Consider the following 50,864-nt stretch of genomic DNA (forward strand, 5'->3'; position numbering starts at 1 on the left):
CGCGCTGATCGTCATGCGCCACCAGGGGATCAATGCCAACATCATGTCCCTGGGCGGGATCGCCATCGCCATTGGCGCGATGGTCGACGCGGCAGTGGTGATGATCGAGAACGCACACAAACGCATCGAAGCTTGGCACGAGCACCATCCTGGTACCCCGCTGGTGGGCGAACAGCACTGGCGGGTGATGACCGAGGCCGCCGTCGAGGTCGGGCCGGCGCTGTTCTTCAGCCTGCTGATCATCACGCTGTCATTCATTCCGGTATTCACCCTGCAGGCGCAGGAAGGCCGCTTGTTCGGCCCGCTGGCGTTCACCAAGACCTACGCCATGGCGGGCGCCGCTGGGCTTTCCGTGACCCTGGTACCTGTACTGATGGGTTACTGGATTCGCGGACGCCTGCCCTCGGAACAACGCAATCCGCTCAATCGCTGGCTGATCCGCATTTACCAGCCTGCCCTTGAGGCGGTGCTGCGCCGGCCGCGCACGACGCTGGCAGCAGCGCTGGTGATCTTTCTCACCGGGCTGTGGCCGCTCTCCCACCTGGGCGGGGAGTTCCTGCCGCCGCTGGACGAGGGCGATCTGTTGTACATGCCCTCTGCGCTGCCCGGCCTGTCTGCGCAGAAGGCCTCGGAACTGTTGCAGAGTACCGACAGGCTGATCAAAAGCGTGCCGGAAGTTGCCAGCGTATTTGGCAAGGCAGGCCGCGCCGAATCAGCCACCGACCCGGCGCCGCTGGAGATGTTCGAGACCACCATCCGCTTCAAGCCGAAGGAAGAGTGGCGGCCGGGCATGACCAGCGAAAAACTGGTGGAGGAGCTTGACCGCGCGGTGAAGGTGCCGGGCCTGACCAATATCTGGATTCCGCCGATCCGCAACCGCATCGACATGCTCGCCACCGGCATCAAGAGTCCCGTCGGGGTGAAGGTTGCTGGCACTGACCTGGCCGAGATCGACCGCGCCACCCAGGCGGTGGAACGGGTGGCCAAGGGGATTCCGGGTGTGAGTTCGGCGCTGGCCGAACGTCTCACCGGCGGGCGCTACATTGACGTCGATATCGACCGCCAGGCGGCGGCCCGCTACGGCATGAACATCGCCGATGTGCAGGCCATCGTCAGCGGCGCCATCGGCGGGGAGAACGTTGGCGAGACAGTGGAGGGGCTCGCCCGCTACCCGATCAACGTGCGCTATCCGCGCGAGTGGCGCGGCTCGGTCGATGCGCTGCAGCAGTTGCCGATCTACACCGCCCTGGGTGCCCAAATCACCTTGGGTAGCGTGGCGCGGGTGCGTATCAGCGAAGGTCCGCCGATGCTCAAGAGCGAGAACGCTCGCCTTTCCGGCTGGGTCTACGTCGACGTACGCGGTCGCGACCTGGCGTCGGTGGTGGCAGACCTCCGCCAAGCGGTAGAGCACGAGGTGAAGCTCGCGCCGGGCATGAGCCTGAGCTACTCCGGTCAGTTCGAATACCTGGAGCGCGCCAACGCCCGGCTCAAGCTGGTGGTGCCGGCGACGCTGGCGATCATCTTCGTACTGCTCTACCTGACCTTCAGGCGCTTCGACGAAGCCGTGCTGGTCATGGCGACCTAGCCCTTCGCCCTCACCGGCGGCGTGTGGCTGCTCTACCTGATGGGCTTCAACCTGTCGGTGGCCACGGGGGTTGGCTTCATCGCCCTGGCCGGGGTCGCGGCGGAGTTCGGGGTGATCATGCTGGTCTACCTGAAGAACGCCTGGTCTGAACGCTCGGATAACAGCGGTCCAGACGCGTTGCTCGCCGCTATCCGCGAAGGCGCAGTGCAGCGCGTTCGCCCCAAGGCCATGACCGTAGCCGTGATCGTCGCCGGCCTGCTGCCGATTCTTTGGAGCAGCGGCACTGGCAGCGAAGTGATGAGCCGCATCGCCGTGCCGATGGTCGGCGGCATGATCACCGCGCCGCTCCTTTCACTGTTCGTCATCCCCGCCGCCTACTGGCTGATGCGCCGTCGTCAGCCCCGCGTGGCTATCCAATCCCAACCCGGAGAAATCGCATGAAAAAACCACTGATCGCCGCCGGCACCGTCCTGCTCGCACTGTCCTTTGTCGCCGCCGCTGAGGACATGCCCGGCATGAAGATGGATGGCATGAACATGGACGGGATGAACGCAGAAAGCTCGAAGGCCACCCCCACCGCCAGTGCTGAAGGCACCATCAAGGCCATCGACAATGAACGCCACACTGTCACTCTCGCCCACGGCCCGGTGGCGGCTCTGCAATGGCCGCCCATGACCATGGCTTTCAAGACCGATCCGGGCCAACTGGACAATCTGCAGGTCGGCGACAAGGTGGCCTTCGAATTCCTCTATGAAGGAGGGGCGTCGAAGATAGTGAATATCCGGAAGAAGTAATTCTGAATGGAGGCCCAGTTGGTCGGGTATGTCGACTGGGCTGTCCTGAGGAGCAAAAGTCCGCTTTGGGTCGGTAGCTGCCTCTGAGTCAAGACCTTGTCAGCCTAGAGAGACGGGCTTGTTAGCACAGACCCGCCAATTATCCCCGAGCTTCAATCCTGACCCAGTATTCGCTGCGCCTTACTACTCGCACCGGAAGGCTGCGCTCGAGCATCTCCAGAGTCAGGTCACTGTTATCCAGCGGGTATAGCCCGCTGACGCGAACGCCCGCAATGGCAGCATCTAAGCTGACTATTCCGCGGCGATAGGGCTTGATTGCCTCGACGACCCACGCCAGCGGGCGATCATGCGCCGCCAGCCATCCATCCACCCAGGCACTCTCCGATGGCTGCATCGCATCATTGGCCAACAAGCCGTTCTCATTGAAGAGTACGCTGCGGTGCGCCTGAAGATCATGGGTACCGGCATTCCCCAGAGTTAACTGCGCAGGAGTGTCGAGGGTGACCAGGCGCGTCCCTTGCGCTTCCTTGCGCAGCATCAGGCTGCCTCGATGGACCAGCACCTGCCCGTTGCCGGTGGCCAATCGAAAAGCTCCCCGACGGTCCGGCGCGACCCGCAGCAACAGTTCGCCCTGACGCAACCGCACGCCGCGCTGATGCTCTTCGAAACAGGTGGCAACCACGCTGCGCGCGTTCAGATCGATGCGGCTGCCGTCCTCCAGGTTCCAGGAGCGCCGCTCGCCGGTGCCGGTGTAGAGATCGCCGGGCAGCGCCAGCCCTGCGCGTTCCACACGTAGAATCGCGCCTGCCGCGAGTGCCAGCCCGGCAAGCGCCAGGCTGGCGCGCAGGAACTGGCGACGCCCTGACGGCGCCCGCATGGCGCTGAGCAACTGATCCCCGGAGCGCGAGCGCCATGGCGATTCACGCAGCGGAGAGAGCCCCTGGGAAATTTTCTGAAACGCCGCCTCATGCCGTGGCGAAGTACTCAGCCAGTGCTCCAGCGCTCGACGTTCCTGCTCCGTGGTTTCTCCCGATTGCAGGCGCACCATCCATTGAATCGCTTCTTCCACCAGTGGATCGGCAAGGGGCTTGCGGCTCATCCGGCCAACTCCTGGTAGCAGCAACGCAACGCCTCGGCCATCAGTTGGTGCACGCGCCCGAGCGAGAGTCCCAGGCGTTCACCGATCTGGCTGTAGGTCAGGCCGTCGATCTGGCTGTAGACGAATACCGACTTGGCCTGGCGCGACAGGCCATCGAGCATGCGATCGATGGCGAGGAGGCTTTCCACCAGGATCCACTGTTCCTGCGGCGAGGGATGGGTTTCCTCCGGGGTCGTGGCCAACACCTGCAGGTAGGCTTTTTCCAGCTCGCGCCGGCGCCAGCCTTCGTACATCAGACGCTGGGCGATGGTCGTGAGCAGGGCACGGGGTTCGCGGATGGCGCTGGGGTCGGTGTGCGACCAGACCCGCAGGAAGGTTTCCGAGGCGATGTCCTGAGCGCTGTGGGCGCAGCCGGTGCGATAAGACAGGCGAGCACAGAGCCAGGCGTAGTTCTGCTGAAACAGCTGGCCGAATACTTTCTGCTTGAGGGCTTCATGGTCCATATGAATCGAGGCCTTTGGGGACTGCTCACGCCAACGTGTGGTGCGGTAGTGGGCCTGTCGTTGAAAGAGGCGTGCGCCGTGGCGACGCACCCGGGACCTGCGAGGAACCGGTTGGCTATCAATCTGCATGATCCAATCGCCTCAAAGAAGAAATAAAAAATTTCAAGCTGCAGCAATTTCGTTATATGAAATGCGACACGCGGACACACGCCAGCAGGCTCCTCGGAAGGAGCCCGTTGCGCATGTTGTCGGCTCTGTAGCAGCCGTCAGATCGCGCCGGCCAGCGTCGCCTGACGTTCCTGCGCGCGTAGCGGACGGACCAGCCATACCACCGCAAGGCTCAGGGCCAGCACGATGCCAGCCAGCACCCAGAGCACGTCATGGAAAGCCTGGTCGTAGCCCGCCAGCAACAAGGGTTGCAGACTCTGCAGCAGTCCCTCGGGTGCTCCGGCAGGCCCATCGAGGTTTCCCGCCGCGGTGGCATCCAACCAACCCTTCAGGCTGCCGGGCCCTTCAACCAGCGGGGCGATACGAGGCCCCAGTTGCTGGCCGAGGAAGGTCGCCAGCAGCGAGCCGTAGAGCGCCACCGCCACCGCCTCGCTGCCCAGTCGGAAGGTATTGAGCAGGCCCGCCGCCATGCCGGCCTGCGGCTCCGGGACTGTCTTCAGCGCTAAGCCGTCGACCAGCCCCGCGGACAGCCCCATGCCGATCCCGACCAGCAACAGCGGCACCGCCAGATGGGCGAGCAGCGCACCCGGCTGACTGAGCAGGGCCAGAGAGACCAACCCGGCCAGGAGCGCCAGCAGGCTTGCCTTGAGGATCCCCACCGCTGAGGCGCCTCGGCCGACCCACTTGCCCGCCAGGATCGGACAAACCAGCATCGGCGCGGTGAGCAGCAGCATGGCCAGGCCCGCGTGGGTGGGCGACAGGCGCAACACTCCGGACAGGTAGCTGGGCAGGTACGTCAGCAGGGTGACGAAACCGAAGGATGCAGCAACCGTCACCAGGGCGAGACCGACGAAGGGGGCATTGGCCAGCAGCGAGAGATCAAGCATCGGCTGCACATGTCGCCTCTCCTGCCAGGTGAACAGGCCAAGCAGGACCGCAGCCGCCAGCACCAGCAAGCCGATGCCCTGGCTTTGCCAGCCCCACTGCGAGCCCTGGACGATAGCGCTCATCAATGCCAGCAGCGCCAGGATGAACAGGCCGGCGCCGAGCACGTCAAACCGCTGACCGCCGGGGCGAGCGACATCCTTGGGTATCAACGGACTGCCCAGCAGCACCAGGCCCAGCGTCACGGTATGCGCAGCGAAAATGGCTCTCCAGCCGACGCTGTCCAGCAGCAGACCGGAAATGGTCGGCCCCAGGCTCACGCCTAACCCCGCCACCGTGCCGAACAGGGCAAAGGCACGCAGCCGCGCCGGGCCCTCGAAGTAAGTGGAGAGAATCGCGATACCGCAGGAGAAGATCGCTGCCGCCCCGATTCCCGCCAGCGCCCGAGCGAGGTCCAGTACCCAGGCCTGGAACGCCAGCGCCGAGAACAGCGATGCCAAAACGTACAGGCCGACGCCGATGACGAAGCAACGGCGGCGCCCCAGACGGTCAGCCAGCGCTCCCCAGGTCAGGGTGAAGCAGGCGAAGGCGAGGTTGAAGGCGTTGACCACCCATTGAAGGCCGGTCAGCGGCGCTGACAGATCGCTGCCGATCGCCGGCAGCGCCAGCGCCGTGCCGGATATCGAACTGGGGACGACGAAAATCGCCAGCAGAATTACGCCCAGTAGGGCCTTGTCGATCAGTGCTTTGCTCATGTTCGCTCCCGTCGAGGTCAGTGAGTGGCGGACCAGCGCACCGGCAGGTGCTGCGGACGTCGCAGGATGATGCCGTGGACCCACGGCAGCTCCTGGGCGGGCACCGCCAGGCGCAGACGCGGCAGCCGCTCGACCAGCACCTGAAGGACGGTGGTGATCTCCAGGCGAGCCAGCGCTGCACCCATGCAGTTGTGCATGCCATAACCGAACTGCAGGTGGCGCGGTCCCCGGCGATCCAGGCGGATCACCAGCGGGTCGGCGAAAGCCTCGGGATCGCGGTTGGCAGCGAAGGCATCGGCATAGATGGCGCTGCCGGCGGGGATCACGCCCCACGGCCCGTCGATGTGCTCGCTGGCCAAACGCGGGAAGGTCGAAATGGTGCCCAGCGGAATCAGCCGGAGCAGCTCTTCCACCGCCGAGGGAATCAGCGCCGGGTTGTCGACCAGCGACTGCCACAGGCCGGGCGCGGCGAGCAGCGTATAGAGCACCTTGGTCAGGACGGTGAGGATGTTCTGGTCTCCGCCCACCAGTACGCCAATGAGGATTCCCACGAGCTCCTTGTCATTGAGCGGCGGCTCGCTGTCCCCGCGCCCCGCGACCAGACGCTGGATCAGGCCGCCGGGCAGGGATGGCCGCACGCCGGTGACCAGGTCCGTGAGGTAGCCATAGACCTCCCAGAACTGCCGCAGCAGTTCCGGAACGTCCTCGTCGGAGGCGATCTGCATGGTGTGACTGAGGGGCCGGTAATAGGCGCGGTCAGCCAGATCGATACCCAGAAGGCGGCAGTCCACCGTCGCGGGTATTTCATCCAGCACCAGCCCGAACAGGTCGGCCCCCTCGCCCGCCCGCGCCAGCTCGTCCAAGCGCTGATGGGTGACGCTCACCACGAGCTCGCCCAACTCGGCCACGCCAGCCGGGCTGAAGTCCTTGGCGATCACCTTGCGCAGGCGGCTGTGGAAGGGCGCGTCATTGTTGAGGAGCATTTCCGGGGGCGTGATGGTTGGCAGGAAGCTGGCGCCGTCCTCGGCGTTGCACGGGCTGCGAATCGCTCGTGCGTCGGTGAGGATCTGCTGGACGTGCTCGTAGCGCGTCAGGTGATAGGCCAAGTGCCCGCTGGGCAGGACGATTCGCGGCAGACCCGCAGCGGGTTCGGCAACACGGTACTGTGCAGCCGCGTCGAGATTGGGAATCTGCGACACCAGCACGGGGGGACGTGTGTGAAGGGCTATGGTCATGATGCAAGTGCCTCCTGCGGCGCGCGCAAAGGTATGCCCGTCAAGGCCTCAAGAGCACTGAGCGCACCGGGGTTGCCGCGGAAGTGCAGTGTCTGCCAGCCGAGCGCGGCGGCCGCTTCGATATTCTCGGCGACGTCGTCGATCAGCAGGTTCTGCGCGGGAGCGAGTCCTGCGCGCCGGGCAGCGATGTCGAAGAAACGGGCGTCCGGTTTGCGGCAGCGCTCGTGGGAAGAATCGACGACCAGGTCGACCACCGTGTCGAGCCCCACCAACTCACGCCAGTAAGGTTCCCACTCGACCACATTGTTGGTGAGGATGCCGACCCGGTAACCCGCCGCCTTGAGTTGCAACGCCGCCTCACGCATCGCGGGATTGGGCTCGACACCACTGAACCACTGCTGGCCGAACTGCTCCAGGCGTGCCCGGGAGAGGTCCAGGGAAGGGTCGTTGCGGCGCAGCGCCTCGGCCAATCGCGCGCCCCACTCGACCTCGCTCAGCACGGCGTTCTCGATGGGCGCCAGCATCGGCAGTCCCAGATCGTCGGCGACATCCTGCATGGCTTGCTGCAGGGCCGCCGGTGCGATGCCAGTCTTGCGTTGGTACTGGGTGAAGAGTTCCGGAATCGGCGGCGAGAGCACGCCGCCGAAATCGAACCAGACGAACTTGGGTGCGCTCATCTCAGGCCACCTCTTCGCGCAGCGGCACGGCGCTGACTTCCTGGGGGAGCGCCGAGGCGATCGGCACCAGGTGAACCTCCGCACGAGCGATCACCTGTCCGCCCTGCACCACCTCCACCGGCAGCGACAGGGTCTGCCCGTCCTCCTGTAGCCGGAGGTCGGCCGAGCGCACCCGGTAGCGGGTCTCCAGGCCGAACTCGCCAAAGCGGGTGAAGGCAACCTTGCACTGCGACAGCAGCAACGCATCGGCCTCGATGGAGCGATAACGACGTGCCGCGACCAGCGCTACCTGGCGGAAGCCTTCGAGCAGCAGCATGCCGGGGATGTGATCCAGCGGGTGGTCGAAGATCGCCGGGTTGTCGCGGTCGACGATCAGGCTCGCGGAGAATCCGTCCTCCTGTTCGTCCAGGTCGCGCCCCAGCACCACGTTGGTCAGCCAGTGCCGCCCTACCCGCCGCGGGGCCAGCGGTTCGGGGCGCTGTACCCGTGGGTCCGCATCGGCGGGAACGCTTGCCAGGCCCCGGGCGCGCAACTTGTCCCAGCTGGCCGAAGGCATCCAGCGGATGCTCATGCGCTCGTGGCGCGCGGCGACCTGGCCATCGATCAGCAGTTGCATGTCCAAGGTCACACCTGACAGCACGGTGTCGCGCCAGTAGTGGTCGACCACCTGCACGTCGATCAGCGCCGAGGCGGGCCTGCTGCCGATCCGCAGCAGATCGCGACGAACCAGGCGGGTATCGCTGTCGACATAGAGGAACTTGTCCTGCGGACTTACGCCGAGGAAGGCGTGGGAGATATAGATCGAGGCCTGACGGAATACTTCGAGCAACAACAGCATGTCGTAGTGCTCGCCACCGTGAGAGTGCTCGCTGAAATAGCTATGGGTGCGCGGAAGCTGCGCGGCGCACTGGAAGCTCACATCGTCGAAACGTGTGGCACCGGTCAGGAACACTTCGCTGACTGCGGCGCGATGCACCATGCTGCGCGGTACGGTGTTCTCGTAATGAGAGACATCGGACATGTCGGGATCTCCTTCATAGACGGTTGCAGGCACTTTCAAAAATTGCACTTCACAACAACGCGGCTTCATGCCGTTCTCATCCCAGTGAGCAACTGCCAGCGCAATTTTTCAGTCCTGTCTTAGATCGTTTGCTTTGCCGCTTATGGCGATGCGAAATCCGCCCGGATTTTTCCGCAGGTCCTGTGCCAGAGCCCTCGCCGCTAATAAGGAAGGGGCAGCCGGTCATTTCCCGAAAAGTTTGGAGAGGCAGCAAAAACGGTCTAACGACCGACTGAAAATCCCCCCGCCAAATCACTCAACGCCAGCAGAAACCCAAAACGGCACGACGCGGCGCAAGCACAGACCGCTCGGCCGACTCATCTGCAGGCCATGGAGCGATTTGAATGCTGGACAAGGGGATCATCCGGAGGGGAATTGGCGCATGCACGGTGGCCTTCGCCAGTGCGCTGGTGGCAGGCGGCGCATGGGCGCAGGAGGGAACACCCGCCGCACAGGAACGCGTCACGCAGTTCAACCTCGAGGCGGGACCGCTGGCCGACACACTGCTGGATATTTCACGGCTGACCGGGCAGCCGATCTCCTTCGACCAAGCCCTGGTACAGGGTTACAACAGTCCAGCCATTCGCGGCGCCTTGAGCCGCGACCAGGCACTCAATGCTGCGCTCCAGGGCAGCGGCCTGGGCTTCTCGCGCATCGGCGGTGGTGCGGTCCTGGTGCATCGTCGGGATGTACCGCAAGCGAGCGTTCCGGCCGTGGTTGCGCCGCAGCTCAAGACCGTCACCGTCATCGGCAGCCGTCGCACCGACCTGGCGGCGCTGGACGCACCAGCCCCGGTGGACATTCTCACTGCCCAACAAATCCAGGCGGTCGGTAGCACCAACCTCGCGAAGGTCCTGGAAACCCTGGTGCCTTCGGTCAATTTTCCGCAGATCAACGGCACTGACGGCGTCTCTTCACAACGCCCGGCCACCCTGCGCGGGCTCGCTGCCGACCAGGTCCTGGTACTGGTCAACGGCAAGCGACGCCATGCCTCGGCCTTCGTGAACACCAAGGCGACCCTGGGCCGCGGCTCACAATCGGTGGACCTGTCGACCATCCAGGTGAGCTCCATCGAGCGAATCGAAGTTCTGCGCGATGGAGCCTCGGCGCAGTACGGCTCGGACGCCATCGCCGGGGTGATCAACATCGTGTTGCGCCAGGACGACCACGGCGGCGACCTGCAGGGCAGTGTCGGCCAGTACAGCAAGGGTGATGGCTTCACCCGAAGCGTCAGCGGCCTGAAGGGTTTCAGCCTGCCGGGCGACGGTTTTCTCACGCTCAACGCCGAGGGCTCCCGGCAGGAACGCACCTCCGTCGGCGGTAGCGACAGCCGTCGGTTCTACCCCGCCGGCGATCCGCGCGAGGCCAGCGCCGACCGGGACTGGCGCTACGGATCGCCGGGGCTGGGTGACTTCAAGATCGGCGCCAACTCCGGCTTCTCGCTCAACGATCAGGTCGAGGCTTACGGTTTCGCCACTTACCAGGACCGTACCACCCACTCCCAGGCGTTGTTCCGCCGTCCGGTGGACGCCAACAACCTGCCCGCCGTCTACCCCGATGGATTCCTGCCGCTGCTGGATGTTCGCTCACGCGATGGTGCCGCCACCGCAGGGCTGAAGTTCGATGACGACACGCTGGGCAATTTCGACCTCAGCGCTACCTACGGACAGAACCGTATTCAGTACAACGTCGGGGACAGCCTCAACGCCAGCTTCGGCACCGCAAGCCCGCACGACTTCGACGCCGGCACCCTGGTCAACGAGCAGACCAACGTTTCGCTCGACCACGTGAAGAACTTCAGCGTCGGCTACGCCGAGCAGCCGCTGGTGTTTTCCAGCGGCCTGACGTGGCGCAAGGAAGAGTACGAAGTCATCGCCGGCGAGCCGGCCTCCTGGCAACACGGCGGTGCCAATGCCAAGGCCGCCGGCGCTCAGGGGTTCCCGGGGATTCAGGACAGCGACGAGGGCCGCTACGCCCGCCATGTATTCGGGGGTTATCTGGGCCTGGAGCAACAGCTTACGGACCAGCTGCAACTGGGCGTCGCCGGGCGCACCGAGCACTACGACGATTTCGGCACCACCACCACGGGCAAGTTCTCCGCACGCTTCGACTTCACTCCCCGCGTCGCCGTGCGCGGCACGCTCAGCAGCGGGTTCCGGGCTCCGACTCTGGGGCAGATCGGTACCTCGGCGACCACCACCGACTTCCACCCGGGTGATCCGATTGCCTACCAGGTCGGCACCATCAGCGTGGACCGCCCAGTCACCCGCGCCCTGGGGGCGACCGATCTCAAGCCCGAGAAGTCCACCAACCTGTCGCTGGGCCTGGTCCTGCGGCCGGTGGATAACGCTTCGCTGACGCTCGATGCCTACGCCATTCGCATCAAGGACCGCATCGCACTGTCGGAGACCCTCAGCGGCCCGCAGGTCCGCAGCATCCTGAACGCCGCAGGCTACGGCTCCTACACCGGAGTCAGCTTCTTCACCAATGCGCTGGACACCAAGACCCATGGTCTTGATCTCAACGGCAACTACCGCTTCGACCTGCCCAACGCCGCCACCCTGACCTTCAACGGAGGACTGAACTGGAGCAAGACCCAGGTCACCCACGTCAAGGCAAACCCCGCTGAACTGAGCGGAACCGGCGTGGTGCTGATCAACCGCGAGGCGCTCAGCTACGTCGAGAGCGCCAGCCCGGAGAGCAAGCTCGTACTTGCGCTGGATTACCGCCAGGGTGCATGGCAGCTGGAGACCAGCGCCATCCGCTACGGCAAGTACACCCTGAACTCCAACAACGGCGAGCAATACGACCAGACTTTCGGCGCCCAATGGGTGGCCAATGCCAGCCTGGCCTACAACCTCACCTCGGCGCTCAAGCTCAGCGTCGGCGGCAACAACATCTTCGATTCCTACCCCGACAAGTTACTGACCAGCAACCGTTCCGCCGGCGGGGTCGTGATGTACCCGAACATCGCCCCCGCCGGCGCCGAAGGCGCCTTCTACTACGTGAAAGCCGATTACGCCTTCTGATCGCACCCGCCAGCCAAGGAGCCCCCAATGAGCACTACTCCCATCGACCCGATCGCCCTCTTCCAGCAGTTCGAACAGGACGTCGCGACATCGCTGCGCCTGCTCCTCGACAGCCAGGCACTGCGTCCCGGCGCCGCCGGCAACCTGAGCCTGCGCCTGCCCGGCCAGGAGCGCCTGCTGATCGCCGCCTTCAACGGTGATCAGCCAGGCTCCGCGCTGGCGCTGGACTTTGACCTGAGCAACGGCCAGGGAACCCCCAGCGATAACCTGCGCGAAGTGGCGGCCCTGCATGTGGCCATCTACCGCGAACGACCGCGCGCCACGGCAGTCATCCATACCCACTCGCCATTCCTCTCGGCATTCGCCATCGCCCGCCGCCCGCTGCCGGCCCACACCAACGCCCTGCTGTTCGGCATCGATGAAGACCAGGCGATCCCCGTCGCCGAATGGGGCCCGCGCTATGCCAGCGAACCCGTGGTCGCCGCGCTGCGCGAGCACCCCTGGACACCCGCCGTACTGCTGGCCAACCACGGTCCGTTCGCCTGGACGGAGGGTGGCGTACTGGCCGCCACGCGTCTGCTGGTCAACCTGGAAGAATCCGCGTACCTGAGCTTCCTCGCCGAGCAGCTGGGGGGAGCGCGCACCTTCCCCGCTGGCGCGGCAAAGCAGGTTCGCCAGGGTTGGAACAACCAATGAAAACGCAGTCGCGGGTCGCGTCCTGCCTGCTGCCCACTGCATTGGCCGGCAGTCTTGCCCTGCTGGCCGGCCAGGTATCGGGCGAGCCGCTGCTGGAGCGGGCCATCGAGCGCGGCACGCTCAACGTCTGCACCGCCGACGAATTCCCTCCGTTCAAACGCTACGACAGCCACGGCCAGGCCAGCGGCCTGATCTACGACCTGATCGTCGACCTGCAGCACCGCCTCAGTACCCGGACCGGGCAGCCGTTGAAGCTGGAGCTGGTGCAGGTCACGCCACTCAATCGCCTGCTGTTCCTCAACCAGGGACGCTGCGAGTTGCTGGTGACTTCACTGCTGGACACCCCGGCGCGACGACGCGAAGTGGACTTCGCGGCCCCCGGCTACTACAGCTCCGCAGCCACTGTCTTCGCTGCGAAGCACACATCCATCGACAGCTGGGAAGCCCTGCGAGGAAAGACCCTGTGCGCACCGCTGACCAGTGTCTGGGTACGCCCCTACGAGGCGCGCTACGGCATCGAGTTCATTTCGTTCAGTGGCTTGCCGGAGATGCGCAAGGCACTTCTCGACGGCCGCTGCGTGGGCGCCCTGGGTGATGACGTGCTGTTCCGCGCGCTGGCAGGCGAGCCGCAATGGCAGGACTTCGAAGTGAAGCTACCCGGGCAGGACCCGGCCCCCTGGGGTATCGCCCTTCGCAAGGACCAACCGCAGCTTCGGGACAGTGTCGGCGCCATCGTCCGCGACTGGCACGTCTCCGGTTACCTGATCGACCTCGAGCACCGCTATGGGCTGCCCGCCAACCCTTGGCTGGCCGAGCAGCACCAGCGCTTCGCCACGGCCAGCGTGCGGAGCGAGCCATGATCGAAAGCCTCAGCTTCTGGTTGGAAAACCCCGAGTGGCTGCACGTCCTGGACGATCCGCTGGATCGCCATCGCTACCTGCTGGGCTTCGCACACACCTTGATTCTGGCCGCTGGCAGTGCCCTCCTCGCCTTGTTCCTCGGCCTGGCTGGCGCCCTCCTGCATAGCTCGCGCGGACGACCTGTGCGCCTGCTGGTCGATGCCTATGTCGAAACGATGCGCAACTCGCCGCTGCTGGTGCAGCTGTTCCTGCTCTATTTCGGGGTGGGATCCCTCCTGCCTCAGGACGCCGGCGGACAGCCGCTGCTGGGCCGCACGGGCTGGGCGATCATCGCCATCGGGCTGCATTACGGTGCCTACCAGGTGGAGGCACTGCGCAGCGCACTGATCTCGGTTCCCGCAACCACCCTGGAGGCCGCAAGAGCGCTGGGCCTGAGTGAGCGCGATGTACGTCGTCACGTGCTCCTGCCGCAGGCGCTGCGCCTGGCGTTGCCTGAGCTGGGAAACGTAACGGTTCAGGTCGTCAAGGCTACCGCGGTGGCCTATGCGATTGCCGTACCGGAGCTTCTCTACGCCTCCAATCGCATCTGGGCCGATAACGGCAACATCGCGCAGATGATGCCCGTGCTGCTGATCAGCTACCTGCTGCTGGTGCTGGGCGTGACCGCACTCCAGCGCTGGTTCGAACACCGCCTGCGGATACCAGGCGAGGTGGGCGCATGAAGGCACTGCTTGCCACCTCTCGCCCCGCCTCCCGAGTCCCTTGGGGTCGCCTCACCATTGCGCTGCCGTTGACCCTGGGCACTTGCTTGCTCATCTGGCACTACCGCGATCCGCTACAGCTGCTCGTGCAATGGACTCCGCTGCTGCTTGGCGGCGCCGCGATGAACCTGCTCATGGGCGTGGTCGCCATGCTGCTGGCCAGCCTGGTCGGATGCGTGCTGGGCATACTGCAGCTGGCGCCCGGTATCGGCGGTCGGCTGGCGGCGGTGATCGTGCGCGGGTTACGCAGCCTGCCCTGGCTGGTGGTGATGTTCTACGCCGCCTACCTGCTGCCCTATGAGCTGCACGTCGCAGGTCGCTGGCTGCAACTGCCCGATTGGCTCAAGGCCAGCGCCGGCCTCGCATTGCCGGCCTGCGGTTACGTCGCTGAGTTCGTTCGCGGCGCCCTGCTGGCCATCCCCGCCAACCAGTGGGACGCCGCCGCCGCGCTGTCGCTGAGCCGGTTCCAGCGGCTGCGCTGGGTGATCCTGCCGCAGGCTGTGCGTGGCCTTCTCGCGCCAGCCATGAACCTGTTCTGCACCCTGCTGATGGCTACCTCGCTGGCCAACCTGCTGGGCGTGGAGGAGCTGCTCACCCGCCTGCAGATGCTGCTCAACAGCCAGACCCGACCGGACCTGCTGCTGCCGGCATACCTCTATGCCTTCCTGGCCTTTTTCATCTGCGTGTATCCCCTTTCCCGCTATGCGCGCCGCCTGGAGCGGCGCTGGAGCCAACCACGATGAACGATGTCCGGATCACTGTCCGCGATCTCCACAAACGCTATGCCGACCACTGGGTGCTGCAGGGCATCTCCTTCCAGGTGCGTCGCGCTGAGATCGCCTGCCTCATCGGCCCGTCCGGCTCGGGCAAGTCGACCCTGCTGCGAACCCTCAACGGTCTTGCCTCGTTCGACTCCGGCAGCATCGATGTCTGTGGCCTCGCAGTGGGTCGCGGCGCCGATCCGCGTCAGCTGCGACGCCACGTGGGCATGGTGTTCCAGAGCTACAACCTGTTCCCGCACCTGAGCGTGCTGCAGAACATCACGCTGGCGCCGATTCGCGTCCATGGAGAGGCACCGGCAAGCGCTCAGGCGCGGGCCCGCGACCTGCTCGCCCAGGTCAACCTGCACGGCAAGGAGCACGCCTATCCGGCGCAACTCTCCGGCGGCCAACAGCAGCGCGTGGCCATCGCCCGAAGCCTGGCGATGCGCCCGCAGGTCATGCTGTTCGACGAGGTGACGGCGGCACTGGATCCGGAAACCGTCGGCGAGGTCCAGGCGACCATCCGTTCCGTGGCGGACAGCGGCATGACCTGTCTGATCGTCACCCACGAGATGCGTTTCGCCCGGCAGATAGCCGACACGATCTATTTCACCGACGGCGGCCGGATCGTCGAGCAGGGTCCACCGGAACACCTGCTCCACAGCCCCAGCGATCCGCGAACCCAACGCTTTCTCGAGCGGGTGCTCTGACATGTCCGGACCTCAGCGCCAGGACTGGCGGCCCGCCACCCTGCTCACCCATTTGGGCCGCGATCCGGCCAGCCACGAAGGCACGGTGAATACACCGGTGTACCGTGCCTCGACCTTCCTCTGGGACTCTCCCGAGGTGCTCGAGGATTACCGGCGTCACGGTCAGGAGCCGGACTATCGCGGCCACCTCTACGGTCGCAATGGCAACCCCACCACCGCGGCGTTCGAGGACGCGGTCGCGGAGCTGGAAGGTGGCTTTCGCGGGCTGATCATGCCATCGGGGCTCGCAGCCATCGTCGGCGCGGTACTGGCGGTTGCGCGCAGCGGCGAGCACGTGCTGGTGACCGCCAACTGTTATTGGCATGCACGGCAGGTCTTCGACAGCCTGCTGCCGCGCTACGGCATTTCGGTGACCTACTTCGATCCCATGATCGGCGCGGAAATCGCTGGGCTCATCGGCTCGACCACCCGAGCCCTCTATCTGGAAGCACCCGGCTCCAATACCTTCGAGGTGCAGGACGTGCCGGGGCTGGCGGGCATCGCCCACGCCCATGGGCTGGCCGTGCTGCTGGACAATACCTGGGCCACGCCGCTGTTCTTCCGACCTTTCGAGCATGGCGTGGACATTTCCATCCACGCCGCCACCAAGTACCTGGTGGGGCATTCCGACGCCATGCTCGGGGTGATAGTGACCACTCGCGACTGGTTCGTACCGGTACGCAACCTGGTGCGCGAAATGGGTTACATCGCCAGCGCCGACGACGCCTTCCTGGGCCTGCGCGGCCTGCGCACCCTGGGAGTGCGTCTGCGCCAGCACGAGCGCTCGGCGCTCGCCGTGGCACGCTGGCTGGTCAATCGTCTCGAAGTGCAGCGGGTGCTTCACCCGGCGCTGCCGGGGCATCCCGGCCATGAGTTCTGGAAGCGCGACTTTCGCGGTGCCTCCGGCCTCTTCGGTGTCGTGCTCGCCGCCCAGCCGCAGGACCGCGTGGATGCCTTCCTGGCCCGCCTGCAGCTGTTCGCCCAGGGCGCCAGCTGGGGCGGCTACGAGAGCCTGATCCGCCAGCAATCCCCGCGCAGCAGCGCAGCCACGGAGCACCTGTTGCGCCTCCATGTCGGCCTCGAAGACCTGGATGATCTGCTGGCCGACCTGGAACAGGCGCTGCCCCTTCTTCACCCGCATGAAGCCACCTCGAACCCCAACGCAACAGACGGACAACCGGCCTGACGCTTTCCTTTTGCCTTCACAGGAGTTGTCCATGAGTCAATCGCCCATCATCGAAACCCTCTACAGCCTCTGCCCCCTGCCGATCGCCTCGAATGTGGCGGTCGAGTTCGGCTGGCTCGACGAAGAATTGCAGCGCGTCGGCGCTCGCCCGCGGTATCTGCGTTCGCTCCCGGAAAATCAGGGCTGGCTGGGTCACTTCCGCCATCATCACGACAACCTGATTCGCGACGGCGGCGCGGTGCCTCCGCTGTGGGCCCGAGCGGACCTGGCCGACACCCTGCTGGTGGCGACGACCGCCAGCCAGCGTCCTGGCCAGATCCTGGTGCGCGCCGGGGCCGGCCTGCGCCGAGTGGCGCAGTTGGCCGGCAGACGCATCGGCGTGGCCGCCAGTACGAACCCCGAACGCATCGACGTGGCCAACGCAGTGGCCGAACAGACCTTGCAGTACAGCCTGGAGCTAGCCGGGCTCGAGCGCGGCCAGGTGGAAGTCGTCCGCTTCGAGCAGGATGACCCTACGCATCTTCGCCCCGCCGAACGCCCGGCCGGCCTCTGGGCACAGCTGCGGGAGCACCACAACGGCGAACAGGCCGCACGCGCGCTCGCTGACGGTACCGTCGATGCCCTGGTGGTGCAGCCCTGGCAGGCGGCCGGGTTGACCCGTGAGGGCCGATTCACCGCCATTGAAGATCTCGACCGTTACCCGGACTGGACCTTGAAGAACATCAACGGTCCGCACGTCACTGTCGTCAACCGGCGCTTCGCCGAGGAGCACCCGCGGATCGTCGTGGCCTTTCTCAAGGCCGCCATTCGCGCAGGGCGCTGGATCAATGCCAACCCTCAGGCGGCTGCCGAGCTCTTCCCACGCTTCAGTGTGCTGGGCAGCGCCGCGCTGGCGCGCCAGTGGCTGGCAGGTCAGGACCTGGTGCCTCAGCTGAGCGCGCGCAACCTCGCCGCACTGGAATTGAAGAAGGATTTCCTGCGCCAACGCGGCTACCTGCAGAACGATTTCAGCGTCAGCGAATGGGCCGACGGCAGGTTCCTCGCAGAGGCCGCGCGCGAGCTCGGCGAGCATATCTCCCAACCCTGACCCCAGAGAAAAACCTCGCCGCATCCGGCCAGCCTCGCTGAGCCGGACGGCTTCTTACTGCCCAAGGAAAGCTAAGGCCGATCAATGAAAGCTCAGGCGATTAAACGGAAGTTACCAGCCCCCTGCTCCCTGCTCAGGGGTGTGCTTCTCTGCGGATTACCCTTGGCTGCGGCGCATGCCGAGGATGGCGATGCCCGGTTGGAAAAGGTCGAGGTGGTCGGAGCTCGCGTGACCGAAGCGAGCCTGGCTACTGGCGTCGACCACATCACCAGTACGCAGTCCATTTCCCACCAGGCCTTGCTTTCTGCCCCCGCGGGGACATCCGGCCTGAAGATGCTCGAGTCGCTGGCCGGCTTCAACGTGCAGGTGAACGATCCCCTGGGGCTCTACGAGTTCGGCAATTCGGTGTTCGTCCGCGCGTTCAACTTCCAGCAGATCGGCTTCTCCATCGACGGAGTGCCGCTGGGGCGCAGCGACCAGTTCGGCGGCAGCCCCATCTATCGCTACGTGGACAACGAGAACACCGAGCGAGTGACGGCCTCCACCGGCGCCGGCGACGTGTCCCAGCCAGGCTACGCATCGCTGGGCCCCTACGTCGACTATCAAACCCTGATGCCCGCGACCGAGGCCGGCATCAGCACCTCCTACAGCCTCGGCAGCGATGCCCTGCGGCGTAGCTTCGTGAAGCTCGAAAGCGGAGAACACGAGGGATTGTCGGCGTACGTCTCGCGCTCCAAGATCGATGGCGACCTTTGGCGGGGGCCCGGGACCATCGATCGCGAGCATGTCGAAACCAAGGTCCGATATCGTTTTGGCGAAGGTCACGAGCTCAGCCTGCGCAGCATCTACAACGACTTCTATGACTACGATTCGCCCTATGTCGCCCTGGCCCAGTACCAGGGCTCGGCCGCGGACCCCTTCGGCCGCTCCGGGCGGGACTTTGCCTATATCGACTACCTGCCGCCCTTGCCACAGACAACTCCCGGCGTCCCCTACAGCAACACCGCTTACAACCAGTACTACAAGCAGGCGATCAATCAGCGACGCGACAACCTGACCACCCTACGCGGGAGTTTCGCCCTGACGCCGGACCTGCGCAGCGTTACCAGCCTCTACTACGAGGGAAAGCGCGGATACGGGGTATCGCCAGAAGCCTACGCGACCTCCGCCAAACTGCACAACGCGGAGGCCGGCAGCGTACCGGGGTTGTACGCGCCGCTTGGTGTGCAGTATGGATTGTCGAAAATCAGCGGCCACCGCTACGGACTTTCCCAGGCGCTGCAGTGGCAGCTTGGCGATCACTTCCTGGAGGCTGGCGCCTGGGTCGAGAAGGACGTGTTCAACCGCCTGCAGGCGCGCTACAACCTCACGGACGGCAGCCCCGCCGGGCAGCCGCTGCTGGACCAACCCGTCCACCTGCAGGGCGACTTCACCTCCACCCGTGATTCCCTGCAGCTCGACCTGCAGGACACTTGGTCGCTGATCGATGATCGCCTTCGCCTGCAGTACGGCTTCAAGCGCCTGGACCTGGACTACGAAATGGCGGGCTATCGCAACGCCGGCGATTACATTGCCGGTCGCCAGCCACGTCTGTCGACCTCGTGGAATGACGACTTCCTGCCACAGGCGGGACTGGTCTACGACCTGGATGGACGTTCCCAGCTATTCGCCTCCTACTCGGAGAACATGGCCCTGCCCAGGGGCGCCGACGACGTCTACCGAGCTGCCAGCCCGAATGTCCCGGCACCGGAAGCCGAGCGGTCGAAGAACTACGAAGTCGGGTATCGCTTCAATCGACCGACCCTGAACGCCTCGCTGGCGCTCTACAGGACGGAGTTCGACAATCGCCTGCAGGCCTTCGCGGCTCCAGTTCCCGGCAGCAGCCAGGCGGAGACCTACTACCAGAACGTCGGGCGGGCCGTGGCATACGGCAGCGAGCTCAGCGGCCAATGGAAGCCACCGATTCCCGGCCAGGGGCTGGTCATCAACGGCAACGTCACCTACAACGTCGCCCACTTCAAGGATGACGCCGGCGGCCTGAAGCTCAGCGGCAACTCCCTCCCCGACAGCCCGCGCTGGCTTGCTCAGGCCGGCGCGACCTACGAGTTCTCGCCGTGGGCGGTGGGCAATCTCACCGCGCGCTACATCGACTCGCGGTACAGCAACTTCACCAACACCGAGTCGATCGGCGGCTACACGCTGTACAGCGCCTATCTCGATTTCGGCGGGAAACAGTGGGCGGGCGGGCCGTTGAAGAGCGTCAAGCTGCGTTTCAACGTCGACAACCTTTTCGACAAGAACTACCTCGGATTCATCCTCACCAGTCCTGACGGTCCGGCGCTGTTCCGGCCAGGGCCGCCCCGCAGTTTCCAGACCACCCTCAGCGCGGAGTTCTGACATGCAGAATTTCCTTCGTCTGATCGTTGTCGCTCTGCTGCTCAACGGTTCCGCGCCTGGTGCCCAGGCGCAGGAGGAGGTCTCGGCGCAGACGCTCGCCTTGCACCAGCGACTTCTGGTGCTGGACAGCCACCTGGACACCCCCATCCAGCTCTCCCGACCCGGCTGGAACGTCCTGCAACGCCACAGCACGCTCGGCGACGGCAGCCAGGTCGACCTGCCCCGCATGCAGGAAGGCGGACTCGATGGCGGCTTCTGGGCGATCTACACCCCTCAGGGCGCAAGGACCGATGAGGGGCGCGCCCAAGCGAGTGCCTACGGCCTGGCAACGCTTACCCGGATTCATGATCTGGTCGAGCGGCATCCCGCTGAATTCGGACTGGCCAGGACCTCCGCGCAAGCCCGCGCGATCGCCGCCCAGGGCAGGCGCGTGGTTTTCATCAGCATGGAGAACGCCGACCCGCTCAGCTCGGACCCCGCGCTGCTATGCACCTACTATCGGGGAGGATTGCGAATGCTCGGGCTAGTGCATTTCGCCAATAACGACCTGGCCGACTCGGCAACCGCCCTGCCCGAGTGGCGTGGCCTCAGTCCCAGGGGGCGAGAGCTGGCTCAGCGGGCCGCACAGCTTGGCTTGCTGCTGGATGTCTCGCACGCCTCTGACGCTGTGTTCGACCAGTTGCTGGAGCTGTCCCCCGCCCCGCTGATCGCCTCCCACTCCAGCAGTCGCGCGGTCAATCGCCATCCGCGCAACCTCGATGATGAAAGGCTTCGCCGCCTGGCGGCCAAGGGTGGGGTCGTTCAGGTAAACACCTACAGCGACTACCTCATCCCACTGAAGGCAGAACCGGAGCGTGAACGTGCCCGCCTGCAGTTCTACGCGCGCTATCGCAACATGGCTGCCCTGAGCCCTGAGCAAGTCCAGCAACTTTACGCCGACATCCGCGAGGTGGATCGCAAGTACCAGCATCCGCGCGCGGATTTCGAGGTGTTCATGAAGCACCTGCTGCACATCCTCCAGGTGGTCGGACCGGAGCACGTCGGCATAGGCGCCGACTGGGATGGTGGCGGCGGTGTCACAGGCCTCGAGGACGTCAGTCAATTGCCAAGGATTACCCAGCGGCTTGTGGACGCGGGCTACTCAGAACAGGATCTCGCCAACATATGGGGCGGCAATCTGCTTCGCGTCCTCGACCAGGCGCAAAGGGCCGCAAATCCAGCAGCAGTAGAAAATTGTGCAGGCGGTTAGTGATCGTACGGGGGCACGGAGATGGCTGAAAGCCAGGAGCGGTCAACCAGGTGGAGAGCCACGTGGAATGAGTGTCGCCTCGATTTCAAATCTACTCAGCAACGCGGCGCCATCCGAAACGCCAAGTAGTTCATTGATCGCTGCGATTTTCCGGATCGCGTGGTCGAGCTGATAGTCGGCGTTTCTGTATGCAGCCTCCGCCTCGTTGTGGAGGGCATAGGCCATATGTGCCGCAACACGAACGCACATTGGAGCATCTGCTTCGCCGCCCAAATAATCAGCAAGCAGCGTCCTGATCTCAAGCAATGCGAGGGCGAGTAGCCTGGTCTGGTCAGTCTGCATAGAAGATCCCGCTCATTGAAACGATTGTGCGCAACGAATTTCGAAAGGAGGTACAAACTCGTAGACAGGCAGAAGCTAATGGCCGCTATGGGTCGGTAGTCGCCTCTCACCTGGGGCAGCAATCGGCCCGAAGCAGACCTTGTATACAGCGCAGACACGTGCGCTGTGTGTAGGTGTCTGTGCCATGGAGCACCAGAGTACCCGGTCCGGTCTAGTCGATTCGCTGCACAGACGCCCCCGCCGGCGTAAGGAGGCCGGGGTTACTCCTGGTCTGTGCACTTGGAACTGCTGTTTGTCGAGTTTGAAAAACGTTTAACCATCGAGAGGAAGGCCCCGACCTTATTGCCCCACTCAAAGCACAATGATCCATATCAAAAAATCGGCAATTAATTACCACAACAGTCTGTTGCAGACATCGCAATAAAAATGCCTTGTCGTTTCCAAGAATCACTTCTAGTTTCTTTTTCGCCGCTGAATGAAGCGACCACCTCCGATTCGACTTGCAAAAAGGAATTAGCAAAACATGAAGCTTGTACTTAATTTCGATGGTTCAGCCCTTACCGCAAACAATCTCCAGCAGGCAATTACAGCTGCGGGATCCAACACAACCATCAATATCGACACAGCTCAGGCCGTCAACATAACCACGCTCCTCCAGGCCATCGGCATCGCGGGAAATACCAAGCACCTGAGCGCCACATTCAATGGTGCTCAGTTGACCTCAAATAATCTACAACAAGCAGTAAATGCGTCCGGCAGCAACACCAACATCGCCGTCAATACTGCACAGGCGGTAAACATCAACACTCTGCTTTCCATAATATCGTCCGCGGGCACCACCAAACATTTCAGCGCGGATTTCAATGGTGCCCAACTCACCGCAAATAATTTGCAGCAGGCGGTAACCGCCGCGCAATCAGGCACAAGTATCGGTGTGAACACGGCTCAAGCGGCGAATATTACCGCCCTTCTCGAGGCGATAAATGCTGCGGGCAGCAGCAAGGCATTTAGTGCAAATTTCAACGGAGCCCAGCTCACTGGCACAAACTTGCAGCAAGCTCTTACCGCCGCCGGCACAAATACTTCGATTGGCGTAAATACCGCCCAAGCGATTAACATCACAACCTTGCTACAGTTACTTAGCATCGCTGGCAATACCAAGAAATTCAGCGCCGACTTCAATGGCGCTCAACTGACTTCGAACAACCTTCAGCAAGCCGTCAGCGCGGCAGGAACCAACTCGAGCATCAGCATCAACACCGCCCAGGCGGCGAACATCACGGCCCTCCTTCAAGCCATACAGAATGCAGGCAACAATAAGAACTTCAGCGCAGACTTCAATGGCGCGCAATTGACAGCAGATAATCTGCAGCAAGCGCTGACTGCAGCGGGGACTAAGACCAAGATTAGTATTAACACTGCTCAAGCAGTGAACATCAACACCATGCTTCAACTTCTCTCTATTGCCGGGGCTAGCAAACTCTTCAGCGCCACATTCAACGGCGCGCAATTAACGGCAAACAACCTTCAACAAACCGTCAGCAATGCTGGGGCGAACACGACGATCATTGTCGCAAGCGCTCAAAGCGCCCCCATCGCTACTCTGCTGGATGTCATCGGCACTGCGGGCTAATGCCCCTTCGCAGGTACTCACTGAGTACCTGCGCCCTCCATCAATTCATTCGAGTGCGGATTTCAACCAATCTGCCATCGACAAAGCGCAGGTATTGATATGCCCCATTGCTGGGGCCATAAACCCAATTCTCAATTGTTGCAGCGCCTTTTGCTACGTAACCATTAGCGTCGACAGCAGGACCCACAACCTGACGCTGCGCTGGCTGACCACACTTCCTAATCACATCAACTATCAATTCGCCTTCGCTTATCAAATTACTTCCACAACGCATTGTGGCTGCTTGAGTAGATGTTGCAGCAAAAGCAAGCAAGCCAAACAACAACCCAATGCAAGATTCCCTGAACCTCATAACGCACTCCTTGAGACATAATCCGCCAGAAAATCGGCCCGTCTTAAGACTACCACACCCTTGCACCCGAGCGTCATTACACACGTCAACATTGGCATACGTCTCGATAATGGCTGTTGACGAGTATAAGAAGGGAGCCATTGGTCGTTAAAGGCTCCGTCAAATTACTTGAGGTGAGTTGATCCAGACCGCGGAGCACTTCCCCGGAAACCGGCGTTCTGCTCGCTCCATTCGTCGTGCTCATTACCTGGTTTATTTATCGCAGCACCTGTTGAGCGGTAGTCCGCTATGGGTCTATATCGACCCTCATCAGTTGCGGCGATCGACCAGTATCGGAAAGCCCAAAAGCGCCCCATCTCCCTATTTCCCGTAACCGTTCTTCTTGCCGTCCGGATAGCGCCCGCTTACGATGAGACAAATTCTCATCTGCAAGCCGTTATCACGCAAGGATTCGCGTTGACCTCCCCGCCCGCTCCCAGCGTCCATCACGCAGACATCCACTCGTTGTATCTCGACCACCACGCCTGGTTACTCGGCTGGCTGCGCAAGCGCCTGCGCCACGCGGACAATGCAGCCGACCTGGCCCACGACGCTTTTGTCCACCTGCTCGGCAAGCGAACGCAACTGCAGGAAGTCAGGCAGCCACGTGCTTGGCTGAGCGTCGTCGCCCGCGGTTTGCTGATCGACCGGGTGCGCCGTCAGCGCGTCGAGAAGGCCTATCTGGAAGCCATTGCCCATCTCCCCGAAGCGGAGATGCCCTCCCCGGAGTCGCAGTTGATCCTGCTGGAGACCCTCGCGCGAATCGATGCGGTACTGGATGGCCTGGCGCCGAAGGCACGTAACGCGTTTCTGCTGTCACGGCTCGAGGGCCTGGGCTACAAAGAAATAGCCGAGCGCCTGAACGTGAGTCTGAGCTCAGTGGAGAAGTACATGGCCACCGCCATTCGCCACTGCTTTCTGGCACAGCAATGAGCACCAGGGAACTGCCGGACGCAGTACTCGACCAGGCCGTCGGCTGGCTGGTGCGTCTGCAATCGGGCTATGCGGACGAGCAAACGCAGACGGCCTGCCTGCTCTGGCGGCAGGCAGATCCGATTCACGAAACCGCCTGGCAAGCCTTGCAGTCCAGCGAGTCGGCCTTCGGACGCATGGCCGAACTACCCGGCGGTGTCGCACTGGACATCCTGCAACGCCTGCAGGGCAAGCGTCACGGCCGCCGCCAGGCACTCAAGGTGCTGGGCTTTGGCGTGGCAATCGGCAGCCTCAGTGGCTGGGGACTGCGTGAGCGCCCGCTAGCAACCTGGGGGGCGGACTACGTCACCGGTGTTGGTGAGCATCAGCAGTTCCTCCTGAGCGACGGCACTCGTCTGCAGCTCAATACCTCCAGCGCGGTGGACGTGCGCTTCACCGCACAGCGCCGGACGATCGCATTGCTGCGCGGCGAGATCTTCATCGACTCGGGCAAGGACAGCGAGGCACCGGCGGGTTATCGCAGCCTATGGGTGGAGAGCCGCCATGTTCGACTACAGGCCATCGGCACCGCCTTTGCAGTGCGCGATGAAGCCGAAGGAACGCGCTTGTGGGTCGAGGACGGGATCGTCGCTATCCATCGCGCAGACGCACAGCCGATCCGGGTGTTGGCGGGCGAGGAATACCTGATCCTCGGCTCAGGCACCCGACGGGTCGAACACAGCACCATGAATGCCAGTGCCTGGACGCGCGGCCAGCTTGTGGCGAAGCGCATGCGCTTGGCCGACCTGATCGAGGAGCTAGGACGCTATCGGCAGGGATGGCTCAGCTGCGACCCGTCGATTGCTGCGCTGGAGGTTTCCGGCGTATTCCAGCTCGACAACATCGATGACGTCCTCGACGCCCTGGCCGATTCGATGCCGCTGCGCATCCAGCGCTTCACGCCGTTGTGGATTCGCATCGTCGCTCGCTGAGCTCAATGCAAAAAATTCTCGATAACGATTACGGTTTTTTCCGAGCCCTTCGGCAGACAGGAAAACACACTGCCATTGCCAAGGAGCTTGTTGTCCATGCCATCCCTTTCCTCGCCGTCGCGAGCATTGCGTCGCACCACCCTCGCCCTCACCCTTCGCGGCATTCTCCTCAGCAGCACCGCCGTCGTCTCACTGGCCAGCATCGGCGTGCACGCTGATCAAAACGGGACTCATCGCTACGACCTACACGCCGGCGCGCTGGAGGATTCTCTGAACGGGTTTGCCCAGGCTGCCGGGATCACGCTGCCTTTCGATCCATCACTGACCCAAGGCAAGCAGGCGCCAGCGCTGCATGGAGAATTCGACGTACAGAGTGGCCTGGATCAGCTGCTGAGCGGCAGTGGGCTGGCAGCTCGAAGGAGCGCCGGCGGCAATTGGCTGATCCAGCCCATTCCCGCCGCCGAAGGTGCCCTGGAAATGGATCCTCTGACTATCTCGGGGTTGTCCCCGGGGTCGGTGACCGAAGGCACCGGCTCCTACACCACCGGCAGCTCCAGCACCGCGACGAAGCTGAACCTCTCACTGCGGGAAACGCCACAGTCGGTCAGCGTCGTCACGCGCCAGCAAATGGACGATCAGAATATGCAGTCTCTGGAGGACGTTGCCAGGGCTGCCACCGGCATCAGCACAGCCAAGGACTTTGGCACCGAGCGCTCGCGTTACTTTTCTCGTGGATTCCAGGTAAACGACCTGCAGTACGACGGCGTGCCAACGAGTATTTCCGAGAGTTACTCGATGGATGTGACCTCGGTGAACAACATGGCAATCTACGACCGTGTAGAGTTCGTTCGCGGCGCAAACGGTCTGATGCAGGGGGCTGGCAACCCCTCGGCAGCCATCAACCTGGTGCGTAAGCGCCCAACGGACACCTACAAGTTCAAAGCCGAAATCGGCGCTGGCTCCTGGGACAACTACCACAGCCAGATCGACGTGGGCGGGCCGTTGAACGAACAGGGAACACTGCGCGCCAGAGCAGTGCTGCTGTACAACGCCGGCAACAGTTTTGTAGATCGCGCTGACAAAGAGAACCAGCTCTTTTACGCCATTGGTGAAGCCGACTTGAGCGAAGCCACTACCGTAAGCCTGGGTACCGTGCTGCAAAAGGATTATCACGGCGGCTATGACTGGGGCGGTCTTCCCACTCAACTCAATGGCAGCTTCTATCCACTGTCGCGCTCCAGCTCTTTTGCGCCGAGCTGGGCCCACCTAAACAAAATTAATCGCACAGTATTTGCTGACATCAAGCATACGTTCAACGACGACTGGAAACTGACGGTCAACACCAACCTGACCTGGTCGAACGCAGATTTTCTCGGGCTCTACGGCAACAACATTGGTAATGACCAGTTCCGCCTGTTCACCAACGACACCAAATACGACGATGAGCAAATCAGCTTGGATGCGGCGCTCAACGGCGCGTTTTACCTGCTTGGCCAACGCCACGAACTGGTGTTCGGCGCTAACGCACGCAAGGATCGCTTCATCAACGAATCGCGCTACAACAACAACCCAAGCGTGGTCGACATCCTTGATTTCGCCCCGTCGCAAGTGGCCTCGCCCACTTATGGCTACGAGCGCATCCAGTACCGTAACGTGCGCAAGGACAAGGGAGTGTATGCCGCCACCCGGTTGAACCCCACCGACGACCTGCATGTGATCCTTGGCAGCCGCTTCAGCTGGGTCGACTACGCCTCTGCCGACTATGAGGACCGCTTCAAGGAAGACGGAAAAGTCATTCCCTACGCCGGTGTGGTCTATGACCTGACTGACAGCGCCTCGGTTTACGCCAGCTACACCGAGATCTATCAGGTTCAAAACAACTACGACATTGACAACAAGCTGCTCGACCCGATCACTGGCAGTAACTACGAAATAGGCCTTAAGAACGAGTTCTACAACGGGCTGCTCAATACCTCGCTGGCGATTTTCCAGGTCGACCAGAGCCATATGCCCCAGGCGGTTACCGGCGCAGCACGTATTTGCGGGCCGGGGCGTACCTCAACCTGCTATGAGGAAGGCGGCAAGGTACGCAATCGCGGTTTCGAGGCTGAGGTGTCCGGCGAGATTCTCAAGGGTTGGAATGCGGTAGTGGGCTACACCTACAGCCACCCCGAATATGTAGCTGGAGCCCGCAAGGGCACTGATTATGCAACTGAAACCGCCCCCCAGCGGTTGTTCAAACTGGCGAGCAGCTATCGTCTTCCCGGAGAGTTGAGCGACTGGCGCGTGGGCGGCGACCTCTACCATCAGAGCAAGGTCTACCTGGGCAACGTGGAGCAAGGCGCTTACAACCTAGTCGGTCTGAACGCCAACTACCAGATCAGCCGCAACCTGAGTGCGCAACTGAATCTCGACAACGTGTTCGACAAGAAATACTACGCCTCGATCTATAACTCGAACCTGGGTAACTACTACGGCGAGCCGCGCAACTTCGCCATCACCCTGCGATACGAGAACTGAGGTGTTCCAGCCTCGCCGTAGCCCAACGGGTTGCGGCGAGATCGCAACATTGGCTTCAAGCTTCGGCCGGGTTGCTTTGTAACCGTTCGCGGACTTTTATGACCCTCCGCTCTAGGTTGAGGCCCTTAGCCTCGGTCAGCAATCGGCCACTAGCGGACGTTCATTTACGTCCGCTTTCAGGCTCCCATTCTGACTCTCCCTGCTTCGCCAATGCCGCAGCTCAGTGGTAACCGCTACCAGGCTTTTTGAAACCACCACAGTTGTACGTATCTAGGGGCGCCCGGATCCTTCGGGATGCCGTAGCGGTTTGGGTACCGCTACATCCGTATGGCAAATTCCTTTGGCTGCCTCGCCGTGCAACTCGCTCTCCCCCCATCGGCGCATGGGCGCATGGGTGCACGACAGGAGTGAAAACGCAACGAGACAGCGAAGTGGCTTAGCACTTGCTGTGTTTATCTCCCTTTATGTTTGACTCTGCCACTGGAGAAGCGACCTTCTGCTCTTGAGAAATTTGAGCGCCTTCAACGAAGGATTGGCGGATCTGCTCCATCTTGGCAAACGTGCGATCACCACCACTCTCGGCCATTGCAAGAGAAGAAGCAGCAAAAGCAACAATTGCCAAAAGAGTTTTGAGCGAGTTCATATATTGGTCCTTGCTAATATTCATCCGTCATTTGACGGCTTGAGCATTATGCTCAAGGACATAGTAGCCAGGGCATACTGTTGGGAAGCTGAGGCCAAAATTACATTTTGGCAATTTTCACCCCACTCAGACGATCAACGCGAGTCTCGCAGTATCGCTGAGTCACGCTTGCAGAAAGTTACATTCAATATCATTCGACAGCCATGTCCATTTCAGGGCTCAGTGTTCCGAACCAGGCTACGAGACTGACGATGACAATCGCCACCGCGAACTCAAGAATGATACTGCGCTGTAGCGCATTTATTGCAGGAGCATAACTACCAGTCTGCAACGACCGATCCAGCAAAGGACTGAGGTGATAGCGGTTTGCTGCAGCAAGCACCAACATCGCAACAAAGAGCGCCACCTTGATTGCCAATAGAAAACCGTAGGTACTCTTTACCAATCCACCAATTTCCGGACCAATTATTAGCACGTAATTAGCAATACCAGTAACTGTCAAGCTAACAACGATCAGGGCTCCTGCCGTCTCGAAACCTGTCAGCGTCCGCGACAACAAGCGGAGATGCTGCTCACCTTCAAGCTTCTTGGAGCGGAGTAGCAGTACGAAGGCTACCAATGCCCCCAGCCATCCCCCTGCACCGAGAAGGTGGGCAATGTCGCTGGTAAAATGCACGTAGCGCAAGATACCTTCATCCATAGCGCCGTGCCCTGTCCAGGCCAAACTAGCAAGGGCGATAGCACCCAGTGCGGATACTGCAAGCAGACTCAATGTTGGCGCACGCTTGTTGAACAGGGCGGCAATCGCAGCCAATACGAGGGCCGCGACCCTGACTATCCAAGTCAGGCCGACATCGGTACCCATTAAGATCATCTCTAAAATATGGCGATGTATTTCGGAGAAATTGGAAACACCGCTCATCACCTTAGCCATCTGTAGCATTGCAGCTACAGATAGCAAGGTACCGATCAAGGCGGCCCACACCAATATCGACTCGAAGTTGAATACCGCCCCGCTGATCCGTTCTTGTCCCTTAAGGCTGTACAGGCCGAACAACGCCAAACCGAAAAGCATAATCAGGTCAACATACAGGGCGAAGCGTAGAGCGATAGTGACGGGGTCGCCCATGACTTACTTCACCTTGAAGGTTACAGCGCCAGTAATCGGGTGCGTATCAGAAGAAACGGCCCGCCATTGGACCTTATAAGTGCCGGTGGTGAGAGGAGCTGCCGGCGTGATGAGCATCACTTTCGGATCGGTGCTGCCCGAGACAGCTGCTTTCACGCCCATGGGGGAGGAGTGAGACATGCCTGGCATTTCAGTCATGACGAGCTTGGCGCCAGAGAGTTGAGTCAGCAGCGTTTCTGAGAAGTGCAATTCGATCTTGGCCGGAGCCTCGACGACACTCCCCTCAGCGGGCGAGGAGGAAAGCAGCTTGGGGTGTGCCTGGGCTGCCGCACTCAGCAGCATTCCCGCGCCGAGCGCAGCCATGACGGCGAACGTTTTGAGATTTTGCATGCAAGACTCCTCGCGGCTTAAACCGCTATGTTTATTTAGGAAGAAACACAGAAGGGGTGAAATAGCCTGTTAGAACCACATACGTACACCGAGGACCAATCGCGCCTCGCTGGAGTCATCCCCCTCTTCGCGGGCGTAGTCTGCTGTTTTTCCGTAGAGGTGGTTCCAAGTGACGCCTATGTAGGGCGCGAACTCTCGGACGATCTCATATCGAAGCCGCAGTCCGATTTCTGAATCCGAGATGCCGGACCCGGTACCGCGTTGCGGGTCATTCCGGCCGTAGAGGTTCACTTCGGCCGTCGGCTGAAGGATCAAGCGATTGGTCAAGAGGATGTCGTAATCCCCTTCGAGCCTCAGAGCGCTTTGGCCACCTTCCCCCAGGAACGCAGTTGCCTGGGTTTCGAAGTCATACAGGGCCAACCCCTGGATACCAACGGCTGCCCAGGTTTGTGGCGAACCAGGTTTGAAGTCCTGCCGCACGCCGCCGACCACATCCCACCAAGGGCCGATGGAGTGTCCCCACAGGGCCTGCAGTTCGGCATTCTCGGTAACCCCATTGACTCGCTCTCCTTCGGAGCGCAGCCATAGGCGATCGATATTGCCGCCGACCCAACCGTTGGCTTCCCAGCTGAGGGCACTACCTTGATCGGCGTCCTGCCACTCCAACTTATCTATGACGAACAGGGAGTTAAGTGCTTGTCCCATATGGTGGTCCATGCTGCCTTTGTACACAGCGGCACGATCAGCATCAGTTAGCACAGGAATTGGCGTACGGCTTTCCGTTGGGGCAGCGGGCTGCATCCCTTGCATATCGGAGTAGTCCGTATCCTGCATCTGGGAATGATCCATCCCTTGCATCTGGGAGTCGTCCATGCCCTGCATCTGGGAGTGATCCATACCCTGCATCTGGGAGTGGTCCATTCCCTGCATCTGGGAGCCGTCCATGCTTTGCATCGGCTCTTCAGCACGGGCGCCTGTCAAAGGGAGCAAACTCATCCCAAGGATTGCAATGCCAGCCAAAACGGGGCTGCGGGTCTGTTCGAGGGCCATGCTGTTCTCCTATTCCTGCACTCGCACTTCACGGAACATGCCCAGCTCCATGTGATACATCAGGTGGCAGTGATAGGCCCAGCGACCGAGCGCGTCGGCCGTTACGCGATAGCTGCGCTTCGACCCCGGCGGCATGTCGATAGTGTGCTTTCTCACCATGAAGTTGCCCTGTTCATCCTCCAAATCACTCCACATGCCATGTAAATGGATGGGGTGCGTCATCATGGTGTCGTTAACTAGGGTGATACGAACACGCTCGCCATACTTGAGGAGTAGCGGCTTGGCATCAGCGAACTCAATGCCATCGAACGACCAGGAGAACTTCTCCATGTGGCCGGTCAGGTGAAGCTCGATGGTTCGGGATGGGATTCGTCCGTCAGGGTCATCGAATGTGCTCTTTAGATCGGCATAGGTCAGCACGCGCCGGCCATTGTTGCGCAAGCCAATACCTGGGTCGTTGAGCTTTGCTGTAGGGCTCATAGTCTGCATGTCGACCAAGGGGTTATTGGCTTCGGACGCAGGGTGGGATTGCATTTGTGCCCCCATTCCCTGCATCTGGCTGTGGTCCATGCCAGCCATGCTGCCATGGTCCATGGTGGACATATCCATACCGGCCATGTCGCCATGATCCATCCCGGACATATCCATGCCGGCCATGTCGCCATGATCCATCCCGGACATATCCATGCCCGCCATGCTCCCATGGTCCATGCCTCCCATCCCCATATCGTCCATGGTGATTTGTGGGCGGGGATCTAGCGCCGGCACTGGTGCACTGATTCCTTCCTTTACCGCAAGCGTGCCTCGGGCGTAGCCGGTACGGTCCATCGATTGAGCAAAGATGGTGTATGCGGCCTGGTCTGTCGGCTCGACAATGACGTCATAGGTTTCAGCAACGGCAATGCGGAACTCATCAACACTTACCGGCTGGACTGGCTGCCCATCTGCAGCCACTACGGTCATCTTCAGTCCGGGAATCCGAACATCGAAGTAGGTCATTGCAGAGGCGTTGATGAAGCGCAGTCGGACCTTTTCCCCGGGCTTGAAAATGCCAGTCCAATTGGTATCAGGTGCGTGACCATTGACGAGATAGGTGTAGGTATAACCACTTACGTCGGCGAGATCGGTTGGGCTCATCTTCATTTCAGCCCACATTTTTCGGTCGGCGACAGTTTTCGACCAACCCTTCTCGCTTACATCATCAATGAAATCCCCGACCGTGCGTTTATGGAAGTTATAATAACCAGAGTCTTTCTTCAGCTTGGCAAGGACACGACTGGGATTCTCATCCGACCAGTCGCTCAGCATGACGACATAATCACGGTCGCAAGAAATTTTCTCTGGCTCTTGGGGGTCGATAATTAACGGCCCGAAAACGCCAAGCTGCTCTTGGAAGCCGGAGTGGCTATGGTACCAGTAAGTACCGTGCTGATTGACCTTGAATTTATATTCGTACATGCCATCGGGAGCGATTCCCTGGAAACTTAAACCCGGCACACCATCCATGTTGGCTGGGAGAATAATTCCATGCCAATGAATGGAGGTATCTTCCTTCAGGCGATTACGAACGCGGAGCGTAATCGTGTCACCTTCGCGCCAACGCAAAGTTGGCCCAGGAAGCGATCCATTGATGGTCATTGCTGTACGGACTGCACCAGTCAGGTTGACTGAAGTTTCACCAATGAACAGATCGAACTCGGTACCGGCAAGGACAGTCGGTTGAGTCGGACTGGCAAGGGCCCAGACGGGGGTGCGCCACAAACCGAGCCCGCCGAGAATGCCTGTCGCGGCAAGGCCCTTAACGAAAGTCCGTCTTGACGTTTTGTTCTGCATTCCGCTACGACCCTGCTAGGAAAGAGCTCTCATGAACCAATTTATGGGGCCACTTTCGAGCCATTATGAAGTGGACTTCATTTCGAGCCTGACGATCGGAGGCTCAGATGTCCTTGAAAAATTTGCCATATTTAGGCAGTCGCGATGATTACATTTCTGTAAGGATTGACCTTGCCGCTACCTGCCTGGCCTGCGCGGGAGCAAACTGGCATGTTGCCATTATCGCGGTTAGCCGCCGGCGGGAGCCGCCCCCTTCCCACAAGCCTGCAGCGCAGCTAAAACGGAAAGCACTGCCGTCAACTAGTTTATGGCAATCTGCCCTACCATCCCTTTCTGGTAATGCCCTGGAACGTTGCACGCAAATTGCAGCCCCGATGTTTTACTAAATGTCCAAACCAGTTCCTTGGTTTGACCTGGCTCAATCAAAACGCTGTTGGCGTCATTGTGGTTCATGCTGGGCATGCTCATGCCATGCATGTCACCCTCCATACCTGCCATATCGTGCTCGGCGTCGTTAACTTTCATTGCCGTGAGATAGCCACTTTTGAACATCTCCACCATTTCCTTCTGGTGCTGCACGTGCGCCGCTGCCTTGCCCAGATTGAACTCATGAAGAACCAGCCCTTCGTTTCTCAATACAAATCGAATGGTCTCGCCATTTTTTACATCTATACGAGAAGGCTCGAAGTAGAGATCCCCAATCTTAATCTCAATTGTCCGATCTGCTTTCTCCGGCGCGCTACGACTTCCAAAATCGAAATTCACTGCCTTTTCACTAGCCATCGAAACTGTAGAGAGGGCAAACAAAATCCCCGCAACCAGGAAGTTCGAAAATTTAGTATTCATAGAACACCTCTCGATAGAAATATTAATCCCAGGCCAGCACAGTTAAAAATCATGCTCTTGGCATCAGTTCTTGAGCGGCGTACTGATTGCTAAAAAATCGGCGCCAAGGCGGCGCCGATTGGCCAAAGGAGCACTGGTAAGGCCTTAAGGGGATCGTGCCAATCATCACACCTCGCGTGCTCAGATCGCCCAAACGAAGTACTCGCTCTAGAAGTCGTCTCAACCATAGCGCTACCTGCCTGACCGTCGGCTTATGCCAGGATTACATTTTTGTAAGGATCTGGTTGGTAGCAACCAGTAGCGGCACACTCACAGCATTGTTCAGCTATGGGTCAGAAAAATGAGACTTCTTGTCGCGGAAGACGAACCCAAGATCGGCTTGTACCTGCAGCAAGGACTGAGCGAGGCCAGCTTCAATGTCGACCTGGTCAATTCGGGTACTGAAGCGCTCCAGCATGCACTCAGCGAGTCGTATGACCTGCTCATACTGGACGTGATGATGCCTGGTCTGACCGGGTGGGAAGTACTACGCATGGTGCGGGCCGCCGGCAAGGATGTTCCGGTGTTGTTCCTGACCGCACGCGACGGCGTGGATGATCGCGTCAAGGGACTTGAGTTGGGAGCAGATGATTACCTGGTCAAGCCTTTCGCATTTGCCGAGCTCCTGGCGCGCGTACGCACGCTGCTACGGCGCGCGACAACAACTCCAACCCTGGTGACCCTAAAAATTGCGAATCTCGAAGTGGACCTGCTCAAGCGCCGGGCAGTGCGAGGCGGGGTGCGCATTGACCTGACGGCAAAGGAATTCTCGCTGCTTGAGCTGTTGATGCGGAGACGCGGGGAGGTTCTGCCGAAATCGCTGATTGCCTCTCAGGTATGGGACATGAACTTTGATAGCGATACGAACGTTATCGAGGTGGCAGTACGGCGGCTGAGGGCCAAGATTGACGATGACTTCGAGCCCAAGCTGATCCATACGATTAGGGGAATGGGGTACATGCTCGAAGAGCCCGAGCAGAAATGAAGCGACTATCCCTAACTGCTCGCATGAGCCTGATGTTCATGCTTGCTGTGGTGTCCGTCCTGACCGTTGCTGGAGTGAGCTTCAGTGAGTTCAGTCGTCGGCACTTCTGGATGCAGGATCAGCAGACGATCACCGAAAAGCTCGACTCTATTCAACAAATCCTCATGTCTGCGAATGCCAATCTGGAGAGCAGTCACATTCGTTTGGAACTGAATGCTTTACTTGGCGCGCACCATGAACTCGAATCGATCATTACCACGACTGACGGCAATGTCTTATTTTCGAACTCAACCATTACTAATTTGCCGCAACAGTTTTCTCAGGAAAGCGCGGGCATGTGGGAGTGGGGGGATCACGGACGGCTGTATAGGGGTATGACTGCTCGGGTTGGCCCACAGTCGGGGCCTAGTTCGGCAACCGCCGTCCTGATATTGGATGTCACCAGCCACTCTCACTTTTTCGTGACGCTAGAGCGCTGGTTTTGGATAGGCTTGGCGATCAGCGCCATTGCAAGCGGCGCCTTGGGCGTCGTGGTTGTCAGAAGTGGCTTGCGACCGATACGACAAGTGACCGCAGTGGCGGCATCAATGTCAGCAAAGTCCTTGAAAGAGCGTATCCCACTAGATCCCGTGCCCTCTGAGCTCCAAGAGTTGGTAAGCTCTTTTAATGAGATGCTGGCTAGACTAGACGATTCGTTTGTGCGCCTCTCCAATTTTTCGGCGGATATTGCCCATGAGCTTCGCACACCCATTACAACATTACTCACGCACACCGAGGTAATCCTCGGAAAAAAGCGAAATATTGATGATTATGAGGAAAACCTCTACTCCAATCTTGATAGTTTGCATCATATGTCGAGAATGATTGACGACATGCTCTTCTTGGCAAAATCTGATAATGGCCTTATTACTCCTGGCTCGGCCAAGATCAATCTTGAGGAGATTGTGCAGAGGCTCTTCGAGTACTACAGCCTGCTTGCAGAGGAACGCGGCATTGAGCTTCGCCTCAGTGGTTCGTCTTCTATCCAGGGCGATAGCCTGATGCTGCATCGAGCCATTTCCAACCTGCTATCGAATGCTGTTCGTTACACCCCGGCGGGCGCAACAATCGATGTGATCATTGAGAGTAACGCCAATACCGTGACTCTCTCGGTCGTCAATCCTGGAGAGACAATTCCTGCCGAGCACCTGAAGAAGCTCTTCGATCGCTTCTATCGTGCCGACCCCGCGCGCCGCGAGGGGGAATCACATAATGCAGGCCTTGGCCTCGCGATTTCGCGTTCAATTGTCGAGGCGCATCATGGCCGCATCTGGTGCACCTCATCAAACGGAGTGACAGCATTCCACCTGGAGTTTCCACATCGCCCTTGATGGTGCGATGTCCGGGCTAGCGGCGCGTCTTGTTGAGTTCAAAACACGCTACTTGAAAGCCCCCGGCGGGAAAGCCCATTCGGCTATTGGGCTGCCGGATAGTTGGCGACAACCTCGTCGGTGCCGTCGCGGGTAAGCCCAATGATCTGGTAAGCCTGCTTGGTCTGCCCCATTTCCATGCCAGGCGAGCCGACGGGCATGCCTGGAGCCGCGATCCCAAGCAGTTCCGGACGCTTCTCCAGCTCGTGGATCTGCGCCACCGGAACATGCCCTTCGACGAACTTTCCACCGATCACCGCGGTGTGGCAGGACGATAGGTGCGGTACCACGCCAAAGCGCTGCTTGACCGAACTCATGTTCGGCTCGAGATGGTCGTTCACGCTGAAGCCGTTGGCCTCCAGGTACTTGATCCAGCTCTTGCAACAACCGCAATTGGGGTCGCGGTAGACGTCGATGGTTGTGGCGGCCTGGGCGATGGATGCCATGAACAACCCGGCCAGTGCAGTCAAGCGAAGTGCCTTGTGCATGATGCTCCCCCTCTTAGTGACAGCAGCAGGAACTGCCACCGCAACCGCGCGCCTTGCCGCCTTCCGGGGCCTGGGCCGATGCTTCGACCTTGGCCGGATATCCGGCATCCTGCAGCGCGGCCATCAGTGCTTGGGCATCGACGTCCCCACTGACGCGCACCCGCCCCGCCGCGAGGTCGACCGACACCTCGGCAACCCCAGTGACTGGCGTCAATGCAGCATTCACGTGGCGGACGCACGAAGCGCAGCTCATGCCTTCAACGTGCAGATCAATACTTTTCATCGTGGTGACTCCTCAACAAGAAACCTTATTGCCCGGAACACTGGCTGAACCTATCCGGGACATGGACCTATCCTCGACCTTGCCATAGTGGCAAGGTCAAGCCTCCCGAACTCAGCCATCGAGCGAGGCCTTACGCAGGCGCACGGCATTGAAGACAACCGATGCCGAACTTACGCTCATGGCCAACGCAGCGATAATTGGGGACAGCAGGTGCCCCGTCAGGGGATAGAACAACCCGGCGGCGAGAGGTATACCCATGGCGTTGTAAGCGAAGGCGAAGGCCAGGTTCTGGTGCATGTTGCGAACCGTCGCCAGGGATAGGTTGCGGGCGCGAAGAATGCCGAGCAGGTCGCCTTTGACCAGGGTGACCTGGGCACTGTTCATCGCGACGTCCGTACCGGTACCCATGGCAATGCCAACATCGGCACGCGCCAGGGCGGGCGCATCGTTGATGCCGTCTCCGGCCATCGCCACACGATGCCCAGCCGCCTGGAGGCTGGCAGCCAGGCGCTCCTTATCCTGTGGCTTGACCTCACCGTGTACTTCTTCAATACCCAATTGCCGGGCCACTGCCCGCGCCGTGGTCGGACCGTCGCCAGTGGCCATGATGACCCTGACGCCAGCGTCCTGGAGGTATTGCACGGCCTGCCTGGAGGTCGGTTTGATAGGGTCAGCTACCGCCAGCAGGCCGGCCAGGGTGCCGTCCACCGCCAGGTACATGATGCTTGCGCCTTCGCTACGCAGTTGTTCGGCACGTACCTGCTGGGCCTCGCAGGACACGCCCGCATCGGCCAGCAGGGCAGTGTTGCCCAGCAACAGGCGCCGACCATCGATCTTGCCGCGTACGCCAATCCCCGAGGCGCTCTCGAACTCCTCTGCTTCACTCAACGCCAGTCCCTGGGCCCTGGCCCGCTCGACGATGGCATGGGCCAGTGGATGCTCGCTGCCCTGGTCAAGGCTGGCGGCCAGACGCAGGACCTCTTCAGCACTGAAACCAGACGCTGCCTCGACACTCTGGAAGGCCGGGCGCCCTTCGGTGAGGGTGCCAGTTTTGTCGACGATCAGCGTATCGATCTTGCGCAGGTTCTCGATGGCCGCCGCATCGCGGAACAGCACTCCACTGCCAGCAGCCTTGCCCGTAGCGACCATTACAGACATCGGGGTCGCCAGGCCGAGGGCGCAGGGGCAGGCGATGATCAGCACCGCCACGGCGTTGATCAGACCAAACACCCAACTGGGCTGCGGCCCCCAGACGCCCCATCCAATCAGGGTCAGGGCCGCGATGGCGATGACGACCATCACGAAGTAGCCGGCAATGACGTCAGCCAGGCGCTGCATCGGCGCCTTCGAGCGTTGCGCCTGCACGACCATCTGCACGATCTGCGCAAGCATGGTTTCCGATCCGACCTTTTGCGCCTGCATCACCAGGCTACCGTGGGTGTTCAAGGTTGCCCCAATGAGCGTGTCGCCCACTTGCTTGAGCACCGGCAGAGGTTCGCCAGTCAGCATGGATTCATCAACGGCGCTTTCGCCCTGTACGACCAGGCCATCGACCGGGACCTTCTCGCCGGGGCGGACGCGCAACCGGTCGCCTGGGTGCACATGGCTCTGCGGGATGTCCTCTTCGCTGCCATCGGCATTGATCCGCCGGGCCGTCTTCGGTGCCAGGCCAAGTAGCGACTTGATGGCCGCTGAGGTCTGCGAGCGCGCCTTGAGCTCGAGCATCTGCCCCAGCAAGGTGAGCGAGATGATGACGGCCGCCGCCTCGAAGTAGACACCGATACGGCCCTCCATCATGAAGTTTTCCGGGAAGACCGCCGGCGCCAGAGTGGCAACGAGGCTGTAGAGATAGGCGGCGGAAGTACCCAGACCAATCAGCGTCCACATGTTCGGGCTACGCTGCAGTACCGAGCGCACTCCGCGCACATAGAACGGCCACCCCGCCCAGAGCACCACCGGGCTGGAGATCACCAGCTCGACCCAGTTCTGCGTGGCGCCATGGAACAGGTTCAAGGCATGCCCGCCCATGGCCAGCAACGTAACGATGACGGTCAGGGGCAAGGTCCACCAGAAGCGCCGGGAGAAATCCCGGAGCTCGGGGTTCTCCTCCTGCTCCAGTTCCGGCAGCACCGGCTCCAGGGTCATGCCGCACTTTGGGCAGGTACCTGGGCCGAGCTGACGTATCTCGGGATGCATTGGGCAGGTGTACCACGTGTCACCTGCAGTTGTCGGAAGCTTAGTCGTCTCCCCCTGCGCAGCAGGGCCATAGAGATCCGGTGCCGCCTTGAACTTCGACAGGCACTTTTCGCTGCAGAACCGGTAGGCCTTCCCGGCGTACTGCAGCTGATGCGGACTATCTATTTTGACCGTCATCCCGCAGACAGGATCTTTCACTTCGCCGGAGGAGGTTTTGTTTCCGGGTAATGAGTGTGCATGTTCATGACCGTGCATGAGTCAGCCTCTTTGGTCGTCCTTGGGGGCATTGTCCGTTCCACTATGATGGCCGTGGCCGCCGTGGTGATGGCCAAACAGGTGCATCAGGGGACACAGCAGCAAGATCGCGTATGGCAACAGCAGCGAGATATGACCGTAGTGCTCACGAGCCAGGTAGAACAAGGCAATGACCAGCAACATACCCAGGGCAATACCGGGCTTACTGCGCCAAAAGGACGGCGGAGGCTGATGGGATGAAGGCGAAGCGTTCATGAGTATTCTCCAGGGCGAAAGTGGGGGTGCTCCGCCTTGGCCTAGGGATGCTTCCGCCCTACAGACCAAGACTGGAGCCGCGCCATGTGACTACTGGGCTGGCTTCTGGGCCGGCTGGTCCATGGAGTGCTGCATGGGCATGCCCTTCATGTCCGACTGCGAGCCCATCATGCCGGCCTGCTGATCCATCATTTGCATCATCATTCCCATCATCTTCGAATCCATCATCTTCACGTGCTGGCCCATGCCTTGACCGGCGCAGCCGCTCTGCATCATGCCCAGACCTTCTTTCATCGCTTGCATGCCGTCATGCATTGCTGCCTGACGCTCCTCCGGGGTCTTGGCGGCAGCGAGTCTGTCGTGAATAACCTGCATCTTTTGCATCTGTGCGGCCATGGCTTTCTCCTGTCCCTGAGCCGATGCCGACGCGTTCTCAGCTTTCGCCGGAGCCTGATCGGGGTGATGTTCGTCGACAGCCACGGCAAGTAGCGGGCTGCTAATCAGTAGGGCGGCGACGAGCGATTTGATGGTGATGTGCATGGCGATCTCCAGGTATTTCAACGGGTGAAATGAAGCGCAGCCGCGCCTGGCGTGCAGGCACAGCAAGACTGTGCACCCGGTGGTCCGAGTGCACGGAAGGCAGGTCAATCGTTGAAGCGGACGAAGCTCAGGCGTGCCGGCGGCCGGGGCGGCGCGGGCAGGTGCATGGCGAGTGCGCCGAAGCGCGGAGGGATGATGGCAGGCAGGAAAAGGACGGGAAGCGTGAGCAGGAGCACCCAGAGAGCCTGGTCGAACAGAATATACCCCGGTGCCTGATTGAGCGCCGATGCGCTGTCGTCACAGAATTGTAGGCAGCCACTGGCATGAAGCTGGTGCGCTGCACCATCCAGGCCGACCGAGACGTCTGCATGGACGAGTGCGGGGTCATGCTCCGGGTACGACAGACAACCATGGCTTGCCGCAACCCCGAACGCCAGCACCCACAGCACCAAGGCTATGCGTAGCAGCGTGCGTTGATGGTTCCGGAACCAGGTCATCTGCTCAGCCCGTAGCAAAAGTAAGTTAGACATTACCGCTAGCAGCTCTGCGACACTTGATTCGGATCAAACAAAGCTGCCGCTTTCGCGACAGTCTAGATACCTGCATGGACGTCTGTTTTGGGTCGGTAGCTGCCTCTCGCCAGAGGCATCAGTTGCCCGTTTTCAAAGAGTCAATTTTGAGATTTGAGGCTTCTATGAAACCCAGGGCTATTCAGCACGGTCTGCTTAAATATTTGCTACATCCTATAAAAATCGCACCTCATCACCAACCGTTTCGCTCAACTATCCGTTGCACGGTGTTCCAGCCAGCTATCCCGCCCCGGCCGCAGATCCCGCACCGCGCTGGGCACCAGGCCCGTCCAGCGTTTGAATGAGCGGCGGAAGTTGGTGGTGTCGGTGAAGCGCAGGTACTCGGCGACCTCCTCGTTGCTGTAGCCACGCGACCAGTACAGGTACAGCGCCACATGCTTGCGCACCTCGTCGTGCACCGCCTGGAAGTGCGTCTGGTGTTTCTGCAGCTTGCGCTTGCAGGTGGCCGGGCTGATGCCCATGCGCTCGGCGAGCCGGTCGAGGCTCAGCGGGTCGCGGGCCTCGCGCTGCAACAGGCGGTAGACATGCTCCAGAACGCCCTCGCCCAGACCCAGTTGCTCCTGCTCGCGCCGCGCATCGCGCTGCGCCGCCTGACCGGCGGTGAGCGAGGCGCGCGGCCAGGGCTTCACCAGGTAGTCGCGGGGAATCAGCATGGCATCGACATGGCAGTCGAACTGCAGGTTGAGCCCCAGGTGCGCCTGGTACTGCTCGATGTAGTCGGGCCGCGAATGGGCGAACAGGTACTTCCACGGCAGGCGTTCGTCGGATAACCAGCGGCACAGCGCAGTCACGGCGGTCATGCCACTCTCCACCAGGAAGCGACGGGCGCCGCCGACACCACAGGCGTCGACCCAGTACAGGCAGGCGAAGCGTTCCTCCACCAGCAGGCGCGGGGCGAGCAACGGGCTGAAGCGCGCGCGGTGGCGGATCAGCAGGTCCAGCGCTTCCTGCAGGTTAGCGGCGTGCATCAGCGCGCCACTGGCGGCGCCCTGGTGCCCCGGCAGCAGGCGCTGGCCGAAGAGAAAGCCCAGCTCCTCGCCGCCGCTGCCCTGGCGGCAATTGTCCACCAGCCGCAGGTACTGCTCGGCGCTGATCAACCGCTGGCCGGCGATGATGTCTTCCTGGAACAGCCCGGTGCCACGCAGCAGGCGGTGACTGTCCAGTTCGCGGCTGAGCGCGAGGTCGAGCAGGCAGGCCGGCTGGTGTTGCGCCGGGATGAAGCGCAGGTCGCGCTCGTAGTAGTTCAACGGGGCCTCCATGCGACAGGCCTCAGGCGCTGCGGGCCAGGCGCGGCCGTGACTTGGCGCTCGCCATGGACAGGCTCAGCCGCTCCAGCAGGCTGTCCGACGATTCGTCGCGCGCCATGCAGGCCACCGCAGTGGCGCTGAGGACGAGGCTCTCGCCCTGGGGCACGCTCTTGTGCGCGTAGTAGCGCACGGCGTTCTCCAGCTCCCCGGCGATGCGCCAGGCCTGAGCCTCGCCGGTGCCAGGCAGGAGGGCAACGAAACGATCACCCGCCAGCCGGCACAACAGGTCGCAGTGGCGCAGGTTGAGCAACAGCAACTGACTCACCGCCTGCAGCACGCGGTCGCCCTCGGCGTGGCCATGGTTGCGGTTGAAGGGTGCGAAGTCGTCCAGGTCCACCAGCACCAGGGAGAACGCCTGCTGCTCCTCGCCGGAGCGACGCTGCTCCAGCTCGATCTGCCGGCGCAGGTAGGCGGCGCCGTTGAGCGGGGTCAGGCGGTCGTGGTGGAGGTGCTCTCGGAACAGCCGCTCGCGCTTGCTCAGCTGCTGGCCGAGGGCTTTCTGCTCCTTGCTCCAGTGGTACAGGCCGAGCGTGATCAGCAGCAGGCCGATGGGCATCGGCACCGATTCGAGCCAGTGGTCCCAGGAAATCTCCGCAGGCAGCTGGATGAATTCGTCGAGGGCATCCATCCACATGGAGAAGAACACCGCTCCCAGGCCCACCGCCAGCAACGTGGTGACCCGCCCGGCCGGCCGGTGCGCGAGCACCAGGCAGACCCAGCAGAAGGCCAGCAGCGCCGAACCGCCCTCGCCCACCACGTCGAGCCAGTCGATCCGGTCCCAGGTCTTGATTTGCCCGGCGGCGAGGTAGAGCACCAGGCCGATGTTGGCGAGCACGACCAGTGCGATCAGTTTCAGGCGGTGCAGCTTGAGCAGGTTGGACATGGGAGCGGTATCCGCAACGAGTGACGGAGGCCAGCCAAACAGGTCCCCGTGATGCTTTGATGACAGCGCCGAGGGTGCAATCGGCTCACTCGAAACCGCCCCCATCCTGCGAAAAAGTCCTACGCCGCCGCTCCCTGTACCACGCCCTGCACCCTGCCGCCGGGGCTGAGCCGAACGCACCGGGTCAATTGGGATCAGTAACGTGCCCTGTATCGCTGAAATCCCTGTATTTCGGGGCCTGCAGCCGATCGCTGTCACGTAACCGTCATTCCCGCTGCCTAGCTTCCGCTCCCCAGTTGACCGGGCCGAATCGCCCCGGTCGGGGGAACAGGCACAAGGGGAAATTCCGTGATCGATCAGCAATTGCCGCGGACGCTGCGTCCGCTGTTCAAGGTCAGCGCCCTGGCGCTGGCGATTGCCGCCACGCCGTCAGGCTGGGCTGAGGAAACCACCGAGGCCGGCGAAAGCGTCACCGTGTACGGCCAAGCCGACAGCCTGGACAAGGCCCTGCGTCAGCAGCGCCGCTCCGACAGCGTGGAGAGCGTGGTGCACGCGGACAGCATCGGCCAGTTGCCCGACAGCAACGCCGCCGAGGCCCTGCAGCGCGTACCGGGGACGTCCGTCGAGCGCGACCAGGGCGAAGGCCGCTTCGTGCGGGTTCGTGGCCTCGGCCCGGACCTCAACGCCGTCACCATCAACGGCACCCTGGTGCCCTCGCCCGAGGCCGGACGCCGAGCCGTGGCGCTGGACGTGCTGCCCAGCGAACTGATCCAGTCGCTGTCAGTGGTCAAGACCCTGACCCCGGACATGGACGCCAACTCCCTGGGCGGCACCATCGAGGTTGAAAGCCTCTCCGCCTTCGATCACGACGGCCTGTTCTTCAGCGGCACCGCACAGACCAGCTACGACGAGAACACCAACCGCTTCAGCCCGAAATACTCCGGCGCCGCCAGCCAGCGCTTCAGCCTCGGCGACGGCATCGACAACTTCGGCGTGGCCGCCGCACTGAGCTGGCAGAAGCGCAAGTTCGGTTCCGACAACGTCGAGACCGGCGGCGACTGGGATTTCGATGACGGTGCCCGACTCAACAGCCTGGAGCAACGTGACTACGACATCCAGCGCGAACGCAGCGGCGGCGCGCTGAACTTCGACTACCGCCCCGACGACGACAGCAAGCTCTGGCTGCGCACTCTCTACAGCGAGTTCAAGGACAACGAGACACGCCAGTCCACCAAGATCGACTTCGAGGACGCCCTGGCCGAAGGCGAAAGCGGCGAAGCCGAGGTGGAGCGCCGCCTGAAACATCGCGAGGAAACCCAGACCATCCAGTCCTACGTCTTCGGCGGCGAGCAACGCCGCGGCGACTGGACCTTCAGCGGCCAGGCCGGCTGGAGCAAATCCGACGAGGACAGCCCCGGCCACATCGACCCGGCCGTTTACAGCGGCGGCGACATGGACAGTGGCTGGTACGACAGCGAGAAGCCACGCCTGAACATCGACCCGGCGTTCTACGACCCGAGTCAGTTCAGCCTGGACAAGGTCAAGTGGGGCAAGTCCTACACATCGGACCACGAGAAGAACCTGCGTCTGGACCTGGCCCGCGACTACGACCTGGCCGGCAGCCCGTCGACCTTCAAATTCGGCGGCAAGCTCAGCCGGCGCACCAAGGACAACGACGAAGAGGTCTGGCAGTACGAGGACCTCGCCGACGCCGGCCTGAGCGACGACCAGCTGAACCTCGCCAACGCCCTGGACGGCACCGTGCACTACCGCCTGCAGAAGTTCGGCCAGGGCATCTCCGCCGACGCGGTCAAGCGCCTGATCGGCGGGCTGGATTCGGCGCAGTACTACGACGAGGAAGCCTCCACCATCAATGACTTCCGCATGCACGAAGACATCGACGCCGGCTACTTCATGAACACCGTGGACGTCGGTGACTGGCGTTTCATCGCCGGCCTGCGCTACGAGGGCACGCACTTCGAGGCCAGGGGCACCGGCATCGACAACGGCGACTACCAGGCCATCGAGCGCAAGCGCGACTACCACAACTGGCTGCCAGGCCTGCATGCCCGTTACCAACTGGACGACCAGACGCAGATTCGCGCCGCCTGGACCAACACCGTGGTACGCCCGACCTTCGAACAACTCGCGCCCGGTTATGCCATCGATGGCGACGAAGCGGAGTTCGGCAACCCGGACCTCGCCGCCCTGCGCTCGCACAACCTGGACCTGGCCATCGAGCGCTACCTGGGGCGCGCCAGCGTGGTTTCGGCGTCGCTGTTCTACAAGGACATCAAGAACTTCGTCTACAACACCGACCTCGCCGGCAGCGGCGCCTGGGCGGACTTCGACGAGGCGTCCACCTTCGCCAATGGCGACAAGGCCAAGGTCTACGGCCTGGAACTGGCCTGGTCGCAGAAAATGGTCATGCTCCCCGCGCCCTGGGACGGCCTGCTGCTGGGCGCCAACGCCACCTTCAGCCGCTCGCGCGCCGAGATCGCCGATGCCGACGGCAACCAGCGCAACATCGACTTGCCCAGCCAATCCGACGTCACCGGCAACCTGCTCATCGGCTACGAGAAGGACCGCCTGAGCCTGCGCCTGACCGCCAACTACAAGTCCGATTACCTCTACGAGGTCGGCAACGTCAGCGACAAGCGCTACGACAGTCGCGTCGACGACCAGACGCAGATCGACTTCAGCGCGCGCTACTCGCTGACGGACAACCTGCAGGTGTTCTTCAACGCCGAAAACCTCGGCGACGAGCCCTACTACATCTACAGCGGCCACCGTCGCTACAACTACCAGTACGAAGAGTACGGCCCGACCTACACCGTCGGCCTGACCCTCACCCACTTCTGAGGACCGCGCACGCCGGTCCGCCGGCGTCCGCGCAGCACCACAAGGACAGACGCCCTCCATGAAACGCCGCTACTCCCTGACCCCGCTGCTCGCCGGCCTGCTGCTGGCCGGCTACGCCTGTGCCGAATCCGTCGCCCTGCAACCCTGGCCGACCCGTGCCAAGGCCCAGGCCATCGCCCTGCTGCCCGGCGCCGGCAGCGTCGTTGCTAGCAAGCGCGACGGCCTCCTGCTGCTGGACGAGACAGGCAACGAACGCGGTCGCCTCGCCGGCCGCTACGACTTCCTCGACCAGCGCCCCTGGGGCGATGGCAGCCTGCTCGCCACGTTCGACCGCGAGCACCAGCAGCCGCTGCTGCAACCGCTGGCCGGCAACGACCAGTGGGACGATGCGCTGCGCCTGCCGAGCCCGGACTTCGCGGTCAACGGCCAGTGCCTCTACCGTGATGCCAGCGCCAACCTCTACCTGTTCCTGGTCGGCGAGAACGGCCAGGGCGAGCAATGGCTGGTCGGCCACGGCAAGCGGCTCGAGCGCGAGGCGCGCAAGGTGCGTCGCCTGGCCCTGCCGCCGAGCGCCGAGCTGTGCCGCGCCGACGACAGCGACGGCACCCTGTACGTCGACGAACCCGGCATCGGCCTGTGGGCCTATGGTGCCAATCCGGAGGCAGACGGCAGCCGCCTGCCGGTGGACCTGAACGCGCCCTATGGCGGGCTCGCCGGATCGGTCAGCGGACTGGCGGTGGTGTCCGGCGGCGTGCTCGCGCTGGACAAGGGCCCTGCCCTGCAGCGCTACGTGCGTCAGGGCGACGGTTGGGAGAACCTCAGCGCGATCGCGCTGAACAGCCCGAATAAAGCCGAACAACTCGCGGCCACCGAACAGGCCGGCACGCTGCGCATCGTCCTGCAGGACGACGCCAGCGGGCACTACTATCACGCCGAAGTCCCTGCCCTACCCGCACGCGCGGAAGCTCCCCGCACGCTACCCGAGGTGATGCCGGCGGTGCAGACGCAGAGCGTGCAGCGCCATGGCGACGCCGCCGATGACCCGGCGATCTGGGTCAGCGCGAAGAACCCGAAACTCAGCCGCGTACTGGGCACCAACAAGCAGGAAGGCCTGCTGGTCTTCGACCTCCAGGGCCGCCAGTTGCAGAGCCTGGCTGCCGGGCTGGTGAACAACGTCGACGTGCGCCACGGCTTCCGGCTCGGCAATCGCCGCGTCGACCTGGCGGTGGCGAGCAACCGCAGCGACAACAGCCTGACCCTGTTCGCCATCGAGCCGGCCGACGGCAAGGTGCGCGAGATCGGCCGCGTGCCAACGCCGCTGGAGGAAGTCTACGGTCTGTGCCTGTACGCGCCCCGCGACGGCGACATCCAGGCCTTCGTCAATGACAAGGACGGACGCTTCCAGCAGTACCGGCTGAGCGCTCCCGGCGGCCAGGTGAAAGGCGAGCTGCTGCGCGAATTCCGCGTCGCCAGCCAGCCCGAAGGCTGCGTCGCCGATGACCGCAACCAGCGGCTGTTCCTCGGCGAAGAAGACGTGGCGGTCTGGACCCTCGGGGCAGAGCCGGACGCCAAGGGCGAGCCGGAACAGGTACTGGCCGTGGGCGACCTGCTCCACGACGACGTAGAGGGCCTGGCCCTCTACCACGGCGCCAAGGCCAGCTACTTGCTGGTTTCCAGCCAGGGCAACGACAGCTACCTGGTGCTCGACGCCGCCGCGCCCTACCGCGTTCGTGGTGCCTTCCGCGTCGGCCTGAACGCCGCTGCCGGCATCGACGGAACCTCGGAAACCGACGGTATCGAAGTCACCTCGGCCAACCTGGGCGGCGCGTTCGGCCAGGGGATGCTGGTGGTGCAGGACGGCCGCAAGCGCCTGCCCGAAGGCACGCAGAACTTCAAGTACGTGCCGTGGGCGGACATCGCCCGCGCCCTCAACCTCGACTGACCACCAGGCTCCCCGTGACGGGGAGCCTCACCGGGAGACCACCATGCAAGCCACTCTCGAACACACCAGCATCTGGGCACTGGTCGAAGCCGCCAGCCCGCTCGCCCAGGCCGTGCTGCTGATCCTCCTGGCCGCCTCGCTGGTGAGCTGGTACGTGATCGTCCAGCGCAGCCTGCTGCTGGGCGGCGCCCGCCGTCGCCTGCGCGCCTTCGAAGCGCGCTGGCGCGCCAGCGGCGACCTGCAGCGGCTGTTCCGGGAAACCACCGAACCCGGCGAGGACGCCGGCGTCGAGCGTATCTTCCATGCCGGTTACCAGGAGTTCCTGCACCTGCGTGACGAGCCGGGCATCGATCCCGCTCTGCTGATCGAAAGCAGCGAGCGCGCCATGCGCGTGGTCATCGCCCAGGAGGAGGAACGCCTGCAGCGCGGCCTGCCGTTCCTTGCCACGGTCGGCTCCACCAGCCCGTACATCGGTCTGTTCGGCACCGTCTGGGGGATCATGAACGCCTTCATCGGCCTCTCCGGCGTACAGCAAGCCACCCTCTCCACCGTCGCGCCGGGCATCGCCGAAGCCCTGGTCGCCACCGCTGTCGGCCTGTTCGCAGCAATCCCGGCAGTCATGGCGTACAACCGCTTCGCTGCCAGTTCCGACCAACTGCTGGGCCGCTACTGCGCCTTCGCCGAACAGCTGCAGGCCCAGCTCAACCGTCGCATCCACGCCGCCCCGGCCATGGCCGCGGCGGCCTGACCGGAGGCCGGCCATGCGACGCATACGCAGCAAGCACGCACCCAAGGCGGAAATGAACGTAGTGCCCTACATCGACGTCATGCTGGTGCTACTGGTGATCTTCATGGTCACCGCCCCGATGATCCAGCAGGGCCTGAAGGTGGAACTGCCCAAGGTGGCCAGCGAGGCGTTACCCAGTGAGACCGAGCGCCCGGTGCTGACGCTCACGGTGCAGGCCGACGGCGGCTACCACTGGTACCTGGGCAGCCAGGTGGATACCGAACAGCGCACCGACGCCGCCGGCAACCTGGACGAGCTGACTGCCAAGCTCACCCGCCTGGGCGCCGACACCCAGGTGTTGATCCGCGCCGACCAGGCGGTGGACTACGGCCGGGTGATCGCCGCCATGGCCGCCCTGCAGCGCGGTGGCGTCAGCGATGTCGGACTGATCACCGAGGCGCCGCAATCGTGAACCCCAGGATCACCCGCCGCGCCCTGCCTGCCGCCATCAGCGCCGGGCTGCACGCGCTCGCGCTGGCCGGCCTGTACATCGGTTTCCACCCTTCGGCGCCGGCCACCCCGGCGCCGAAGGTGATGCGTACCGCGCTGGTCAGCCTGCCGAGCCCCGCGCCCATTGCTCCAGCGCCGCCACCCGTGGTGCAACCGCCAGAGCCCGTTACACCGCCCCCACCACAGGTCGAGGCGCCTCGCCCGGCGCCGCAACCTGATGTCGCCCAACTGACACGGCGCAAAGTCGAGCAGCGTGAACGCGAAGAGCGCCAGCGCGAGGAACGGCGCCAGGAGCAGCAGCGCATCGCCGAGCAGCAACGTCAGGAACAGGAGCAGCGCTCACACCAGCAGGCCGAGCAACGGGCACGCGCCGAACACGATCGCCAGCTCGCCGCACAGCAGGCAGCCGCCGCCGAGGCTGTCCGCGCCGCACAGAACTACCAGCCACTGGTGAAGAAGGCTCCGACCTACCCGGACAGCGCCCTCGACCGTCGTCTGGAAGGCGACTGCACGGTGGAATACACCGTCGCCCCCAACGGTTCGGTACGCGACCCGCGCGTGGTCCCCGGCGCCTGCAGCCACAGCGTGTTCGAGCGCCCGTCGCTGCAGGCCGCCACCCGCTTCCGCTACCAGCCACGGGTAATCGACGGCCAGGCCGTCGCCGTGGCCAACGTGCGCAACACCTTCCATTACCGGATCCAGGAAACCTCCCGATGAGTGCCGAGCCGACCGATTTCCACGCCCATCTCTCCGCCTTCGACGACCAGGCGATCAACCCCTCCGGCAACGTGCCGATGAGCGAGATCATCGACGCTTCGCGCCGCCGCCTGTTGAAGAACAGCCTGGTGCTGGGCGCGGTCGGCTTCCTCGGCGGCGGCCTGTTCCCCGGCCGCTCGCTGTTCGCTGCGGACGCGCCGGTGCCCACTGCGCTGCTCGGCTTCAAGGGCGTGCCGGTACAGCAGGACCCGACGTTCGACCGGGTGATCGTCGCTGAGGGCTACACCGCCCGGCCGTTCTTCTCCTGGGGCGACACCGTAGTGACCGGCGCGCCGGCCTGGAAAGGCGACGCCAGCGAGGACTGGAAAGCCCAGGAGCTGCAGGCCGGCGACAACCATGACGGCATGCACTACTTCCCCTTCCCCGATGCGCCGGACAGCCACGGCCTGCTGGTCATCAACCACGAATACATCAACCCGACGCTGCATCCGAAGGGCCAGACCTTCGAGGATCGTCCCGATGGTTCGCGCGGGCGTCCGGAAGGCGAGGTGCGCAAGGAAATCGCGGCCCACGGCCTGAGCGTGATCGAGGTGAAGAAGGACGCCGGGGGCCAGTGGCAGCGCGTCGAGGGGTCGAGCTACAACCGCCGCATCACCGGC

45 protein-coding genes and 3 pseudogenes are annotated in these 50,864 nt (G+C 62.4%); 26 read left to right on the forward strand and 22 right to left on the reverse strand.

Annotated elements, in window-relative coordinates; all coding sequences use genetic code 11:
- Positions 1 to 2,026: pseudogene (locus C167_RS32160) on the forward strand (efflux RND transporter permease subunit); the annotation flags it as partial.
- Positions 2,023 to 2,379, forward strand: coding sequence for a copper-binding protein (locus C167_RS0103770; protein ID WP_017516927.1), 357 nt, complete (start codon positions 2,023 to 2,025; stop codon positions 2,377 to 2,379). The pseudogene C167_RS32160 and the gene C167_RS0103770, both read left to right, overlap by 4 nt.
- Before the next feature lie 139 nt (positions 2,380 to 2,518).
- Here C167_RS0103770 and C167_RS0103775 read toward each other — a convergent pair whose 3' ends face one another.
- The 6 genes from C167_RS0103775 to C167_RS32165 all read right to left on the reverse strand — a co-directional run bounded on the left by C167_RS0103775 (position 2,519) and on the right by C167_RS32165 (position 8,722).
- Complete coding sequence (locus C167_RS0103775) at positions 2,519 to 3,478, reverse strand: FecR family protein (RefSeq protein WP_017516928.1); 960 nt, start codon at positions 3,476 to 3,478, stop codon at positions 2,519 to 2,521.
- Positions 3,475 to 3,981 (reverse strand): sigma-70 family RNA polymerase sigma factor, encoded by a 507-nt coding sequence (locus tag C167_RS0103780; RefSeq protein WP_017516929.1) that lies wholly within the window; start codon positions 3,979 to 3,981, stop codon positions 3,475 to 3,477. Before C167_RS0103780 ends, C167_RS0103775 begins: the two co-directional genes overlap by 4 nt.
- A 266-nt stretch (positions 3,982 to 4,247) precedes the next feature.
- Positions 4,248 to 5,789 (reverse strand): MFS transporter, encoded by a 1,542-nt coding sequence (locus C167_RS0103785; RefSeq protein WP_017516930.1) that lies wholly within the window; start codon positions 5,787 to 5,789, stop codon positions 4,248 to 4,250.
- Positions 5,790 to 5,806: 17 nt separating this feature from the next.
- Entirely contained in the window at positions 5,807 to 7,024 is a 1,218-nt protein-coding gene (locus C167_RS0103790) for a cytochrome P450 (protein ID WP_017516931.1), read from the reverse strand.
- Positions 7,021 to 7,701: an HAD family hydrolase gene (locus C167_RS0103795; protein ID WP_017516932.1), complete on the reverse strand. Its 681-nt coding sequence runs from the start codon at positions 7,699 to 7,701 to the stop codon at positions 7,021 to 7,023. Before C167_RS0103795 ends, C167_RS0103790 begins: the two co-directional genes overlap by 4 nt.
- A gap of 1 nt (position 7,702) precedes the next feature.
- Positions 7,703 to 8,722: a ScbA/BarX family gamma-butyrolactone biosynthesis protein gene (locus C167_RS32165; RefSeq protein WP_017516933.1), complete on the reverse strand. Its 1,020-nt coding sequence runs from the start codon at positions 8,720 to 8,722 to the stop codon at positions 7,703 to 7,705.
- A gap of 383 nt (positions 8,723 to 9,105) precedes the next feature.
- Between C167_RS32165 and C167_RS35425 the strand changes: the two are divergent.
- From C167_RS35425 to C167_RS0103850, 12 genes and pseudogenes are all read left to right on the forward strand, one after another.
- A pseudogene (locus tag C167_RS35425) lies at positions 9,106 to 9,840 on the forward strand (TonB-dependent receptor plug domain-containing protein); the annotation flags it as partial.
- A pseudogene (locus tag C167_RS35430) lies at positions 9,832 to 9,919 on the forward strand (TonB-dependent receptor plug domain-containing protein); the annotation flags it as partial. The pseudogenes C167_RS35425 and C167_RS35430, both read left to right, overlap by 9 nt.
- Entirely contained in the window at positions 9,910 to 11,790 is a 1,881-nt protein-coding gene (locus tag C167_RS0103805; RefSeq protein WP_419146524.1) for a TonB-dependent receptor domain-containing protein, read from the forward strand. The pseudogene C167_RS35430 and the gene C167_RS0103805, both read left to right, overlap by 10 nt.
- Positions 11,791 to 11,817: 27 nt before the next feature.
- Entirely contained in the window at positions 11,818 to 12,486 is a 669-nt protein-coding gene (locus tag C167_RS32170; protein WP_017516935.1) for a class II aldolase/adducin family protein, read from the forward strand.
- A complete protein-coding gene (locus C167_RS33200; protein ID WP_017516936.1) occupies positions 12,483 to 13,346 on the forward strand; it encodes a transporter substrate-binding domain-containing protein in 864 nt (287 codons plus the stop codon). The genes C167_RS32170 and C167_RS33200 overlap by 4 nt, the downstream gene beginning before the upstream one ends.
- The gene (locus tag C167_RS0103820) at positions 13,343 to 14,068 is read left to right on the forward strand and encodes an amino acid ABC transporter permease (RefSeq protein WP_017516937.1); all 726 of its coding nucleotides are present in this window, start codon (positions 13,343 to 13,345) and stop codon (positions 14,066 to 14,068) included. The genes C167_RS33200 and C167_RS0103820 overlap by 4 nt, the downstream gene beginning before the upstream one ends.
- Entirely contained in the window at positions 14,065 to 14,850 is a 786-nt protein-coding gene (locus tag C167_RS0103825; RefSeq protein WP_017516938.1) for an amino acid ABC transporter permease, read from the forward strand. Before C167_RS0103820 ends, C167_RS0103825 begins: the two co-directional genes overlap by 4 nt.
- Entirely contained in the window at positions 14,847 to 15,578 is a 732-nt protein-coding gene (locus C167_RS0103830; protein ID WP_017516939.1) for an amino acid ABC transporter ATP-binding protein, read from the forward strand. The genes C167_RS0103825 and C167_RS0103830 overlap by 4 nt, the downstream gene beginning before the upstream one ends.
- A 1-nt stretch (position 15,579) precedes the next feature.
- A complete protein-coding gene (gene metC / locus C167_RS0103835; RefSeq protein WP_017516940.1) occupies positions 15,580 to 16,803 on the forward strand; it encodes a cystathionine beta-lyase in 1,224 nt (407 codons plus the stop codon).
- Positions 16,804 to 16,834: 31 nt separating this feature from the next.
- Positions 16,835 to 17,890 (forward strand): ABC transporter substrate-binding protein, encoded by a 1,056-nt coding sequence (locus C167_RS0103840; protein ID WP_017516941.1) that lies wholly within the window; start codon positions 16,835 to 16,837, stop codon positions 17,888 to 17,890.
- 162 nt (positions 17,891 to 18,052) lie between these two features.
- The gene (locus tag C167_RS0103845) at positions 18,053 to 20,287 is read left to right on the forward strand and encodes a TonB-dependent receptor (RefSeq protein ID WP_017516942.1); all 2,235 of its coding nucleotides are present in this window, start codon (positions 18,053 to 18,055) and stop codon (positions 20,285 to 20,287) included.
- A 1-nt stretch (position 20,288) separates the two neighbouring features.
- A complete protein-coding gene (locus C167_RS0103850; RefSeq protein WP_017516943.1) occupies positions 20,289 to 21,536 on the forward strand; it encodes a dipeptidase in 1,248 nt (415 codons plus the stop codon).
- 42 nt (positions 21,537 to 21,578) lie between these two features.
- Here C167_RS0103850 and C167_RS0103855 read toward each other — a convergent pair whose 3' ends face one another.
- The gene (locus tag C167_RS0103855) at positions 21,579 to 21,878 is read right to left on the reverse strand and encodes a hypothetical protein (RefSeq protein ID WP_017516944.1); all 300 of its coding nucleotides are present in this window, start codon (positions 21,876 to 21,878) and stop codon (positions 21,579 to 21,581) included.
- 523 nt (positions 21,879 to 22,401) lie between these two features.
- Here C167_RS0103855 and C167_RS0103860 point away from each other — a divergent pair.
- A complete protein-coding gene (locus C167_RS0103860; RefSeq protein ID WP_017516945.1) occupies positions 22,402 to 23,511 on the forward strand; it encodes a hypothetical protein in 1,110 nt (369 codons plus the stop codon).
- 40 nt (positions 23,512 to 23,551) lie between these two features.
- On the opposite strand, the gene C167_RS33575 is transcribed toward C167_RS0103860, so the two are convergent.
- Positions 23,552 to 23,863, reverse strand: coding sequence for a DUF2845 domain-containing protein (locus C167_RS33575; protein WP_081596642.1), 312 nt, complete (start codon positions 23,861 to 23,863; stop codon positions 23,552 to 23,554).
- A 456-nt stretch (positions 23,864 to 24,319) separates the two neighbouring features.
- Here C167_RS33575 and C167_RS0103865 point away from each other — a divergent pair, with 456 nt between their 5' ends.
- The 3 genes from C167_RS0103865 to C167_RS0103880 all read left to right on the forward strand — a co-directional run bounded on the left by C167_RS0103865 (position 24,320) and on the right by C167_RS0103880 (position 28,326).
- Positions 24,320 to 24,835, forward strand: a complete 516-nt coding sequence (locus C167_RS0103865) for a sigma-70 family RNA polymerase sigma factor (RefSeq protein WP_017516946.1) — start codon at positions 24,320 to 24,322, stop codon at positions 24,833 to 24,835.
- The gene (locus tag C167_RS0103870) at positions 24,832 to 25,806 is read left to right on the forward strand and encodes a FecR domain-containing protein (RefSeq protein WP_017516947.1); all 975 of its coding nucleotides are present in this window, start codon (positions 24,832 to 24,834) and stop codon (positions 25,804 to 25,806) included. Before C167_RS0103865 ends, C167_RS0103870 begins: the two co-directional genes overlap by 4 nt.
- Positions 25,807 to 25,902: 96 nt before the next feature.
- Entirely contained in the window at positions 25,903 to 28,326 is a 2,424-nt protein-coding gene (locus tag C167_RS0103880; protein WP_017516949.1) for a TonB-dependent siderophore receptor, read from the forward strand.
- A gap of 436 nt (positions 28,327 to 28,762) precedes the next feature.
- Here the strand turns inward: C167_RS0103880 and C167_RS0103885 are convergent, their stop codons facing one another.
- The 6 genes from C167_RS0103885 to C167_RS0103910 form a co-directional block, all read right to left on the reverse strand.
- A complete protein-coding gene (locus C167_RS0103885; protein ID WP_017516950.1) occupies positions 28,763 to 28,969 on the reverse strand; it encodes a co-regulatory protein PtrA N-terminal domain-containing protein in 207 nt (68 codons plus the stop codon).
- A gap of 190 nt (positions 28,970 to 29,159) precedes the next feature.
- Positions 29,160 to 30,098, reverse strand: a complete 939-nt coding sequence (gene copD / locus C167_RS0103890; RefSeq protein WP_017516951.1) for a copper homeostasis membrane protein CopD — start codon at positions 30,096 to 30,098, stop codon at positions 29,160 to 29,162.
- 3 nt (positions 30,099 to 30,101) lie between these two features.
- Positions 30,102 to 30,488, reverse strand: a complete 387-nt coding sequence (copC, locus tag C167_RS0103895; protein WP_017516952.1) for a copper homeostasis periplasmic binding protein CopC — start codon at positions 30,486 to 30,488, stop codon at positions 30,102 to 30,104.
- Between the two features lie 69 nt (positions 30,489 to 30,557).
- Positions 30,558 to 31,442: a copper resistance protein B gene (locus C167_RS0103900; protein WP_419146525.1), complete on the reverse strand. Its 885-nt coding sequence runs from the start codon at positions 31,440 to 31,442 to the stop codon at positions 30,558 to 30,560.
- Between the two features lie 105 nt (positions 31,443 to 31,547).
- On the reverse strand, positions 31,548 to 33,371 hold the full coding sequence (locus tag C167_RS0103905) for a copper resistance system multicopper oxidase (RefSeq protein ID WP_026078787.1): 1,824 nt from the start codon (positions 33,369 to 33,371) through the stop codon (positions 31,548 to 31,550).
- 300 nt (positions 33,372 to 33,671) lie between these two features.
- Positions 33,672 to 34,217 carry a cupredoxin domain-containing protein gene (locus C167_RS0103910; RefSeq protein ID WP_017516955.1) on the reverse strand — a complete coding sequence of 182 codons (546 nt, stop codon included), beginning with the start codon at positions 34,215 to 34,217 and terminating at the stop codon, positions 33,672 to 33,674.
- Positions 34,218 to 34,557: 340 nt separating this feature from the next.
- Between C167_RS0103910 and C167_RS0103915 the strand changes: the two genes are divergently transcribed.
- Together C167_RS0103915 and C167_RS0103920 are read left to right on the forward strand one after the other, a co-directional pair.
- Positions 34,558 to 35,241: a heavy metal response regulator transcription factor gene (locus C167_RS0103915; protein WP_017516956.1), complete on the forward strand. Its 684-nt coding sequence runs from the start codon at positions 34,558 to 34,560 to the stop codon at positions 35,239 to 35,241.
- The gene (locus C167_RS0103920) at positions 35,238 to 36,611 is read left to right on the forward strand and encodes a heavy metal sensor histidine kinase (protein WP_026078788.1); all 1,374 of its coding nucleotides are present in this window, start codon (positions 35,238 to 35,240) and stop codon (positions 36,609 to 36,611) included. The genes C167_RS0103915 and C167_RS0103920 overlap by 4 nt, the downstream gene beginning before the upstream one ends.
- Before the next feature lie 83 nt (positions 36,612 to 36,694).
- Here the strand turns inward: C167_RS0103920 and C167_RS0103925 are convergent, their stop codons facing one another.
- The 8 genes from C167_RS0103925 to C167_RS0103960 all read right to left on the reverse strand — a co-directional run bounded on the left by C167_RS0103925 (position 36,695) and on the right by C167_RS0103960 (position 43,447).
- Positions 36,695 to 37,138 carry a DUF411 domain-containing protein gene (locus C167_RS0103925; protein ID WP_017516958.1) on the reverse strand — a complete coding sequence of 148 codons (444 nt, stop codon included), beginning with the start codon at positions 37,136 to 37,138 and terminating at the stop codon, positions 36,695 to 36,697.
- 13 nt (positions 37,139 to 37,151) lie between these two features.
- Positions 37,152 to 37,421, reverse strand: a complete 270-nt coding sequence (locus tag C167_RS0103930; protein WP_017516959.1) for a heavy-metal-associated domain-containing protein — start codon at positions 37,419 to 37,421, stop codon at positions 37,152 to 37,154.
- 111 nt (positions 37,422 to 37,532) lie between these two features.
- Positions 37,533 to 39,794, reverse strand: a complete 2,262-nt coding sequence (locus C167_RS0103935; RefSeq protein ID WP_235154284.1) for a heavy metal translocating P-type ATPase — start codon at positions 39,792 to 39,794, stop codon at positions 37,533 to 37,535.
- Between the two features lie 81 nt (positions 39,795 to 39,875).
- Complete coding sequence (locus C167_RS35025; protein ID WP_085988834.1) at positions 39,876 to 40,127, reverse strand: DUF2933 domain-containing protein; 252 nt, start codon at positions 40,125 to 40,127, stop codon at positions 39,876 to 39,878.
- Positions 40,128 to 40,217: 90 nt separating this feature from the next.
- Positions 40,218 to 40,667: a hypothetical protein gene (locus C167_RS0103945; RefSeq protein WP_017516962.1), complete on the reverse strand. Its 450-nt coding sequence runs from the start codon at positions 40,665 to 40,667 to the stop codon at positions 40,218 to 40,220.
- Positions 40,668 to 40,771: 104 nt separating this feature from the next.
- Complete coding sequence (locus C167_RS0103950; protein WP_026078791.1) at positions 40,772 to 41,164, reverse strand: hypothetical protein; 393 nt, start codon at positions 41,162 to 41,164, stop codon at positions 40,772 to 40,774.
- A 281-nt stretch (positions 41,165 to 41,445) separates the two neighbouring features.
- On the reverse strand, positions 41,446 to 42,516 hold the full coding sequence (locus tag C167_RS32180) for an AraC family transcriptional regulator (protein ID WP_037005978.1): 1,071 nt from the start codon (positions 42,514 to 42,516) through the stop codon (positions 41,446 to 41,448).
- A gap of 10 nt (positions 42,517 to 42,526) precedes the next feature.
- Entirely contained in the window at positions 42,527 to 43,447 is a 921-nt protein-coding gene (locus C167_RS0103960) for a GGDEF domain-containing protein (protein ID WP_017516965.1), read from the reverse strand.
- A gap of 348 nt (positions 43,448 to 43,795) precedes the next feature.
- Here C167_RS0103960 and C167_RS0103965 point away from each other — a divergent pair, with 348 nt between their 5' ends.
- The 6 genes from C167_RS0103965 to C167_RS0103990 all read left to right on the forward strand — a co-directional run.
- On the forward strand, positions 43,796 to 46,309 hold the full coding sequence (locus tag C167_RS0103965) for a TonB-dependent receptor (RefSeq protein ID WP_017516966.1): 2,514 nt from the start codon (positions 43,796 to 43,798) through the stop codon (positions 46,307 to 46,309).
- A gap of 58 nt (positions 46,310 to 46,367) precedes the next feature.
- Positions 46,368 to 48,251, forward strand: a complete 1,884-nt coding sequence (locus C167_RS0103970) for a phytase (RefSeq protein ID WP_017516967.1) — start codon at positions 46,368 to 46,370, stop codon at positions 48,249 to 48,251.
- A 43-nt stretch (positions 48,252 to 48,294) separates the two neighbouring features.
- Positions 48,295 to 48,999, forward strand: a complete 705-nt coding sequence (gene tolQ / locus C167_RS0103975) for a protein TolQ (protein ID WP_017516968.1) — start codon at positions 48,295 to 48,297, stop codon at positions 48,997 to 48,999.
- Between the two features lie 13 nt (positions 49,000 to 49,012).
- The gene (gene tolR / locus C167_RS0103980; RefSeq protein ID WP_017516969.1) at positions 49,013 to 49,450 is read left to right on the forward strand and encodes a protein TolR; all 438 of its coding nucleotides are present in this window, start codon (positions 49,013 to 49,015) and stop codon (positions 49,448 to 49,450) included.
- Positions 49,447 to 50,205: an energy transducer TonB gene (locus tag C167_RS32185; protein WP_017516970.1), complete on the forward strand. Its 759-nt coding sequence runs from the start codon at positions 49,447 to 49,449 to the stop codon at positions 50,203 to 50,205. The genes tolR and C167_RS32185 overlap by 4 nt, the downstream gene beginning before the upstream one ends.
- On the forward strand, positions 50,202 to 50,864 hold a 663-nt coding region (locus C167_RS0103990; protein ID WP_026078793.1), incomplete at its 3' end, for a PhoX family protein. The genes C167_RS32185 and C167_RS0103990, both read left to right, overlap by 4 nt.

Source organism: Pseudomonas nitroreducens TX1 (assembly GCF_000313755.1).
GTDB classification, from domain to species: domain Bacteria; phylum Pseudomonadota; class Gammaproteobacteria; order Pseudomonadales; family Pseudomonadaceae; genus Pseudomonas; species Pseudomonas nitroreducens_A.

Coding starts and splice junctions, on each gene's coding strand:
- C167_RS0103790 (WP_017516931.1), bottom strand. CDS start 7,024: ATGACCATAGCCCTTCACACACGTCCCCCCGTGCTGGTGTCGCAGATT.
- C167_RS0103860 (WP_017516945.1), top strand. CDS start 22,402: ATGAAGCTTGTACTTAATTTCGATGGTTCAGCCCTTACCGCAAACAAT.
- C167_RS0103770 (WP_017516927.1), top strand. CDS start 2,023: ATGAAAAAACCACTGATCGCCGCCGGCACCGTCCTGCTCGCACTGTCC.
- C167_RS0103795 (WP_017516932.1), bottom strand. CDS start 7,701: ATGAGCGCACCCAAGTTCGTCTGGTTCGATTTCGGCGGCGTGCTCTCG.
- metC (WP_017516940.1), top strand. CDS start 15,580: ATGTCCGGACCTCAGCGCCAGGACTGGCGGCCCGCCACCCTGCTCACC.
- C167_RS0103950 (WP_026078791.1), bottom strand. CDS start 41,164: ATGACCTGGTTCCGGAACCATCAACGCACGCTGCTACGCATAGCCTTG.
- C167_RS0103960 (WP_017516965.1), bottom strand. CDS start 43,447: ATGTCCAACCTGCTCAAGCTGCACCGCCTGAAACTGATCGCACTGGTC.
- C167_RS0103945 (WP_017516962.1), bottom strand. CDS start 40,667: ATGCACATCACCATCAAATCGCTCGTCGCCGCCCTACTGATTAGCAGC.
- C167_RS0103930 (WP_017516959.1), bottom strand. CDS start 37,421: ATGAAAAGTATTGATCTGCACGTTGAAGGCATGAGCTGCGCTTCGTGC.
- tolR (WP_017516969.1), top strand. CDS start 49,013: ATGCGACGCATACGCAGCAAGCACGCACCCAAGGCGGAAATGAACGTA.
- C167_RS32180 (WP_037005978.1), bottom strand. CDS start 42,516: ATGGAGGCCCCGTTGAACTACTACGAGCGCGACCTGCGCTTCATCCCG.
- C167_RS0103830 (WP_017516939.1), top strand. CDS start 14,847: ATGAACGATGTCCGGATCACTGTCCGCGATCTCCACAAACGCTATGCC.
- C167_RS0103900 (WP_419146525.1), bottom strand. CDS start 31,442: ATGCAAAGCATGGACGGCTCCCAGATGCAGGGAATGGACCACTCCCAG.
- C167_RS0103910 (WP_017516955.1), bottom strand. CDS start 34,217: ATGAATACTAAATTTTCGAACTTCCTGGTTGCGGGGATTTTGTTTGCC.
- C167_RS0103905 (WP_026078787.1), bottom strand. CDS start 33,371: ATGCAGAACAAAACGTCAAGACGGACTTTCGTTAAGGGCCTTGCCGCG.
- C167_RS33575 (WP_081596642.1), bottom strand. CDS start 23,863: ATGAGGTTCAGGGAATCTTGCATTGGGTTGTTGTTTGGCTTGCTTGCT.
- tolQ (WP_017516968.1), top strand. CDS start 48,295: ATGCAAGCCACTCTCGAACACACCAGCATCTGGGCACTGGTCGAAGCC.
- C167_RS0103870 (WP_017516947.1), top strand. CDS start 24,832: ATGAGCACCAGGGAACTGCCGGACGCAGTACTCGACCAGGCCGTCGGC.
- C167_RS0103935 (WP_235154284.1), bottom strand. CDS start 39,794: ATGACGGTCAAAATAGATAGTCCGCATCAGCTGCAGTACGCCGGGAAG.
- C167_RS32170 (WP_017516935.1), top strand. CDS start 11,818: ATGAGCACTACTCCCATCGACCCGATCGCCCTCTTCCAGCAGTTCGAA.
- copC (WP_017516952.1), bottom strand. CDS start 30,488: ATGCAAAATCTCAAAACGTTCGCCGTCATGGCTGCGCTCGGCGCGGGA.
- C167_RS0103855 (WP_017516944.1), bottom strand. CDS start 21,878: ATGCAGACTGACCAGACCAGGCTACTCGCCCTCGCATTGCTTGAGATC.
- C167_RS33200 (WP_017516936.1), top strand. CDS start 12,483: ATGAAAACGCAGTCGCGGGTCGCGTCCTGCCTGCTGCCCACTGCATTG.
- C167_RS0103880 (WP_017516949.1), top strand. CDS start 25,903: ATGCCATCCCTTTCCTCGCCGTCGCGAGCATTGCGTCGCACCACCCTC.
- C167_RS0103885 (WP_017516950.1), bottom strand. CDS start 28,969: ATGAACTCGCTCAAAACTCTTTTGGCAATTGTTGCTTTTGCTGCTTCT.
- C167_RS32165 (WP_017516933.1), bottom strand. CDS start 8,722: ATGTCCGATGTCTCTCATTACGAGAACACCGTACCGCGCAGCATGGTG.
- C167_RS0103780 (WP_017516929.1), bottom strand. CDS start 3,981: ATGGACCATGAAGCCCTCAAGCAGAAAGTATTCGGCCAGCTGTTTCAG.
- C167_RS0103915 (WP_017516956.1), top strand. CDS start 34,558: ATGAGACTTCTTGTCGCGGAAGACGAACCCAAGATCGGCTTGTACCTG.
- C167_RS0103970 (WP_017516967.1), top strand. CDS start 46,368: ATGAAACGCCGCTACTCCCTGACCCCGCTGCTCGCCGGCCTGCTGCTG.
- C167_RS0103820 (WP_017516937.1), top strand. CDS start 13,343: ATGATCGAAAGCCTCAGCTTCTGGTTGGAAAACCCCGAGTGGCTGCAC.
- C167_RS35025 (WP_085988834.1), bottom strand. CDS start 40,127: ATGAACGCTTCGCCTTCATCCCATCAGCCTCCGCCGTCCTTTTGGCGC.
- C167_RS0103925 (WP_017516958.1), bottom strand. CDS start 37,138: ATGCACAAGGCACTTCGCTTGACTGCACTGGCCGGGTTGTTCATGGCA.
- C167_RS0103825 (WP_017516938.1), top strand. CDS start 14,065: ATGAAGGCACTGCTTGCCACCTCTCGCCCCGCCTCCCGAGTCCCTTGG.
- copD (WP_017516951.1), bottom strand. CDS start 30,098: ATGGGCGACCCCGTCACTATCGCTCTACGCTTCGCCCTGTATGTTGAC.
- C167_RS0103920 (WP_026078788.1), top strand. CDS start 35,238: ATGAAGCGACTATCCCTAACTGCTCGCATGAGCCTGATGTTCATGCTT.
- C167_RS0103775 (WP_017516928.1), bottom strand. CDS start 3,478: ATGAGCCGCAAGCCCCTTGCCGATCCACTGGTGGAAGAAGCGATTCAA.
- C167_RS0103840 (WP_017516941.1), top strand. CDS start 16,835: ATGAGTCAATCGCCCATCATCGAAACCCTCTACAGCCTCTGCCCCCTG.
- C167_RS0103850 (WP_017516943.1), top strand. CDS start 20,289: ATGCAGAATTTCCTTCGTCTGATCGTTGTCGCTCTGCTGCTCAACGGT.
- C167_RS0103785 (WP_017516930.1), bottom strand. CDS start 5,789: ATGAGCAAAGCACTGATCGACAAGGCCCTACTGGGCGTAATTCTGCTG.